Genomic DNA, 57671 nt, shown 5'->3' with positions numbered 1-57671 from the left:
TCCGTCGTGTTCACACCCTGGCCGCCGGGGCCGGAGGAGCGGTAGACGTCGACGCGCAGCTCGGACTCGTCGATGTCGATGTGGTCGGTCTGCTCGACGACGGGCAGGACCTCGACACCGGCGAAGGAGGTCTGCCGGCGCCCCTGGTTGTCGAAGGGCGAGATGCGCACCAGGCGGTGGGTGCCCTGCTCGACGGAGAGGGTGCCGTAGGCGTAGGGCGTCTGCACGGCGAAGGTGGTCGACTTGATGCCGGCCTCTTCGGCGTACGACGTCTCGTAGATCTCGGTCTTGTAGCCGTGCTGCTCGGCCCAGCGCAGGTACATGCGCTGAAGCCGCTCGGCGAAGTCGGCGGCGTCGACGCCGCCGGCCTCGGCCCGGATGTTCACGAGCGCCTCGCGGGAGTCGTACTCACCGGAGAGCAGCGTCCGGACCTCCATCTCGTCCAGCGCCTTCTTGACCTCGGCGAGCTCGGCCTCGGCCTCGTCCCGGGTGTCCGGGTCGTCCTCGGCCTCGGCGAGCTCGAAGAGCACACCGAGATCGTCGATCCTGCCGCGCAGGGCCTCCGCCTTCCTGACCTCCGCCTGGAGGTGGGAGAGCCGGCTGGTGATCTTCTGCGCCTCGTCGGGGTTGTCCCACAGGGAGGGCACGGCCGCCTGCTCCTCGAGCACGGCGATGTCTGCCCTCATCTTGTCGAGGTCCAAAACGGCCTCGATCGACTCCATGGTCGAGGAGAGGGACTTCAGCTCTTCGGATACATCGACGACTGCCACGCATCCAGCGTAACGGCTCCACCAACCGACAAACGCCGCACACCGTTCCTAGGGGCTGAGCGGGAGTGAGTCCCGGTGCCAGGACTCGTGCTCAGCCGTGTGCCCCGAACGGTTGTGGGCACACTGGTCGCCCGCTTTCGCTCCGCATCCGGGCGGCAGGGATCGTGTCCGCGGTCCGGGAACGCGGGGGCGGGGTCCCTCGCACCCCGGGCTGCCCGGTCGGGCCTGCACGGTCCGATGCCCCGCAGCATCACTCCGGTGCTGCGAGGGCGGTGCCGTCCATCGCCGGATCGGGTATCCCAGGGCGCGTCGTCCGATCGCCACGGCGGCAGCGTCGTGCCGCGTGGCCTTCCTGTTCTTGCTGGTGAGGGGTTTTTGCCAGTGCTGGGCGCCCCAGCGGCTGGTGTAGACCCGACGGCGACGACAGCGACGCCCAGCTCGGCGGCCATCGAAACCAGTCTGGCCCGCAGTCTGGCGGTGGGCAGGCCGGAGATGAGCGTGCGGAACCGCTTGCGGCGCCCGTGCTTCTCCCGGGTCGTCTCCGCTGAGAAGTCCAGGTCCTCGATCGCGAGGGCCAGGCCGTGACGGGCGGCCCAGTGCAGCAGACGGATCAGCCCGTGGCGCACCTGCGCGTCGCGGTGGCCCGCGCTGCCGGTCAGGGCGTAGTCGAAGCGGCGGGGCGCGCCGACGGGGTTGCCGTGCTCGTCCAGGCGCCAGGCGGCCAGGTGGTCGGCGTTCATGTCCACCCCCACCAGCCCGCCCGCGCGGACCGCCTCCAGCGGCACCGTCTGCATCTGCGGAGTCTGCCAGGAGGCGGTCACGTACCAGCGGTTGCGGTCTACGTCGTAGTGGATGCGGTAGGCCACGGCCCGGTTCGCGGCGACGCGGTCAGCCCACTGCTCGCCGCGGTGGCGGAAGACAGCCCGGCAGGCGAGCACGTACCTGCCGTGGGGGGCGTTGGCCAGGTCGGCCAGCGGCGCCGGGAGCTTGATGCTCACTTCACCGTCCGGTGAGACGCGGATCGTCTCGTTGCCGTACCGCTTGCCGGACTCGCCGTCGGCCTGCAGGAACCACCGCTGGGCCTGCCACCGCAGCCGCCAGTCGGCCTCGCTCATCTGGGCATCCTGAAGGTGGTGCCAGGCGTGAAGCAGCTTCCTGCCGCCGCGCACCACGCGCACTCGTCCGACCTCCCAGTCGGCCCCTACCTGCCGCAGCCGGTCCTCAAGCACGTGCAGGCGCCGGGCCTTGGCGAACCACTCCCGCCGGGAGCGGTAACCGCCCGGCGCGCCCCGGGAGCCCTTGGCCCAGAGGGGCTGCGCGAGCCGGTGCCTGATCGTGTCGATGCCCGCCCGGAGACTCTGAAGGTGGGCGAGCTGCCCGCGCCGGGCCAAAGCCCACTGATCGTGGCCCGGGTGATGCTGCCCGCCCAGCGGGAGGACGACTGGCCGGTCAAAGCCTGCTTGCGACGCGCCCACTGCTCGCCGTCGTGGCCCAGGCCCGCCGCGCAGCGCGCCCTCAGATCGCCCGAGGCCAGCGAGCCGAGCAGAGTGCCGACCCGACGTAGCACCGCCTCGTCCTGCCCGGACAAGCCCTTGAGACCGGAGCCGACCGCCACCCCGAACGGGCCGGGCACCACGAACGCCGCCGCCACCTCACGCAACCCGCTCACACCTCACCCCGCCCGACACCGAAGGACTCCTTACCGCACCCAACGACCACCCCGGTCAAAGGTCACGCATTCGAAACCAGAACGCCCGTCGCCTTTCCACGCCGCGCACCGTCGCCGCGACGCTCACTCATGCACGCCAGAACATGCTCAGCCACTATCGACCGACAGCAGCTCACAACCCCCGACCCCTCGGGGACCCACCACGGCACCGGCGTATGCGCCACCTACCCCGCCCTGGGGCTCCGTCCCAGACCTCGACAGGGCTGCGCCCCGGGTGCCTACCCACCCGACTCGGTGGAGGAGAGGGGGAGGGGTGGCCCCGGAGGGGCGGTGTGGGGCGAGTTGCGCCCGGTAACGGCGGACCATGGGGGCGGGCACCCGGCCGTGGCGCGCCATGGTGGACGGGTACGCCCCGGAAGCGGCGGGCCGCGGAGGAGAAACCGGGGTGCAGGGGGCAAAGCCCCCTCCCGGGGTCTGGGACAGAGCCCCAGGACCGAAGCCCCTCACCCACCGAGACGGGCGGGCGGTGGGCGGAGACGGGGCGAAGCCCCAAAAACCGAAACCGCTGTCACGGAGACGCCGACTGCCCAGGCGCCCCCGGCGCAACATCCGCCCCGTCCCCCGACGACGCCCACCACACCCCCGCCCCGAGCACCCCCGCGACCACCACCCCCGCGACTCCCAGCGTCACCCGCCGCCGCCGCGCCGCGGCCCGGTGACGCGCGGCGGAACCGGGCCTCGGCGCCCCCGCCGTCCGCGGCACCCGCGCAGTCCCCCGCGCACCCCCCGCCAGCTCGTCCGGCGCCGGCACCCGCATCGACGTATGCGTGTCCCGGTTGGAGTCCGGCTTCGCCCCGGGCACCAACGGGACCGCTCCCCGCCGCCGTACCCGCTCCCCGGCCCCGCTCCCAGCCCTGGTCCCGGCCTCGGCCGGATCCGCCGACCGGTCGGACGACGCCTCCTCGCCCGCCTCCTGCGAAGACTCCGCCTCCGGCTCGTCCACATCCAGCGGCGGCATCCCCACGAGCATCGGCTGGAGCTCCCTGAGCCGGGCACCCAGCTCCGAGGCCCGCAGCCGCGACGCCGGCGCCTTGGCCAGGCACTGCACGATCAGCCGCCACAGCTCGTCCGGGATGCCCGGCAGCGGTGCCACCGTCTCCGTGACGTGCCGGCGCAGCACCGCGCCCGGATGCCCGCCGCCGAACGGGGTGAAGCCCGCCAGCAGCTCGTACAGGACCGTGGCCAGCGCGTAGATGTCCACGGCGGCCCGCGGGGGCAGCCCCTCCACGATCTCCGGCGCGAGATAGTCCGGCGTACCGATGATCTTCGTCGCCCGGGTCCGCTTCGGCGAGTCGATGAGTTTGGCCACACCGAAGTCGGTCAGCAGCGCCGGGTGCGCGCCGCCGGGGCCGAGCGGCCCCTCCATGTCCAGCAGCACGTTCTCCGGCTTGACGTCCCGGTGCACCACCCCGGCCGCGTGCGCCGCGGCAAGCCCGTCCGCCACATCGGCCACGATCGCCACGGCCGCCTCGGGCGCCAGCCGCCGCTCCCGCTCCAGCCGGGTGCGCAGATCCGTACCGCGGACGAGGTCCATGACGAGGGCCAGGTCGTTGCCGTCGACCACCAGGTCCCGTACGGAGACCACGTTCGGATGCTCCAGGCCCAGCAGCGCGGTCCGCTCCTGTACGAAGCGGCCCACGAGTTCCTGGTCGGACGCGAGGTCCTCGCGCAGCAGCTTCACGGCGACGGGGCCGTCGGGTCCTTCGCCGAGCCACACCGTGCCGGCGCTGCCCCGCCCCAGGATCTGGTTGGCGGTGTACCGGCTGCCGATCTTCCGTGCCAAGACTGCTCCTACAGACGCGTGTTGCCGACAAAGCTACGCGTCCGGCGAGCCGACCCTCACCACAGAGCCGGAATTCACCCCCCGGCTGTCGACAAATCCCCAGACCCGCGCCCGGGCCTGTCCTAGTTGCCGTTCAGGTTCTTGACCCAGTCGCTCACCGTGCCGACCCAGGAGCCCAGTTGGTCCCAGTAGCCCTTGCCGGTCCCGATCCACTGCTGCAACGGGGTCAGTTCCCAGATGAGCCAGCCGGCCACCACCAGGATGATGATCGTGAACAGGCAGCCCTTGAGGCAGCCCAGACCGGGGATCTTCATCGGGTTCGCGCTGCGCTGCCGCGGCGGCCTCGGCTCGCGCACCGGCCGTCGGGGCTCCGGCTGGGCGGGCGGCGCGTACCGCTGGGGCTGGGGCGCGTACCGCTGCGGCTGTTGCTGCTGATAGCCACGACCGGGCTGAGGCTGCTGCTGCGGCCGGGCGACCTGCCGCTGGGGGCGGCGGCGCAGCGGGTCCTCGCTGGGGTCCAGGTACTGGACCTGTGTCTGCTCGTTGCGGTCGCGGGCGGCGCGCAACTGGTTCTGCCAGGGGTGCGGCTGATCGGGCTGCTGGTCCCCGTACGGCCCGCCGGGGCCGTTCATGTCGCCCGGCGCCCCCTGCGGCATCGGCGGCATCACGCGTGTGGAGTCGCCGCCGTGAGCGGGCAGCGCGGTGGTGGGATCGGCCGCGCCGGCCGGGCCACCCGTGTGCGGCAGGAAGCTGGTCGCCGCGTTCGGGTCGTACGAGGCCGCGCCCTGCGGCAGCACCTGCGTGGGGTCGGCGGCGCCGGACACGTCGGGAGCGGGCACGCTCGCGGGCGCCGGGTCGGGCGCCAGTAGCACCCCCACGGCCTCCGCGGCGGCGATCTGCGCGGCGCCCGCATGCACGCCCACGCCGTCGGCGACGACGCGCAGCCCCTGGGCGAGGTTCTCGGCGCTGGGCCGTTCGTCGGGGTTCTTGCGCAGGCAGCGTTCGATGACCGTCCACAGCGGGTCGGGAATGGTGGACGGGCGGCGCGGTTCGGCGCTCAGGTGCTGGTGCAGGACCTCCAGCGCCGATCCGCCGGAGAACGGCGGACGGCCGGTGACCAGCTCGTACAGCAGGATTCCGGCGCCGTACACGTCGACCGCGGAGTTCTGCGGCCGGCCCTCGGCGGACTCGGGCGCGACGTACGCGGGCGTGCCGACGAACTCGTGGGTACGGGTGAGTCCGGGCGAATCGGCCAAACGGGCGATGCCGAAGTCGGTCAGCATCGGGTGCATCTGCCCGCCGTCCTGCCTCAGCAGGACGTTCGCCGGCTTCAGGTCGCGGTGTACGACCCCGTCGGCGTGGCTCGCGGCGAGCGCGTCGGCGATCTGGGCGGTGAGCAGCGCGGCGGCCACGGGCGTGAAGGGGCCGTTCTCGCGCAGGTAGCGGTGCAGGTCGGGGCCGTCGACGAGGTCCATGACCAGCGCCAGCAGCTCACCCTCGACCACCAGGTCGCGCACCCGCACGATGTTCGGGTGGGTCAGCCGGAGCAGGACGGACCGCTCCCGCAGGAACCGCATCACGATGTCGGAGTCGTTCGCCAGCTCCTCCTTGAGGACCTTGATGGCGACGGTCTCACCGGGCTGCCCGGGCACGGCTGCCTCCGCGCCCGCCGCCTCCCTCTGGCGGGCTCGCCAGACGGTCCCGGTGGCACCGCGTCCGAGCGGCTCCTCCAGGAGGTACTTGCTGCCTACCGGCCGCACGTCATGCGCTCCCTGCTGCTTGCTTGCCTGAACCCGCGCTTCTGGGGCGTCCCGCGGGTGCTGCGACCCGCCGCGCGGGTGTTCCGACCCACTTTAGTGCCGCCCTCCGCGGTGCCGGGCGGTCGAGCTGCCGCGCCCGTGCCGCACCGGCTCCTTCCACGGCGACGTACGCACGGGGCCCCGTACATGTTCGATGGAAAGACGCTCGGCTCGGGTCGGTTGGTTGCCCGGGACCGACATGAACGATCCCAAGCAGGCATCGAGCGGACATTCGCCGGGCATCGGCCGGGAACTTTTGCGGGCAGAGCCGACCAATCAAGATCACTTGCCGGTGGGCGGCGGGCGCGGTGTCAGTGGTAGGTGCGAGGATGCCTCCAGAACTGGCCGACGTGCTCGTGCGGTGGTGGGGGAAAGTCCGCGGTGGGGGACCGCGGGGCGGTTTCGCCCCACGCCGGTCGCGGGCGCCCGCGCAGAAGGGACCGCTGACGGCGATGCAGATCCGGCTGACCGTCGTAGATCCGCTGGGCCCGCCCTCCCCCACGGTCTCGGCCTCGCAGGAGCGGGGCGGCCACCCACCGGCACGAAGCCGCGCCGCGAGCTGCGACGTGCTGGTCACGGCGCCCGCCGGCACCGCCCTGGCCGCCGTGGCGGCGGCGCTGGCCGCGGCGGTCTCCGGCGAGGGAGCGTCGGCGTCGGAGCGGGGCGGACGGGAGCGGGGCGCGTCCGGCGGCCGGGAGCCGGGCGCGGGCCCCGTGGTGTTGTACGCGGGCACGGAGCGGCTGGACGCCCAGCGCTGCACGCTCGGCGAGCCCCCGCTGCTCGACGGCGCGGTGCTGTCCCTGGGCGCCCCCGCCGACCCCGAGCCGCACCCCGAGCTCGACGACGCCCCGACCCAGCTGCACGTGGTCGCGGGGCCGGACGCGGGCGGGGTGCACCTGCTGCACGGCGGGCAGATCACGGTGGGCCGTTCCGCCGACGCCGACGTGCCGCTGGACGACCCCGACGTCTCGCGCGTGCACTGCGCGGTGACGGTGGCCCCCGACGGCGGCGTCTCGGTCGCCGACCTGGGCTCCACCAACGGCACGGAGCTGGGCGGCAGGCCCGTCGGGTCCCGCGCGGTCCGTTTCGCGCCGGGGGCGCTGCTGCGCATCGGCGAGTCGGCCCTGCGCCTGACACCGGCCGCGGGACCGGACGCCCGCGTACGGACGACACCCGACGGGGAGGGCCATGTGCGGCTCCCCTCCGAGGCCGCGCCCGCACCGGACGCCACCACCGCACACGAGCGCGTACGGGACGGCGTGGGCGACGGCGACGGCAGCGGTGCGCACGGGGCGGCCACGCGCGCGTACGGCGATGCCACCGGCCCGACCGTGACCCACCGGGGAACATTCGCACCACACCCGCCGGGAACCGTCGAGCCCCCCGCGGTCCCCCCGCAGGCAGGCGCGCCCCGGATCGAGGGCGGCGACGGCGCTCACAGCGCGCAGGCGCAGCCGCCCGTGCCGTTCGCCATCACGGCGGACGGCGGCACCGGCGTGCCGCAGGTCCTGCGCCGGCGCGGCGGGCTCGGGGCGTGGGCGCGGCGGCTGACCGGCGGGCGCGGCGAGCCGGCGGCCGACCGGCAGGGGACGTACGACGGCACGGCGGCGGGCGTGCGCGCGCAGGACGCGCCCGCGTGGTGCAGGGCGCCGCAGCGGCCGGAGACCTGGCCGGACCCGGCGGCACTGCTCCTCGCGGCCCTGGGCCCGGGGCCGCGGCTGTGGGAGCGCGGGCCGGGGCACCCGGAGGCGCTCACCGTACGGCTCGGCACGGCCGACCGGCAGGCCCCCGACGGCTCGGGGCTGCTGCCCGCGGTCCCGGTCACCGCCGACCTGCGCGAGGCGGGAGGGCTGGGCCTGGCCGGACCGCGCGCCCGCCTGTCGGGACTGGCCCGCGCGGTGCTCGCCCAGCTCGCCGCGGCGCACTCCCCGGACACGCTGGAGATCGTGCTGCTCAGCGCCGACTCCGCCCGCCCGGTGGAGGAGCGGACCGCCGAGTGGTCCTGGCTCGGCTGGCTGCCGCACGTCCGCCCGGCCCACGGCCAGGACTGCCGTCTCCTGCTCGCCTACGACCGGGAGCAGGCCGCGGCCCGCACGGACGAACTCCTCCGACGCGTCCAGGACCACATCGCGAGCCACCCGAGCGGCGACCCCGCTTCCGGGACGGGCCCCACGGCAGGCGACCACCGGGCGCAGGACGCGCGCGCCGGGGCCCGGCGGCCCTCCTGGGCGCGGGACGACGATCCGGCGGCCGAGCGGGGCTTCGCGGGGCCGTACACGGTGGTGGTCGTGGACGGCGACCCGGGCGGCGCGGGGGCGCGCGAGGCGGTGGCACGCCTGGCGCACGAGGGTCCCCGGGCCGGGATACACCTGATGTGCCTCGCCGAGACGACGCCCGCCTCGCCCGCGTCCCCGGTGACGGACACCTACGAGGCGGCGTGCGCGGTGTCGCCGGCGTTCGGGGAGTGCGGAGCCGTCGCCCTGCTCAGCGGCGACGTGGCGACGGCGCTGCGGCTGATGCGCGTCGCGGGACATCCGGCCGCGGCCGATCCGGACGGCGGACCCGAGCGGATCCGGCGGCACCCGGACGGCCCCCTCCGCGCACCGCACGCCGAGGCACCCGCCGGGACCCCGGCGGCACGGGCCCAGCACCGCACCCCCATACCCCCCGGCACCGTCGCCGTCGTCGACGCGGTGTCCCCTGCCTGGGCCGAGCGGTTCGCGCGGGCCCTGGCGCCCTTGCGGACGGACGGGCCGGGAGCGAACCGGCCGGCCCGGGTGTCGGCGCCGCTGCCCCTGTCGGCGCGGTTGCTGGACGAACTGGGGCTGGCCCGGGCCACCCCGGCCTCGCTCCAGGCCCGCTGGGCGGACGCGGCCGACGACACGGCGGCCCTGGGCGGTCGCGCCTGGGCGATACTGGGCGCCGGTCCGCGCGGACCGGTCTGCGCCGACCTCGTGGCCGAGGGACCGCATCTGCTGATCGAGGGACCGGCGGGCAGCGGCCGTACGGAACTGCTGCGATCCGTCGTCGCCTCGCTCGCCGCCGCCGAGCGGCCCGACCGCCTCGGCATCGTGCTGGTGGACGGCCGGGACGGCACCGGCGCGGCCGGCGGGCACGGCGACGGCCTGCGGGTCTGCACGGACGTGCCGCACGTGACCACCCACCTCACCGCCAACGACCCCGTCCGCATGCGGGAGTTCGCCCAGTCGCTGAGCGCCGAGCTGAAACGCCGGGCCGAACTGGTGGGGCTGACGGACTTCACCGAGTGGCACACCGGACGCGAGGTCTCCGGCCGCATCGTCTCCCAACGCACACCGCAGCCGCACGGCACGCCCGGCCCGAGCCCGACCTACGCGGCCTCGAACGGCGCGGGCACGGCCCACACGGCCCCGACCGGCGCAAGGACGGCCGGCGCGGGCACGCCCGGCCCGGACCCGGCCCGCACCGCCCAGCGCACGGCGACCACCCACGGCGCGTTCGCCCCGGGGCACATCGGAGCGGGCGCCGCCGGTGACGCGGGGGACCTCGACAGCCCGCCCAGTTCGACGATGCGGCTGCGGCCCGCCGCCGCCCGCAGGCAGGCGGAGGCCGCGCCGCCGCTGCCCCGCCTGGTGGTGGTCGTCGACGACCTCGACGCCCTGGTCTCGCCCTCGCTCGGTTCGCCCGGCCGGCCCTCGGCCGGGTCGGTGATCCGCGCGCTGGAGGCCGTGGCCCGGGAGGGCGAGCGGCTCGGCGTCCACCTGGTGGCGGCCACCACGCCCGGCGGCCGTACGGCGCAGACCGAACCGGCGCGCCGGGCCGCGCTGCGGGTCACGCTGGACGCACCGGCCCCGGGACCGGACGAGCCGGTGCCCGGACGCGGCCGGCTGGCCTGCGCGGACGGCCGGGTGACAGCGTTCCAGGGCGGTCGCGTCACGGGCCGTATCCCGCGCACCGCGACCCAGCGCCCCACGGTCGTCCCCCTGGAGTGGCACCGCATGGGCGACCCGCCCACCCGGCGCTCGGTACGGGAGTTGGGCAACGGCCCGACGGATCTCGCCCTGTTGGCAAGCGCGTTGGAGCGCGCGGCACGGGAGGTGTCGGCGACCCACGTGCCCTCGTTGCTGTGATCAGCCTCCGCTGCCGTTGCTGCAATCGGCCCCCGCCCCCGTGATCAGGATCTGACCCGGAGTCACGACGTGGTCACGATCGCCCGGTTGACACCGTGGGCGCTCTTGCCGACTCCCGGACCCCGGCGTACACCAGAGCCCACGGGACAGCGCTCGGACGTTCGACGAGGAACGGAGAACGGGGCAGTCATGCGCAGCACGAGCAACACCATCCTCAGCCACAGGGCAGCCAGGACCGCGGCGGCCGTCGCCGCGGGAGCACTGGCCCTCTCCCTCACCGCGTGCGGCGGAAGCGACGACAAGAAGAGCGGCGACGACCAGAGCAGGGGCACGAAGCCCGGTGCCGTCGTCCCCCTCCCCAAGCTGGACGGCGCGACGCTGGAGGTCGCCGCCGTCTGGACCGGCGGCGAGCAGAAGAACTTCAAGCAGGTCCTCGCCGAGTTCGAGAAACGCACCGGCGCCAAGGTCACCTTCGTCCCCGCCCAGGACCCGATCATCAACTTCCTCGGCTCCAAGATCGCGGGCGGCCAGCCGCCGGACGTGGCGCTGCTCCCGCAGCCCGGCGCCATCAAGCAGGCCGTGGACAAGAAGTGGGCCAAGCCGCTGGGCCCGGAGGCCCAGGCGCAACTCGCCAAGAACTACTCGCAGGGCTGGCAGGACATCGGCAAGGTCGACGGCACGCAGTACGGCGCCTACTACAAGGCCGCCAACAAGTCGCTGATCTGGTACAACGCCAAGGTCTTCGAGAACGCGGGCGCGAGCGAGCCCAAGACCTGGAAGGACCTGCTGAGCACCGCGCAGCAGGTCTACGACTCCGGGGTCACCCCGTTCTCCGTGGGCGGCGCCGACGGCTGGACCCTCACCGACTGGTTCGAGAACGTCTACCTCTCCCAGGCGGGCCCGGAGAAGTACGACCAGCTCGCCCAGCACAAGATCAAGTGGACGGACCCGTCCGTCAAGGACGCGCTCACCACGCTCGCCCAGATCTGGTCCAAGAAGGACTACATCGCGGGCGGCCCGAAGGGCGCGCTCCAGACCGAGTTCCCGGCCTCGGTGACCCAGACGTTCACCGGCGGCGACCAGCCGAAGGCCGGCATGGTCTACGAGGGCGACTTCGCCCAGGTCAACATCGGCGAGACCAAGGCCGTGGTGGGCACGGACGCGAAGGTGTTCCCGTTCCCGGCCGTGGGCTCCACCCCGCCGGTGGTCTCCGGCGGCGACGCGGCCGTGATCCTGAAGGACTCCAAGGCGGCCCAGGCCCTGGTCACCTTCCTGGCCTCGGCGGACGCGGCGACCATTCAGGCGAAGCTCGGCGGCTACCTGTCACCCAACAAGAACGTGCCGGACTCCGCGTATCCGAACGAGGTCCAGCGGAAGATCGCGAAGGCGCTGATCGACTCGGGCGACGACTTCCGCTTCGACATGTCCGACCAGGCCCCGCAGGCCTTCGGCGGCACGCCCGGCAAGGGCGAGTGGAAGGAACTCCAGGACTTCCTGAAGAACCCCTCGGACGTCGCGGGCACCCAGGCGAGGCTGGAGAAGGACGCGGCGGCGGCGTACGGCGGCGGGAGCTGATCCGGCGATGACGCCGGCCACGGCGGCGGGAGCCTCAGCGGGCCCCGCCGCGCCCCGTCGTCGCAAGAGCGTGACCGGCACCCGCAGGACCGTGGCGGCCCTGTTCCTGCTGCCCGCCCTGGTGCTGCTCGGCGCGCTCGTGGTCTACCCCATCGGGTACTCGGTCGTCCGCAGCTTCTACAACGCCTCCGGCGACGGCTTCGCCGGGTTCGACAACTACAAGGCCCTGTTCACCGACGACGGCATCCGCACCGCGCTGAAGAACAACATCATCTGGGTGGTGTTCGCGCCGACCGTCGCCACCGCGCTCGGCCTCGTCTTCGCGGTGCTGACCGAACGGGTGCGCTGGGGAACGGCGTTCAAGCTGGTCGTCTTCATGCCGATGGCGATCTCCATGCTGGCGGCCGGGATCATCTTCCGACTGGTGTACGACCAGGACCCGGACCGGGGCGTCGCCAACGCGGTGTGGGTCGGGGTGCACGACACCTTCGCGCAGTCCTCGGCGTTCCCGAAGGCCCACCCGGGCCGCGACTCGCCGCTGAAGCCGGACCAGGGCGGCTTCATCACCTCGGCCACGGTCCGCACCGGCGAGTCGGTGGCCCTCCCCCTCGTCGGCGTCGCCCCCGACCAGATGCCGAAGAGCGCGAAACGGGCCGTACGGGCCGAGCCGCAGCCGGGAAGGATCACCGGCACCGCCTGGCAGGACTTCACACGCGGCAAGGGCGTCGGGAAGCTCGGCGCGGTCGACCCGTCGGAGTTCGGCTATGCCGGGATGCGGATCGAGGCGGTCAAGGACGGCAAGGTGGTCGCGTCGGCGACGGCAGCCGACGACGGCACGTTCACGCTGCCCGCGCAGGCGGACGGCGCTCGGCTCCGGCTCCCGGCGAGCAACTTCAAGGCGCCGTACAACGGCGTGGACTGGCTGGGCCCGTCGCTGGTGACTCCGGCCATCATCGGGGCGTACGTGTGGATGTGGGCCGGGTTCGCGATGGTGCTGATCGCCGCCGGGCTCGCGGGTGTGCCCAGGGAACTGCTGGAGGCGGCCCGGGTCGACGGCGCCAACGAGTGGCAGGTGTTCCGCCGGGTCACCGTGCCGCTGCTGGCGCCCGTGCTCGCGGTCGTCGCGGTCACCCTGATGATCAACGTGCTGAAGATCTTCGACCTGGTCTTCATCATCGCCCCGGGATCCTCCCAGGACGACGCCAACGTCCTGGCCCTGGAGCTGTACCGCAAGGGCTTCTCGGAGGGACAACCCGGCATCGCCAGCGCCATCGCGGTGTTCCTCCTGCTGCTGGTCATCCCGGTGATGCTGTTCAACATGCGGAGGCTGCGGCGGGAGGTGCGGCGATGACGGCGCGTCCGGCTGTCTGCCGGGGGTCCGGGGGTCGCCCCCCGGATGAACACAGCAACATGCGCAGGCTGCGGCGGGAGGTGCGGCGATGACGGCGCAGACCGGGAGTCCGACGAAGGCGGCGCCCGTTCCCGAGGCCGTGCAGGCGAAGCCGTCCCTGGGGTCGCGGCTGGCGGAGGCCGTGAGCGGTGGCGCGCTGAGGGTCTTCCTGATCGTGGTGGGCTTGTTCTGGCTGGTCCCGACGATCGGCCTGCTGCTGTCGTCGCTGCGCGCGCCGGAGGACATGAGCGCGAGCGGCTGGTGGACCGTCTTCAGCAAGCCCGCGCAGCTCACCTTCGGCAGTTATCAAAAACTGCTGGAGAACGGCGACATCACCGACTCCCTGGTGAACACGGTCCTGATCACCGTGCCGGCGACGGTCCTGGTGGTCCTGGTCGGCTCGCTGGCGGGCTACGCCTTCGCCTGGATGGAGTTCCCCGGCCGGGACTGGTGGTTCCTGGCCGTGGTCGGCCTGCTGGTCGTGCCGGTGCAGGTCGCGCTCATCCCGATCGCCGAACTGTTCGGCAACGTCGGCCTGTTCGGCACGATCTTCGGGGTGATCCTGTTCCACACGGGCTTCGGCCTGCCCTTCGCGGTGTTCCTGCTGCGGAACTTCTTCGCGGAGATCCCCCGCGAACTGCTGGAGGCGGCCCGCCTCGACGGCGCCGGCGAACTGCGGCTGTTCGCCCGCGTGGTGATGCCGCTGGGCGGGCCCGCGATCGCGAGCCTGGGCATCTTCCAGTTCCTGTGGGTGTGGAACGACATGCTGGTCGCGCTGGTGTTCACCAAGTCCGGTACGCAGCCCATCACGGTCGCCCTCCAGACGCAGGTACGCCAGTTCGGCAACAACATCGACGTCTTGGCACCCGGGGCGTTCATCTCCATGGTGATCCCGCTGGCCGTGTTCTTCGCCTTCCAGCGGCAGTTCGTCTCGGGCGTGATGGCGGGAGCGGTCAAGTAAGCGCACGGGACGTGCGGTTCGGGGCGGTCCGGCACCGGCCGGCCCCGAGCCGCCGGCCCGCCGTCCCCCGGATGTCCCAGCGGGCCGTGACCGACTCGCTCCACCGGCCGTTCCCGGGCAGAACGCCCACGTCGGCCCTTGGATGCCCGCCTTGCCCAGGTTCAGTGTCACCGTCCCCGCGCACCGGGTCCCGGCGTACCCGCGCGCGTTCCTGGAGGCGTGCCGGCGGCGTTGCCGCGCCCTCGGCCTCCGGCCGGCGCTGCGCACCGGACTGCGGCACGCCCTGGTCCGGCTGGCCCCGCACCGCGCGATCCGGGTGCTGCTGCTGGTGACGGCCCTGTGCCGCCGGGCGGTCGAGCGGGCCGTCAAGCCGCTGCGCGTACTGCGGACCGCCGTGCTGCGCGCCCGGTCGCGCACGGCATGGCCGAGCCGGTCGACGTCTCCCCGTGCCGTCCGGTGTCGTCGCAGGTCACGACCCCGGGCCGAAGCCCGCCCGCAACCCTGCCGCAACCCACAGGCCCACAGACCGTCACCCAGAGGCTTTAAACACCGTTTGCTCTTTTGGGAGTCCGTATGCACGCATCGGACCGGATCAACAGAAGAAAGAGCAGAATGCCCCGATTCAGCATCGTCGTCCCGTCGCATGGCGTCGCGGGCCGGCTGTCCCTGGCGCTGGACTCGGTCCTCGCCCAGTCCTTCGGAGACTTCGAGCTGATCGCGGTGTGCGACGGCCCGGCCGCCCCGGCCGCCGGCGTCGCCGCCGACTACGCGGGGCGGGACTCCCGGGTGGTCCTGGTGCACTCGCCCCCGTCCGCGGGCCTCGGCGCGGCGCGCAACGCCGGGACGCGGGCGGCGAGCGGCGCGTATCTGCTGTTCCTCGACGGCGACGACACCCTGGTGCCGGGCGCGCTGTCCGCGCTGGCCGCCCGCCTGGAGGAGACGGGCGACGTCGACGTGCTCTACTTCGAGCACGAGCGGACCCCCTGGTGGGACCGCGAGCCGGCCACCACGGCCGGGCCGCCGCCGGTCACCGTCCGCGGGCCCGCCTTCTCCCCCGCCGAGGCCCCGCACCTGACCGGCGTTCCGCTGCCCGCGTGGAGCGCGGTCTACCGCCGCTCCTTCATGACCGGGCGCGGCCTGGCCTTCCCCGACGGGCACCGCGTCGACGTCGCCTGGGGCGGCCTGGTCACCGTCGCGGCCGAGCGCGTGGCGGTGCTGCGGCAGGTCGTCGTACGGCATCTGCTGCGCCGGCAGGGCAGCCGGCTCGACCTCCCGGGCGAGCACCAGTTCGACCTCCTCGACCAGACCGAGCGGGTGCTCGTCCGGGCCGTCGCCGAGGGACTGCCCACGGAGCGGTTCACGCCGCTGTTCGAACAGCTCTTCGACGCGGTGCTGACGGTGGCCGCGCATCCGGAACAGGTGCCCGCTCACCGGCGCCGCGCGTTCTTCCGCCGTGCCCACCGCCTGTACCGCCGCCACCGCCCGGCCGGCCACCGCGCCCCACAGGGCCGGTCCGGCGTGCCGCACCGGCTGCTGGCGTCCGGGGCGTACACGGCGTTCCGCGCGCGGTGCGCCACCGGCCGGGCGGCGGAGGCCGGCCGTCGCCTGCCGCGCGCGGCCAGGCTGCGCACCCGCCTCGCCTACCGCCGGCACCTGCACCGCCCGCTCGACGAGAACCTCGTCGTGTACTGCGCCTACTGGGGCAGGGGTTACGCGTGCAGCCCGGCCGCCCTGCACGCCAAGGCCCGCGAACTCGCCCCGCACCTGCGCGGTGTGTTCCTGGTGGAGCCCGGCCAGGAACACACCGTTCCGGAGGGCGTCGACCACGCGGTGATCGGCAGCCGCCGGTACTGGAAGGTGCTGGCCCGCGCCAAGTACCTGGTGAACAACGCCAACTTCGCCGACGCCGTCGTCAAACGCCCCGGCAGCGTGCACCTCCAGACCCAGCACGGCACCCCGCTGAAGACGATGGGCTGCGACCAGTCGACGTACCCGGTGGTCGCGGCGCAGTCCGGCAGCTTCGCCAAACTGCTGCGCCGCGTGGACCGGTGGGACTACAACCTCTCCTCCAACCGCCACTCCACCGAGGTGTGGGAACGGGCCTTCCCCGGCTCCTACGAGCCCCTGGAGTACGGCTACCCGCGCAACGACGTCTACTGCGCCGCCCGCGCCGAGGACGTGGCCCGCGTCCGCCGCGAGCTGGGCGTCCCGGAGGGGAAGACGGCCGTCCTGTACGCGCCCACCCACCGCGACCACCGCACCGGCTTCGAGCCCGGCCTGGACCTGGAGGCCTTCTGCGCGGCGGCCGGCGAGGACGTCGTCGTCCTGCGGCGCGCCCACTACTTCTACGACCGGAGCGGGCCGCGGAGCGGCGGCCGGATCATCGACGTCACCGCGCACCGCTCCTCGGAGGACGTGTGCCTGGCCGCCGACGCGCTGATCACCGACTACTCGTCGATCATGTTCGACTACGCCAACCTGGACCGCCCGATCGTCGTGTACGCCGACGACTGGGAGGTCTACCGGGAGACCCGCGGCGTCTGCTTCGACCTCATGGACACGCCGCCCGGCCCGGTCGTCCGCACACCGCGCGAACTGGCGGCGGTCTTCCGCGACGGCTCGTACGCGCGCCCGGAGTCGGCGGCGCTGCGGGCCCGGTTCCGGGAGCGGTTCTGCCAGTTCGACGACGGGCGGGCCGCCGAGCGAGTCGTCCGCCGGGTGTTCCTCGGCCAGCCGCCCGAAGCGCTACCGCCCGTGATCCCGCTCGCCGAGCGCGTCCCGGCCCCCGCCGCCCCCCACTAAGGAGCTGACGCAGCAGTGCCCCGCTTCAGCATCATCGTCCCCTGCTTCAAGGTGCAGGGGTTCCTGCGCGAATGCCTGGACTCGGTCCTGACGCAGTCCTTCGGCGACGTCGAGGTGATCGCCGTCGACGACTGCTCCCCGGACGGCAGCGGCGCCATCCTCGACGAGTACGCCGCCCGCGATCCGCGTGTACGGGTGCTGCACCTGCCGGAGAACGTCGGGCTCGGCCGCGCCCGCAACGCCGGAATGCCGCTCGCCACCGGCGACTTCCTGTTCTTCCTCGACAGCGACGACACCCTCACCCCGGGCGCGCTGCGGGCCATCGCCGACCGGCTGGAGGAGACCGGAGACCCGGACGTGCTGGTCTTCGACTACGCCCGCACCTACTGGTGGGGCGGGACCCGGCGCAACGTGCTGGCCGCGGTGCTGGCCGAGGCCGGTCCCGGCACCTTCACGGCCGCCGAACAGCCGCGGATCCTGGACCTGTTGATGGTGGTGTGGAACAAGGTCTACCGGCGCGACTTCGTCGAGGAGCACGGCTTCGCCTTCCCGCCCGGCTACTACGAGGACACTCCCTGGACGTTCCCGGTCCTGCTCACCGCCCGGCGGATCGCCACGCTCGACCGGATCTGCCTGTACTACCGCCAGCGCCGGCAGGGCAACATCCTGTCCACCACCAGCCGCAAGCACTTCGACATCCACGACCAGTACGAGCGGGTCTTCGCCTATCTCGACTCCCGTCCCGAGCTGGCGAGTTGGCGCCCCTATCTGCACCGGAAGATGGGCGAGCACTGCCTGGACATCCTCGCCAAGCCGAACCGGCTGCCGCCGTCGGACAAGGCCGAGTTCTTCCGCCGTACGGCGCGGATGTTCCGCGCCCACCGGCCTCCGGACGCGGACACGACCGGTGTGGTCCGGGTATTGGAGGGCGGTTACGCCGCCTACCGGGCCGGGCGGCAGGCCGGGCGGGCCCGCCGGGAACTCGGGCGCCGGACGCTGCGGGTCCGCAGGGCGGCGGCCGTACGAGTGAAGGGCGGCTGGGCCGCGCTGCACGCCCGCCGGACGCTGGACCAGGACCTCGTCCTGTACTCGGCGTTCTCGCACCGGGGCATGCTCGGCGACCCGGCGGCCGTCCACCGCAAGGCACGGGAGATCGCGCCGCATCTGCGCGGGGTGTGGGTGGTCCGCGACCGGGAGCGGGCCGCGCTGCTGCCGCCGGACGTCGAGTACGTGCTGTCCGGCACCCTGCGCCACCGGCAGCTCGCCGCCCGGGCCGCGTTCTTCGTCAACAACGCCAACTGGCCGGCGGCCGTGGCCAAACGGCCCGGCAGCACGCACATCCACACCCATCAGGGCACCCCGCTGAAGTTCATGGCGGCCGATCTGCTGGGCAAGCCCGGCGCCTGGCACGGCGTCGACGTGCCGGGCCTGCTGTCCCGCGCCGACCGCTGGGACTACAGCCTGGTCGCCAACCGCCACTCCGAGCTGGTGTGGGAGCGGGCCTACCCCTGCCGGTTCACCTCCGCGCGCACCGGCAGCCCGCGCAACGACGTGCTCGTCACGGCGCGTGCGGACGACGGCGCCGCTCTCCGCGACCGGCTCGGCATCCCGCCGGAGCACACGATGGTGCTGTACGCGCCGACCCGCCGGGAGTACCGGCGCGGCGGCCACGTCGAACGCTTCGACCCGGCCCGGCTCGCCGCGGACCTCGGCGAGGGCCACACCCTCGTCGTACGCCTGCATCCCTCGCTGGCCACCGGACCGGCGCGCGGCATGGGACTGGCCGAACTGCACCGACGGGGAGTGCTCGTCGACGCGACCGACGAACCGCACGTGGAGGAGCTCATGCTCGCCTCCGACGTGCTGGTCACCGACTACTCGGCCCTCATGTTCGACTACGCCAACCTGGACCGGCCGATCGTGGTGCACGCCGACGACTGGGGCGCGTACACCGCGAGCCGGGGCGCCTACTTCGACATCACGGCCGAGCCGCCGGGCCATGTCTCGCGTTCCTACGAGGAGTTGGCACGGCTGTTCACCTCCGGCGGCTGGCGGGACGCCGAGTCGGCGCGGCTGCGGACCGGCTTCCGGGAGCGCTTCTGCGAGTTCGACGACGGCTGGGCGGCCGAGCGGGTGGTACGGACCCTGATCCTCGGCGACGAGGAGTGGACACCGGATCCGACGGCGGCGCCCGCGTCCTCCGAAGCGGTCGCCCACCTGCCCGCCCAGGCCTCCGGCCACGACCAGCTGGCGCCCTCGTGAGGCGGCCCCGCTGGAAACCGCACGCACGGCGGCCGAGCACCTGGGTGCTGGTCCTGGCCGCCCTCTTCGCACTGCTCCAGCTCGGCACCGTCACCGGCCGGGACACCCCCGACACCAAGAACTACCTGTCGTACGCGCTGAGTCTGCGCGGTGCCGACAAGCGGGAGGCGGCGGCCGTCACGATCGACTACGTGTGCGCCGGGAAGGCGGCCCGGGCGAGCCGCGCCCACAGCGTGGACGTGCTGCGCTTCCGCGAGCCGAGCCCGGCGGCCCGGGTGGCGGGCGCGTGCCGGACCGAGCTGCGGCGCGAGGTGGAGGCACGGCTGCGGGCCGGGCAGACCGGCGGACACACCCTGCCGTTCATGCCGGAGCGCTTCATGCGGATCTTCGAGGCGCGGCCGGGCTACCCGGTGTTCCTGATCCCCTTCATCACGCTGTTCGGCGTGACGTGGGGGGTGTGGGCGGCGGGCGTCGCCGTCACGGCGGTGGGCGGCGTCCTCGTCTTCCTGGTGCTGCGCGGCCGCCGCGTGCCCGTGCCCCTGGCGCTGACCGGCCAGGTCCTCTACTACGTGCTGCCGTGCGGCACGACGGCGATGCGGCCGATGGCCGAGGGCCTGATGCTGGCGCTGACCCTGACGGGGTTGTGGGGCTGCTCGCTGGCGCTGGACGGGCGCGTGCGGGCCGGCACCGCCCTGGTCGCGGGTGCGCTGCTCGCGCTGTTCACGGTCAAGCACTCCCAGGCGCTGTTCCTCGGGCTGAGCCTGGCCGCCGCGGGCGCGGCCGTCGCCGTACGGCGGTGGACGCGGCGGCGCCCGGCGGGGCGGGGTGTCCTGGCGGTCACCGCGGTGGCCTGCGGCGCCGCCGTCGGCACGGTGCTCCTGGCGCGGGCGCTGCGCTATCCGAGCGGGAGCGACAGCCTTCAGGACCTGCTCACCGGCCACTACGCCCTGCCCGATCGCGACCGTCCATGGCCGGAGCTGCTGCGGCTGGAGGGAGGGTTCTGGCTGGAGTGGCTGCGCCGGCAACTGTGGCAGCCGCTGTTCGCCGCCCTGCTCGCCGCCGGCGCGTGGGGTGCGCTGCGGCGGCGGGGGGCGTTCGGCCTCTTCGTGGTGGCGACGGCGTTCACCGGGTTCCTCACGCAGGCGGCGCATCCCGACATCACCGTGTGGGGCGAACGTCTGATCGTGCTGGCCTGGCTGCTGCCGGTGGTGGGGGTGCCGCTGCTGCTGGAGCGTGTGGTGCCCCGGTCGGCGGCGGACGTCCCGGGTCCGCGTACCCGCAGTCGGCCGGACAAGTGGAGTCCGGTCACTCGATGAAGGATGACGACGTGATGCGACTGACCGGGCTGACCCGTAGGAGCGCGGCGCCGCGCGGGCGCGCGGCCCAGGTGCCGCGACTGCCTTGGTCCACTTGCCAGGCTCTTACCAACGACTGGACGCGTATCAGCACATATACGGCTTTCACGCGGATTACGATCCGCCGTGATGAGCGCCTTCCAGAGCGTGACGCGTCTTCTCACGCGCCCGTCGACGAGACACCGCCTCCTCGCCCTGACGGCCGCCTGGCTCCTCACGCGCGCCCTGATGCTGTGGCTGCTCGCCCACAACGGACTGCCCCGGCTGGGCCGGGGCTCGGTGGCGCGCGAGGTGTGGAAGCTGTACCAGCACTGGTACGTCCTGCTGTCCCACGGCGCGTTCCCGGCGCACGACACGCTGTGGCAGTACCCGCCGGGCGCCGGACCGGTGCTGCTGTCGCCCGCACTGCTGCCGGGCCTGACGTACTTCCAGGCCTTCGTGGTGCTCACCGTCGCCGTCGACGCGCTGGTCACGCTGGCGCTGGCGCACGCGGGCACCCGTCCCGGCCGCAGCCTGCGCGGGGCCGCGTACTGGACGCTGGGCCTGCCCCTGCTGCTGCACATCCCACTGGCCCGCTACGACGTCCAGGCCACCGCCCTGGCCGTGCTCTCCCTGCTGACGCTGTCGCGCTCCACGCGCGCGTGCGGCGCGCTCGCAGCGCTGGGCGCCCTGGTGAAGGTGTGGCCGGCGCTGGCGCTGCTCGGACTGCCCCGGGGCCGTGCGACCCGGTCGGCGTGGACATGGGCGGCCGCCACCGGCGCCGTGGCGCTGACCGTCCTCGCCGGCCTGTTCAGGAACCCGCTCGCCTTCGCCCGCCAGCAGGGCGGCCGGGGCGTGCAGATCGAGTCGTTCGGCGGCACCGCGCTCGCGCTGGCCACGCACGCCGGCTGGCCGGGCCGGGTGCGCTACCGGTACGGGGCCCTGGAGTTCACCGGACCGTATGTCTCCACCGTCGCGCACCTCTCGCTGGTCCTGTCGGCGAGCGCGTTCGGACTGCTGCTGCTGTGGCGGATCCGGGCCCGGCACTGGACGGAGGCGACACCGTACGACGCCGCGCTGAGTGCCGTCCTGCTGTTCACCGTCACCAGCCGGGTGATCAGCCCGCAGTACATGGTCTGGCTGCTCGGCCTCGCGGCGGTGTGTCTGACGTCACCGCTGACCACGCAGCGTCCGGTCGCCGCGCTGATCGCGCTGGCGAGCCTGGTCAGCGTGATCGCGTACCCCACCCTTTACCAACAGGTGGTTGCCTGTTCGTGGACAGGTTGTGCACTCATGCTCATGCGCAACGGACTGCTGGCCGCCGCCGCGCTATTCTCATTTGCCCGGTTGTGGCGATCGACGAAATTGATGACGTCCGAAGGGGAACCCGAACCGGACGTTCACCGTCTTCCGCACGGGACGCTAAGCCCCTCTTAACGGGAGATTACCGACCACCCCTACTATTCCGGCCCGTGGATTCCATGCATCTGCACCCCGACCAGGCCTCCGACGTCAGCGTCGTCGTGATCGGTTACAACGACGTCGCCCACATGGCCGACGCCGTGCGCTCGGCTCTCGCGCAGGGTCCCTCCGTCAGCGAGGTCGTCGCCGTCGACGACTGCTCGACCGACGGCACCTTCGAGCTGCTCGGCCGCCTGGCCGCGGCCGAACCGAGGGTGCGGGTGATCCGGCGCGAGGACAACAGCGGCGGCTGCGGCAGCCCGCGCAACACCGGCTTCGACGCGGTCACGACGCCGTACGTGATGTTCCTCGACAGCGACGACGTGCTGCCGCCGGGCGCGGTGGACGCGCTGCTCGCCGCCGCCCGGGAGGAGCGGGCCGAGGTCGTGAGCGGTCTGTGCGTGCGCCGTGAGCTGCCCTCCGGGCGGGAAGTGCCGTGGCAGCAAAGGCTCTACAGCGAGGGCGCCGTCCTCACCCACCCCGCCAAGCTCCCGCGTCTCGTGCACGACACGCTGTGCGTCAACAAGCTGTACCGCGCCGATTTCCTCCGCGAGCACGCGATCCGCTTCCCGGAAGGTCACTTCCCGTACGAGGACTTCGTGTTCACCGCGCGCGTGCTGGCCGCCGACCCACGCATGGCCCTCATCCCGGACCAGGTGTACGTGTGGAACGTGCGCCGGTCCGCCGGGCAGCTGTCGATCTCTCTGGACCGCGCGAACATCGAGAACTGGCGGGCACGCACCGAGGCGAGCCGGTCGGCGTACGACATCCTGCTGGGCGCCGGGCAGAAGGAGCTCGCGCGGGCGGCGCGCGCCAAGTTCCTCGAACACGAGCTGCGCATGTACGCGCGTGAGCTGGGCCTGCGCGACGCCGGGTACCGGTGCGCCTGGTGGGAGCACACGCGGCAGTACCTCGGCGAGTACGACGCGGCCGACTGGGCGGTCAACCCGACGACCGCCGGGCACCTCCTCGGACGGGTGATCCTCGCGTCGCCCGAGCCGCGCGACCTGCCGCGCCTGAAGGAGCTCGCCGCCCGCCCGGCCCGTCTGTGCCCGCCGTACGCCCGGGACAAGGACGGCACCCCCGTCTGGGCGGACGACCTTCCGCAGATCGGCCTGGAGCCCTACCTGGTCCGGCCGGTCCCCGTCCTGCCCCTGGCCGTGGACGCGGAACTGCACCCCCACGCGGGTACGAGCCGGCTGCGGCTGCGCCTGCACGACCTGTACGGCAGGGTGGCGTCCGCCGGGCCCGAGGCCCTGGAGGTGGAGTGGCTGCACCGCGAGGCGGGGCGCACGGTCCGGGGCGCCACCGTCCCGCTCGTGCCGGCCGCGGACGGCACCTGGTCGGCCGAGACGGGCGTGGACCTCGCGGGGCTGGGGGCCGGCACCTGGGACCTGCGGCTGCGGGTGTGCTTCGCCGACGGCACGCACCGTAAGGTGACAGCGCACGCACGCGCGGGCGCCGGTCTGCTGCGCCGCCGCGTCGTACCGAGCGTGCGCTACGGCGTCCTGCTGGTCCAGCCATACGCCACGCACTCCGGCGCGCTGGCCCTGCGGCTGGCGGCGGGACTGCGCGGGGTGACGTCCGTCCTGCACGGCAGACTGCGCCGCCTGCTCCACCGGGCCGCGCCCCAGTGAGCGCACCACGACCCGCATCCGATCGACGACCTGGGCCAACTGACGAGGAGACGCCCGCATGACCTGGCTGATCACCGGCGGCGCCGGCTACATCGGAGCGCACGTCGTCCACGCGATGACCGAGGCGGGCGAGCGTGCGGTGGTCTACGACGACCTGTCCACCGGCATCGCCGAGCGCGTCCCGCGGGACGTCCCGCTGGTGGAGGGCTCCACGCTGGACGGCGACCGGCTGGCGCGTGCCCTCGCCGAGCACGAGGTGACCGGTGTCGTCCACCTGGCGGCGAAGAAGCAGGTGGGCGAGTCGGTGGACCGGCCCCTGCACTACTACCGGGAGAACGTCGAGGGTCTGCGGGTCCTGCTGGAGGCGGTGACGGCGGCCGGGGTCGGCTCGTTCGTGTTCTCCTCCTCGGCGGCCGTGTACGGCATGCCGGATGTGGACCTGGTCACGGAGGAGACGCCGTGCGCGCCGATGTCGCCGTACGGCGAGACGAAGCTGGCCGGCGAGTGGCTGGTGCGCGCGACCGGACGGGCGACGGGGCTGTCCACGGCGTCCCTGCGGTACTTCAACGTGGCGGGCGCGGCGAGCCCGCGCCTTGCGGACCTCGGCGTCTTCAACCTGGTCCCGATGGTCTTCGAACGGCTGACCGAGAACGCGCCCCCGCGCATCTTCGGGGACGACTACCCCACGCCGGACGGCACCTGCATCCGTGACTACATCCACGTGGCCGACCTCGCGGAGGCCCATGTGGCCGCGGCTCGCGCCCTGCGCTCCTCCCCCGGCCTCGATCTCACGCTGAACATCGGCCGCGGGGAGGGGGTCTCGGTGCGCGAGATGATCGACACGATCAACGCCGTCACCGGCTACCACAGCCCCCCGACGGTCACCCCGCGCCGCCCCGGCGACCCCGCCCGCGTCGTCGCCTCCGCCGACCGCATCGCCACGGAACTCGGCTGGAAGGCCAAGCGCGACCTCCACGACATGATCACCTCGGCCTGGCAGGGCTGGCTCCACCACCACCCGGGAGCCGCCCGCACCTGACGTCACACGCGGACGCGGACCGCCACACGCCCACGCACAGGGCGACCACCGGGCGGGCCGCCGTCCGCGGTGTGCGCCGCTGGCGGTGGGCGGCTGCAGCCGGGCGGCCGACTCGGTCCCGGGTCTCCACGGCGGCGTGAACGATCAACCTGGTAGCGCCGGTGCGCCGGACTGCGGAGACCCCGCGGTCAGAGCGCCTTGATCGCCTCGGCCGTGCCCCGGGCGAGGGCGTCCAGGTAGCCCTTGGGGAGTTTCGGCGTGCGGATGACGACCGCGCGCCAGTACAGCGGGCCCGAGATCAGGTCGAGGGCCAGGTCCCGGTCCGGACCGGGGCGGATCTCGCCGCGGCGCTCGGCCGCCGCCAGGATGCTGCTGGCCACACTCTCCTGACCGTCGCGCAGGGCCTTCTGCATGGCCTCGGCGATGTCCGGGTTACGGGCCGCCTCCGCCTGGAGGTCGGGGATGATCTGCGAGGCGATGGGGTGGCGCAGGGCCCGCGAGGTCACCTCGTACAGCAGCCGCAGGTCGCTCTCCAGGGAACCGGTGTCCGGCGCGGGCAGGCCCTGCACGGCGAGCGCCGAGACGATGTCCAGCACCAGGTGCAGCTTGGAACGCCACCGGCGGTAGACGGCCGTCTTGCCGACGCCCGCGCGCCGCGCGATCCCCTCGATGGACATCCGCGCGTAGCCGACGGACGCCAGTTCCTCGAAGACCGCCGCCCGGATCGCCTCCGTCACGTCCTCGCGGAGCACGGCCGCCCCGGCGGGGGCCCGGCGGCGGGGGCGCGTCTGGGGCTGCTCGGCGTTCGTCGTCATGGGGCCAAGCATAGGGCGTTACGACGAAACGGTTGCGTTGCGGCGTCGCTTCGCCGTACGCTCACGTTGCGACGATACGGTGCCGTTCCGACGTAAGAAAACGTGAAGAGAACCGTAAGGAAATGAACGACGACACGGAGCCGGACGCCAGCACCACCTCCCCCCGAGCGAAAGCAGCGGATGTGAGCCACGTCCTCCACACACCGCCCCACACCACGGCCCCGGCCGAGGACGGCCTCGCGGCGGTCGCCGCCCGCCACGGCCTGTCGGTCAGCGGCGCCCGCCCGTCCCTGCCCGAGTACGTCCGCCAGCTGTGGGCGCGGCGCCACTTCATCAGCGCCTTCGCCACCGCCAAGCTCACCTCCCAGTACAGCCAGGCGAAGCTCGGCCAGATCTGGCAGGTCGCCACCCCGCTGCTGAACGCGGCCGTGTACTACTTCATCTTCGGCATCCTCATGGGCACCAGCCGCGGCGTGGCGGACTACATCCCGTTCCTGGTGACGGGCGTGTTCATCTGGACGTTCACCCAGAACTCGATCATGGCGGGCACCCGGGCGATCTCCGGCAACCTCGGCCTGGTGCGGGCCCTGCACTTCCCGCGGGCCGCCCTGCCGGTCTCCTTCGCTCTTCAGCAGCTCCAGCAGCTGCTGTTCTCGATGGTCGCCCTCCTGGCGATCCTGCTCTGCTTCGGCATGACGCCCACCATGTCGTGGGCGCTGGCCGTCCCGGTGCTGCTGCTCCAGTTCGTGTTCAACGCCGGCGTCTCGATGATCATGGCCCGGATGGGCGCCAAGACACCGGACATCGCCCAGCTGATGCCGTTCCTCCTGCGTACCTGGATGTACGTCTCCGGTGTGATGTGGAGCATCGACAAGACGCTGAACCGCAGCCACATGCCGCACGTGCTGAAGGTGCTGCTGCAGTCCAATCCGGCCGCCGTCTACATCGACCTGATGCGCTTCGCGCTGATCGACAGCTTCAAGGCGCACCAGCTCCCCCACCATGTATGGGCGTTCGCGCTGGGCTGGGCCCTGCTCGCCGGGGTCGGCGGCTTCATCTACTTCTGGAAGGCTGAGGAGACGTACGGCCGTGGCTGAACTGAAAACCGACAAGATCCCCACCGTCGTGGTCGACGGGGTCGACATCGTCTACCGGGTCAACGGCACCGGTTCCGGCCGCGGCTCGGCGACCGCCGCCCTCAACCGGATCCTGCGCCGCGAGAAGGCCGAGAAGGCGGCCGGCGTACGCCGGGTGCACGCGGTCAAGAAGGTCTCGTTCGTCGCCTACAAGGGCGAGGCCATCGGCCTCATCGGCACCAACGGCTCCGGCAAGTCCACGCTGCTCAAGGCCGTCGCCGGACTCCTGCCCGTGGAGAACGGCAGGATCTACACCGACGGCCAGCCCTCGCTGCTCGGCGTGAACGCGGCGCTGATGAACGACCTGACCGGCGAGCGCAACGTCCTCCTCGGCGGACTGGCCATGGGCATGTCCCGCGAGGAGGTCAAGGAGCGCTACCAGGACATCGTCGACTTCTCCGGCATCAACGAGAAGGGCGACTTCATCACGCTCCCGATGCGCACCTACTCCTCCGGCATGGCCGCCCGGCTGCGCTTCTCCATCGCCGCCGCCAAGGACCACGACGTCCTGCTGATCGACGAGGCGCTGGCCACGGGCGACCGCTCCTTCCAGCGACGCTCGGAGAAGCGGATCCGCGAACTGCGCGCGCAGGCCGGCACGGTGTTCCTGGTCAGCCACAGCAACGCCTCCATCCGCGACACCTGCGAGCGCGTCCTGTGGCTGGAACGCGGCGAACTGCGCATGGACGGCCCCACCGAGGAGGTCCTCGAGGCCTACGAGGCCTTCACCGGCGGCCCCGACAAGAAGAAGGCCATGCGATAGCCCCACACCCGCTGGCGCCCGGCGGGCCGGTCAGGGAGTGACCGCGTAGAGCACCTGGCCGCCCGGACCGTGGGTCACCACGCGCAGTTCGGGGTCGTGGCGCGGTCTGCTTCCGTCCACGACCCAGCGCACGTCATAGGTGCGCAGGATGTCCCTGCGTTCGCCCTCCGGTGTGCGGAGCGTGTAGTAGCGCCGCACCGCCCACTCGCGCTGGGCCTCGTCCGGCAGGAAGAAGTCCGGATAGCCGGGGGCGACCGTGTAGGGGCCGTAGGCCGGGATCAGCCGGGAGGGCAGGTCCCGGGCCATGACCACGTCCCCGTACTTCACGTACGGCATGATCCAGTAGTACCCGGTCCAGGTCGGGGTGTAGCCGGCCGCGAGCACGTCCGGCAGCGCCTCGCGCCCGACGGCGTACCCGAGCACGCCGGCCTGGGTCCACGCACCCAGGGCCAGCGCGCCGCCCAGCGCCCACGCCCAGCGGGTCCGCACGGCCCGCCGACCGCCCTGCACCACCTCCAGCGCGGCGGCGATCTGGGCCGGGACGAGGGCGGCGGGCAGCGTCCGGCCCCAGGCGTAGTGGCCCGTGGCGAACCCCAACGCGCACACCAGCGCGCCCAGCAGGAAGAAGACCATCAGCGGGTCCCGCCGGTCGCGCCGCCACCGCACGACCAGCGCGGCCACTCCGAGCAGGGACAGCCAGTAGCGGCCGAGGAATTGGGTGTAGAGCGCCCGGTGCACCTCCTCCAGATCACTTCCGGCCGAGAACAGGGCGAAGAAGTCGTAGTACGGCCACAGCCACAGCACCAGCAGCCCCAGGGCCGTCCCGGCGCCGAGCCGCGGCCACAGGGCACGCGGGGGCCGGGCCGCGAGCACCACGGCGAGACCGCCGAGCGTGGCGACGAACCCGGTGAACTGATGGCACAGCAGGATCAGCGCCCACAGCGCCCCGAGCCCCAGCCACACCTCCCACCCGGCCGCCGCGCGCAGCGCCCGGGTGAGCCAGGCCCAGTAGTGGAAGGCGAGGCCGAGGGCCAGCACGCTGGGATACGACACCGTCAGCGCGAGGGAGTTGAGGGAGAGGAAGCCGCTCCAGTTGATGAGCTCCGTACCCCACAGCAGAACCAGGCTCAGGGCGGCCAGGGCGGGCGCGGCACGATGCGCGCTCAGCGTTCTGACGTACCGCCAGACGCCCGTCACCAGCAGCGTGAGCCCGGCGAGCGCGGCGAGCCGCAGCACGTCGAACACCGACAGGCCACTGGCCCGGGCGACTGAGCCGAGGAGCAGCATCCACGGCGAGTAGTACGGGCTCGGGGTGTCGGCGTCGACGAGCGGATTGCCGGGGTGGAACAGACTGTGGCGCAGCCGCTGGATGGTCGCCGCGTGCATGCCGAGGTCACCGGCCCAGGGCAGCCGGTCGATCACCAGGAGCAGCAGGGCGACGAGGAGCGCGGCGGCCGCGCGGGGCGCGTAGGACCCTCCCGGGGAGGTCGGCGGCCGGGGGACGGCCGTGCCCGCTGAGGGTGCCTCAGGCGACGCGGTGCGCATCGTGCCGCCTGAGGAGCCAGGTGCGACTACCGAGGGTGTTCACGCGGCGACTTTATACGAATGATCCCGTTTAGCAGGAAACGGTAAATTCGGCGTACGGCGTTTCCTGGACGACGGCAAGAAGAAGGCGTGGACGGCATGAGGGCGCCCCGGACCGGAAAGGTCCGGGGCGCCCTCGAGTACGGGTCGGCCTCCCGCGCGTTACGAGTGCGTCCGCAGCAGCGTGCGCATCGTCCGCATCGCCACCGACAGGTTGGCCAGGTCGAACGCGTCCGAACTGCGGATCTCCTCGAGCGTGGCACGCGCCCGGGACAGGATCGCCCCGTTCTTCTGCTCCCACACCTTGAAGCGCTGCTCCGGCGTGGCGGTGCCGTTGCCCGCGGCCAGCACGTCCGCGGTCAGCGCCGAGTGCGCCGCGTACAGGTCCTCGCGGATCGCCGCACGGGCCATGGACTGCCACCGGTCGGCGCGCGGCAGTTCGATGATGCGGTCCATCAACTGGGTGATGTGGAGGCGGTCGGCGAGGTCGTAGTACACCTCGGCGACGTCCATCGGGTCCTTGCCCATGCGGTCGGCCACCGAGACGATGTCGAGCGCCGGGAAGGCGGAGGAGAACCCGGCCACGCGCGTGGCCAGCTCGTCCGGGACGCCGGCGCCGGACAGCTCGTCGTACACCTGCTGGTACCACTCCAGGTCCGCGCCCTTGAGCAGCTTGGGCAGCTCCGCCCACACCTGCCCGACCCGCTCGGAGAAGAACTCGATGGTCTCGGCGAGCTCCAGCGGCTGCGGCCGGTTGTTCAGCAGCCAGCGCGTACCGCGCTCGACCAGTCGGCGCGAGTGCAGGCGGATCCGGGTCTGGACGTCGGCCTCGACCTTGTTGTCCAGCGCCTCGACCGCGTCCCACACCGGACCCGAGCGGAAGATCGTGCGGGCCACCGTCTGCGCCCTGACGATCTCCTCCAGCGACGCCCCGGTCTCCTCCCGCAGGCGGTGCAGATAGGTCGTACCGCCCGTGTTGACCGTGTCGTTGACCAGGACGGTCGTCGTGATCTCGCGGCGCAGCGGGTGGTTGTCGATCCGCTCGGCGAACTGCTCGCGCAGCGCGGTCGGGAAGTAGGCGTGCAGCAGGCCCCGCAGGTACGGGTCGTCCGGCAGCGAGGTGTGCAGCAGCTCCTCGGCGACCGTGATCTTCGTGTACGCCAGCAGGACGGCCGTCTCCGGACCGGTCAGGCCGTGCCCGGCGGACAGCCGCTCACGGATCTGACGGTCGGTGGGCAGGAACTCCAGCGCCCGGTCCAGGTGGCCCTCGCGCACCAGGTGCTTCATGAAGCGCTGCTGGGCGTGGAGCATGTCCTTGGACTGGGCGAGCGCGTTGGCGATCGCCGTGTTCTGCGCGTAGTTGGTGCGCAGCACCAGGGCGCCGACCTCGTCGGTCATCTCGGCGAGCAGCTTGTTGCGCTGCTTGACCGTCATGTCGCCTTCCGCGACCAGCCCGTTGAGCAGGACCTTGATGTTCACCTCGTGGTCGGAGGTGTCCACGCCGGCGCTGTTGTCGATGGCGTCGGTGTTGATCCGGGCGCCCTGCATCGCGCACTCGATCCGGCCGAGCTGGGTGAAGCCCAGGTTGCCGCCCTCGCCGACGACCTGGACCCGCAGGTCGCGGCCGTCGACGCGGATGGCGTCGTTGGCCTTGTCGCCGACGTCCGCGTGGGACTCGGTCGACGCCTTGACGTACGTGCCGATGCCGCCGTTCCACAGCAGGTCGACCGGGGCCTTGAGGATCACCCGCATCAGGTCGGCCGGGGTCAGCTTGGTGATGCCGGCCTCGATGCCGAGGGCCTCGCGGATGCGCGCGTTGACCGGGATCGACTTGGCCGTACGGGGGAAGATCCCGCCGCCGGCCGAGATCAGCTCGGCGTTGTAGTCCGCCCACGAGGAGCGCGGCAGCTCGAACAGGCGGCGGCGCTCGGCGTAGGAGACGGCCGCGTCCGGCTCGGGGTCGATGAAGATGTGCCGGTGGTCGAAGGCGGCGACCAGCCGGATGTGCTCGCTCAGCAGCATGCCGTTGCCGAACACGTCACCGGACATGTCGCCGATGCCGACGACCGTGAAGTCCTGGGTCTGGGTGTCCACGCCCAGCTCCCGGAAGTGCCGCTTGACGGACTCCCAGGCGCCGCGGGCGGTGATGCCCATGCCCTTGTGGTCGTAGCCCGCCGAGCCGCCGGAGGCGAAGGCGTCGCCGAGCCAGAAGTCGTACGACTGGGCGACCTCGTTGGCGATGTCCGAGAACCGCGCCGTGCCCTTGTCGGCGGCGACCACCAGGTAGGTGTCCTCGCCGTCGTGCCGCACGACGTCCTGCGGGGGCACGACCTCGCCGGCGACCATGTTGTCGGTGATGTCGAGCAGCGCCGAGATGAAGGTCTTGTAGCTGGCGACGCCCTCCGCCATCCACGCGTCCCGGTCCACGCTCGGGTCGGGCAGCTGCTTGGCGACGAACCCGCCCTTGGCGCCGACCGGCACGATGACGGTGTTCTTCACCATCTGCGCCTTGACCAGGCCCAGGATCTCGGTGCGGAAGTCCTCGCGCCGGTCGGACCAGCGCAGACCGCCTCGGGCGACCTTGCCGAAGCGCAGGTGCACGCCCTCCACGCGCGGCGAGTACACCCAGATCTCGTACGCCGGGCGCGGCGCCGGCAGGTCCGGGATGGCCTGCGGGTCGAACTTCATGGAGACGTACGCGTGCGGTCGGCCGCCCTCCCGCGCCTCCTGGAAGAAGTTGGTGCGCAGGGTCGCCTTGATCACGGTGAGGAAGGACCGCAGGATCCGGTCCTCGTCGAGGGAGGCCACCTGGTCCAGGGCCGCGTCGAGCTCTTCCAGCAGCGCGTCCACGAGTTCGTGCCCGGCGCGCTGGCGCTCCGGCGACATCCGCGCCTCGAACAGGGAGACCAGCAGCCGGGTGGTGTGGACGTTGTTGCGGAGGGTGTCCTCCATGTAGTCCTGGCTGAAGGTCGAGCCGGCCTGGCGCAGGTACTTGGCGTAGGCACGCAGCACCATCGCCTGGCGCCAGGTCAGCCCGGCGCCCAGCACCAGGGCGTTGAACCCGTCGTTCTCCGCCTTGCCCGTCCAGGTGGCGGCGAAGGCGTCCTGGAAGCGCTCACGGGCGTCGTCGCCGAGGTGGTCGCCGGTGCCGCCGGACTCCTTCGGCATCCGCAGACCGAAGTCGTAGACCCACGCCGTCGTACGGTCCGCGCAGCGCAGTTCGTACGGCCGCTCGTCGGTGACCTCGACGCCGAGCCGGCTGAGCACCGGCAGCACGGCGGACAGGGAGACCGAGCCCCCCTTCTGGTAGATCTTGAACCGGCGCTCCTCGGGGGCGGCGCCCACCGGCTCGTACAGGCTCAGCGCGAAGGTCTTGTCCTCGTTCAGCTGCTCGAGGTTGCACAGGTCGGCGACTGCCGCGCGCGGGGTGTGGTCGGCCTTGTAGCCCTCGGGGAAGGCGCCCGAGTAACGGCGCAGCAGCTCCGCGGCGCGCTCCTCGCCGAGTTCGGCGGTCAGCGCCTCGGAGAAGGCGTCCGTCCAGGAGCGGGCGGCCTCGACCAGGCGGGCCTCGATGCGCTCCTTGTCGCTGTCGGACAGCTGCGGCAGCTCGGTGCCCTGCGGCACACGGACGACGAAGTGCAGCCGGGAGAGCACCGACTCGGTGTTCCAGGCGGTGAAGTCGACGCTGGTGCCGCCCAGCTCCTCCTTCAGGATGTCGATGATCCGCAGGCGTACGCCGGTGGTGTAGCGGTCGCGCGGGAGGTACACGAGGGCCGAGTAGTAGCGGCCGTACTCGTCCTGGCGCAGGTACAGGCGCAGCCGGCGGCGCTCCTGGAGGTACAGCACGGAGGTGGCGATGGCCTGGAGCTCACCGACCGGGGTCTGGAAGAGCTCGTCGCGCGGGTAGGTCTCCAGGATCTGGAGCAGATCGCGCCCGTCGTGGCTGTTGGGCGAGAAGCCGGCGCGCTCGAGGACCTCCTCGACCTTGCGGCGGATGACCGGGACCCGGCGCACGGACTCGGTGTAGGCGGCGGACGAGAACAGGCCGAGGAAGCGGCGCTCCCCGACGACCTCGCCCTTGTCGTTGAACTTCTTGACGCCCACGTAGTCCAGGTAGGAGGGCCGGTGGACGGTGGCCCGGCTGTTGGCCTTGGTCAGCACCAGCAGCTTGTGCTCGCGCGCCTTGGCACGGGCGTCGGCGGGCAGCCGCTCGAAGGACGGGCTGACCGGGTGGCTGTCGTCGCCGGCGTGCGGCGGGTCCGCGCGCAGTATGCCCAGCCCGGTGCCGGGCACGGCGGCCAGGCAGTCGTCGTTGCGCAGCTGATACTCGCGGTAACCGAGGAAGGTGAAGTGGTCGTCGGACAGCCAGCGCAGCAGCTCGCGGGCCTCCTCGACCTCCTGCGCGCGCAGGTCGCCGGGCGCCGGCTCACCGGGCAGTTCCTCGGCGAGGCTGGTCGCCGCCTGGCGCATCTTCTCCCAGTCCTCGACGGCCTCGCGGACGTCGGACAGCACACGCAGCAGGTCGGCGGTGATCTGCTTCAGGTCGGCGCGGTCGGTCTCGCGGTCGGTCTCGACGTGGATCCAGGACTCGGTGTGCGCGTCGTGCGGCAGCTCCTCGCCGGGCGCCGCGGCGGGCAGCACCTCAATGAGCTTGCCGGTGACGTCACGGCGCACCACGAACTGCGGGTGGATCACCACGTGGATGCCGCGGCCCTGTCGGGTCAGCTCGTTCGTCACGGAGTCCACGAGGAAGGGCATGTCGTCGGTGACGACCTCGACGACGGAGTGGCTGCACGTCCAGCCGTTCTCCTCGACGGTCGGGGTGTGGACCCGGACGTTGGCCGTGCCCTGGGGGCGGTTCTCGGCCAGGCGGTAGTGGGAGTAGGCGGTGCCGAAGACGTCGACCGGGTCACGGCCTGCGAGGTCCTCGGGGGCGGTGTGCAGGTAGAAACGCTGGAGGAACGCGAGCACGGACTCCTGGTCCGGCGTGCCCTCGCCCGTCGACCCGGTCGGGATATGTCCCCCGAGCGGACTGTTCTCAGCTACCCGGGCGGCCCTCTCGAGCAGCTCGGCCTTGGCTTCGTCCAGCTTGGTCTGCATTGTCCTCTGGCTCCTGTCGCGCGCCGTTGCGTGACGTAGAAGGAAGTACGGTCTCTTCCTCTCCGGCGTGACGCCGCGGCCCGGGATGTCCGGTGTCCTTCGACGCTATGCCGGAAAGTGAGATGAGCGGGGGGATATCAGCCTTGTTCGACGCGTCCGACGGGTGTGACGCTGCTCTCGGCCGCGCCTCTGCCTGTGGATGACGCGGCGTCCTGGGGGCCGTCGAGGCCCCTTCCCGCCCGTGAGGACCAGCGACCGCCGCCCGGACACGGATGTGGTCCGTGCTCACCGGGCGCACAGCGGAGGCGACGGCGCCCCCGCGAACTATCGCGCTGATCACGCCACAAGGCTATCGCTCCTCATGGGGGGCCCGTCATGAGCCGTATGTGTACAAAACCGGGGGTGGAAGTTTGACGTTCTGCACAGGGGTGGGGACGGCGAAGGCGACGTATGGCTCCACCGGACCCCGACATTCCGCGTTTCCCACTCCACGCTTCCCACTCCACGTTCGTCACCCCCGTTCCCCTCTCCCCCGTGTCTCCCCGCGTTTTCCCGCGTCTCGCCGCGCTTCTCCCGCGCTTCTCCCGCGCTTCTCGCCGCGTGCCGCTCACTCGGCCAGCCGCTGCGCCTCCACGACCGCCTCCCGCAGGGTGTCCACCACCGGCACGCCCGCCTCCTCCAGGCTGGCCCGGCTGTGCGAACCGCCGGTGTAGAGCACCGCCCGCGCGCCGACGTGCCGTGCGGCCACCGCGTCGTCCGCCGCGTCGCCGATCACCACCGTGCGCGCGGGGTTCACCACCTCGGACAACGCGCCCAGGTGCCGCACCATGTGCTCGGCCTTGCTGCCGCCGGAGCGGCCCGTCCGCCCGTCCACCCGGAGGAAGTGCGTCTCGATCCCGAAGCCCCGGACCAGCGGGACGAGGTCCTCGTGCCCGTACATGCTGAGGATCGACTGGCTGTGCCCGGCCGACGTCCACCCGGTGAGCAGTTCCACGGCTCCCTCGGTCAGGGTGCATCTGGTGCGGTGCTCGGAGTAGTACCGGTGGAAGACGCCGTCCATCGTGTCCCACTCGGCCCCGGTGGGCAGCCGGCCGAGCAGCCGCTCGTAGAACTTCGGGACCGGCACGCAGTACAGCGCGCGGTACTGCTCCAGTGTGATCGGCTCCAGGCCCAGCTCGGCGAACGCCGCGTTCGTCGCACCGATGACCGCGTCGTTGTCGTGGAACAGCGTGCCGTTCCAGTCCCAGACGATGTGCGCCCCTGACTGATTCCCCATACCGGAAAACGTACCCGCCGCCACTGACAATCAGGACAACGGCAGGTCGCGACCCGTGGTGCGGCCGCGGTCCGGGGCTTCAGCCGCCGAGCCCGACGAGGTTCGGGATCTCCTGTGTGGCGTACCAGAGCAGCTCGTGGTCCTCGGCTCCGTCCACCACGAACTGAGCGTCGTCGTCCCCCGCGTCCGCGGCTCCCAGGGCCTCGGCCGCGGCGGTCACGTCCGCCTCCGCGTCACCGGAGTCGACGTGCACGGCGGCCGCCTTGGCCAGGCGCACCGGACCGGCCACCCGCACCTCGCCGAGCGCGGCCGGGTCGAGCCCGCGGTCGGGGTCGGCCGTCGCCGCGCCGTCGGGTACGTCCACGGCGACCACCACACGGCGCCGCGGTGCGCCCGGGTCCAGCGCCAGCAGCCGCAGCGAGGCGAGCGCGGCCCGGTTCAGCGCGGCGTACTCCAGCTCCTCGATGTCGTCGGAGAGGTACCACTCGCGCAGGGCGGGCGTCACTGCGTACGCGGTGAGCGCCCCCGTCCCCAGCTCTCCCGTCTTGTGCGCCTCGGCGAGGCCCGAGAGGGTCAGGGGGACGTAGACACGCATGGCAGGCCGCTTTCGTGGTCGGAGGGCTCGCCGCCCGGACGGCCTTCAGGATACGTGCGGGAGCCTCCTTTCGAGTCCCCGGCCACACCACCCGACCCGTCCACCGCGCGCCCCTCGCCTCACCCGGTCCACCCCAGTCCCCACATGGTTTGTGGCCCTCCCAATCACTCGTATCGGTGAACTCGTCCACGGTCCGACGCGCGCCGCGCCTTCCTTGCCGCGGCGCCCTCGGCCCCGTACAAGAGCCCCAGCAGGAAGTTACTGCCCGGTATAAACCGGTGCCCTGGGCGCCGGCGCCGGACAACGACACCGAACGGGGACTCATGAACAAGGTCATGACCAGGACCCAGCGCCGCCCGGGCGCCCACCCGCCGAGCCGCCGCGACCTCCGCCGTCCCGGCGGCTACCCACCCCGCACCCCAGGCGGCACCCTCCCGCGCACAGCCGACGACAACCCCCCACCCCGTAACCACTCCACGCCCCCAACGGCCCCCCGCGACACCCGCCCTCCCGCTACCCCCCTCCGCCCCCGTCCGGCGCGGGCCGGCACGCGGGACACGAGAGTGCAGGCTCCGGAGCCGGGAGGGGCACGAGAGCCGGTAGGACACGTTCCGGAACCGACCGGCAACGCCGACACGGCGAGCCCGGCCCCCGCGTCGGGCTGCTCCCGCAAGACGGGCACGAGCGCGGCACCCCGCACCACGGGCGCACAGCGAACGACGGCAGCAACCGCCAGAACGGCCGCAGACCGCCCGCTGAGCAAAGCCGCCAGGCCGGCACCGGCCCGCTCGACGGGCGCAGCCCGCAGATCGGGCACGGCCCTCCCGGACGCCAACCCGGCACCCACGGCCAACGCGGCAGCGGGCACGACAGGCACAGCCCGCAGGACGGGCACGGGCCGCCCAGGCGCCAACCCGGCACGCACGGCCAACACGGCATCCGGCACGGCAAGCGCTACCGCCAGGACAGCCCCAGGCCGCTCGGCGGACGCAGCCCGCAGGCCGGACACGGCACACCGGGGCGCCGACCCGGCGCACACGTCCAACGCAGCGGCCGGCACGACGAGCACGGCCACCAGAACAACCTCAGGCCACCCGGCGGGCTCAGCCCGCACGGGCACGGCCCACCCAGGCGCCGGCCCGGCGCCCACAGCCGACGTCGCGACCCTCACGGCGGCCGCAGCCACACCCCGTCGGGCGGATACCCACAGGTCCGCGCCGGGCGGCTGCGCGGGCACAGCCCCCGCCGCGGGCGCGGTGGGCGCGGCGGGGATCGGGGCCGGTGCTCAGGACGCCGTGCGGGCGGTTTCGCTGCCCGTGGCCACCGATCTGTTCGCCGATCGCCTGCTCGCCGTTCTCAGCGGGCAGCGCCCCGTGCACTGGATGCTCCGGCACACCGCGGGCCGGGCCTACGACGAGCTCGCCTGGCTCGCGGAGCGCGGCACGCTGCGCACCCGCGGCGCCCGCCCCGTCGTGCGCGACATCGGCTACTACGAGCCCCGCCCGGGCGCCGTGGAGGCCTTCGCCCGCATCGGCGCGGGCGACCAGCTGCGCGCGATGGCGTTCCGCCTGGAGCAGGGCCGGGACCGGCGCTGGCGCTGCACGGCGGTGGAACTGGGCGGCCCCCGTATGCCCCGCACGTAGGACGACCTGCCCTGACGGCGGACCGCAGCCCAAGCCGAAGGGCCGGGCACCCGAGGGTGCCCGGCCCTTCCCTGTCCGCTGCCGGCTCTCTCAGAGAGCGCCGGTCACTTCTTGCGGCGGCGCCCGGTCTTGGCCTGCTTGCGCCGCTCCGCGCGCGTGAGGCCGTCGGCCTCCGAACGCACGGGCTCGCCGTCCGTGGCGAACTCGCCCTCGATGATGCCGCCCTCGCCGTCCACGGTCGGCGCCGAGAAGTGCAGGTCACGCCGCTGCGGCGCGTCCAGCCCCTTGGCCCGGATCTCCGGACGCGCACCGGCCTGCGCCGGAACCGCGTCGTGCTTCTCCAGGTCGGCCACTGGCTTCGTGTCCTCGACCGGCACCTCCTCGACCTGCTGCTCGACCTGGACCTCCAGGTTGAACAGGTAGCCGACGGACTCCTCCTTGATGCCCTCCATCATCGCGGTGAACATGTCGAAGCCCTCGCGCTGGTACTCGACCAGCGGGTCCTTCTGCGCCATCGCGCGCAGGCCGATGCCCTCCTGGAGGTAGTCCATCTCGTAGAGGTGCTCGCGCCACTTGCGGTCCAGCACCGACAGCACCACCCGGCGCTCCAGCTCACGCATGATCTCGGAGCCGAGCTGCGTCTCGCGGGCCTCGTACTGCTCGCGGATGTCGTCCTTGATGGACTCGCTGATGAACTCCGCCGTCAGACCCGCGCGGTCCCCGGCCGCCTCCTCCAGCTCCTCGATGGTGATCTTCACCGGGTAGAGCTGCTTGAAGGCGCCCCACAGCCGGTCGAGGTCCCAGTCCTCCGGGAAGCCCTCGGCGGTCTCCGCCCCCACGTACGCGTCGATGGTGTCGTCCATGAAGTGCCGCACCTGCTCCTGCAGGTCCTCGCCCTCCAGGACGCGGCGCCGCTCGCCGTAGATGACCTCGCGCTGCCGGTTGAGCACCTCGTCATACTTCAGAACGTTCTTGCGCGTTTCGAAGTTCTGCTGCTCGACCTGCGACTGGGCGGACGCGATCGCGCGCGTGACCATCTTGTTCTCGATCGGCACGTCGTCCGGGACGTTCGCCATCGACATCACGCGCTCGACCATCTGCGCCTTGAACAGACGCATCAGGTCGTCGCCCAGGGAGAGGTAGAAGCGGGACTCGCCCGGGTCGCCCTGACGGCCGCTACGACCGCGCAGCTGGTTGTCGATACGACGCGACTCGTGCCGCTCGGTGCCGAGCACGTACAGGCCGCCGAGCCTCTCGACCTCGTCCTTCTCGGCCTTGACAGCCTCCTCGGCGCGCTGCAGCGCGTCCGGCAGGGCCGCGGCCCACTCCTCGATGTGCTCCTCGGGGTCGAGGCCGCGCTGGCGCAGCTCCGCCTCGGCGAGGTCCTCGGGGTTGCCGCCGAGCTTGATGTCCGTACCGCGGCCGGCCATGTTCGTCGCCACGGTCACCGCACCCTTGCGGCCGGCCTGGGCGACGATCGACGCCTCGCGCTCGTGGTGCTTGGCGTTGAGCACCTCGTGCTGGACGCCGCGCTTGCTGAGCTGCTGCGAGAGGTACTCCGACTTCTCCACCGAGGTGGTGCCGACCAGGATCGGCTGGCCCTTCTCGTGCTTCTCGGAGATGTCGTCGACGACCGCCTCGAACTTGGCGACCTCGGTGCGGTAGATCAGGTCCGCCTGGTCCAAGCGGATCATCGGCCTGTTGGTCGGGATCGGGACCACGCCGAGCTTGTAGATCTGGTGGAACTCCGCGGCCTCGGTCATCGCCGTACCGGTCATGCCGGAGAGCTTGGAGTAGAGGCGGAAGAAGTTCTGCAGGGTGATCGTGGCGAGCGTCTGGTTCTCGTCCTTGATGTCCACCCCTTCCTTCGCCTCGATCGCCTGGTGCATGCCCTCGTTGTAGCGGCGGCCGGCGAGGATACGGCCGGTGTGCTCGTCGACGATCATGACTTCGCCGTCGATGACGACGTAGTCCTTGTCGCGCTTGAAGAGCTCCTTGGCCTTGATGGCGTTGTTCAGGTAGCCCACGAGCGGGGTGTTCACCGACTCGTAGAGGTTGTCGATGCCCAGCCAGTCCTCGACCTTGGAGACACCGGCCTCGTGGATGGCGACCGTGCGCTTCTTCTCGTCGACGTCGTAGTCGCCGGTCTCCTCGATGCCCTTGAGCGGGTTGCCCGCCTCGCCCTTCTTCAGGCGGGTGACCAGCTTGGAGAAGTCGCCGTACCACTTGGTGGCCTGGTCGGCCGGGCCGGAGATGATCAGCGGCGTACGGGCCTCGTCGACGAGGATGGAGTCGACCTCGTCGACGATGGCGAAGTTGTGGCCGCGCTGGACGAGTTCGTCCTGGGCCCACGCCATGTTGTCGCGCAGGTAGTCGAAGCCGAACTCGTTGTTCGTGCCGTAGGTGATGTCGCAGCCGTACTGCTCGCGGCGCTGGGCCGGCGTCATGTTGGCGAGGATGCAGCCGACGGACAGGCCCAGGAACTTGTGGATGCGGCCCATCATCTCCGAGTCACGCTCGGCCAGGTAGTCGTTGACCGTGATGATGTGGACGCCGTCGCCCGAGATCGCGTTCAGATAGGCGGGCAGGGTACCGACCAGGGTCTTGCCCTCGCCGGTCTTCATCTCGGCGACATAGCCCAGGTGCAGGGCGGCGCCGCCCATCAGCTGGACGTCGTAGTGGCGCTGGCCGAGGACGCGCCGTGCCGCCTCGCGCACCGTGGCGAACGCCTCGGGCAGCAGGTCGTCCAGGCTCTCGCCGTCGGCGTACCGCTGCTTGTACTCATCGGTAAGGGCACGCAGATCGGCGTCGGAGAGGCCGACGAAGTCTTCTTCGATGGAGTTGACCTGGCCCGCGATGCGGTGCAGCTTGCGCAGGATCTTGCCTTCGCCTGCACGCATGATCTTCGAGAGGACGGACACGGGGGTTGGTCTCCTTGCCGGTCGGGCCTGGGACGGTCGGTTTCCATTGACGTACTGAGCAACGGCCATCGTATGCGAGGACACGGCCGAGCCGGGAGGGCCTGCCGCAAGGCCACCCGTCCGCAGCTTCACGGAGGCCTCAATGTGAACAACGTCCGGGGGTCGCGGATGGTGCCGTGTTCCGGCGACGTTTTGCACGAATTGTGATCACTTCCCCACATACCGAGAAATGCGATCAACCCCGCACACACCGGGAAAAGGGATGGCGCCCCCCGCGGCCCCCGAGCAGAATCGGGCGATGGACCCCGTCACGCTCACCACCGACCGTCTGCTCCTGCGCCCGCTCGGCCCCCAGGACTCCGACGCGATGTACGCGGCCGTGCAGGACCCCGACATCCAGCGCTGGCTCTCCCAGCTTCCTTCGCCCTACCTGCCCGAGCACGCGCAGAGCTTCACCGCGGACATGGTCCCCCTGGGCTGGGCCAACGGCTCGATGTTCACCTTCGGCCTCTTCCTCCCCGGCTCCGGCGGAGACCTCGTGGGCACGCTCGGCATAACGATGCGTTCGCTGGGCGAGGCCGAGATCGGCTACTGGGCCACGAAGGAGCACCGCGGCAACGGCTATGTGACCGAGGCCTCCCTCTCCGTCGCCCGCTGGGCCTTCACCCACCTCGCCGTCGACCGCCTGGAGTGGCGGGCCGAGGTCGGGAACCACGCCTCCCGCGCGGTCGCCGAACGGGTCGGCTTCACCGTGGAGGGCACCCTGCGCTCGGGGCTCAACAACAAGGGGGTGCGACGGGACTGCTGGGTGGGTTCCCTGCTGCCGTCGGACCTGAGCCTGCCCTCGGCGGCGCCCTACCTGCCCGCTCCCGCATAGGGGCCGTCGGCGAAAGCGCAGCTCGGCACGCGTTGTCGGTGCCGCCCCTTATCGTGCGATGCCATGACCTCGCTCCCGCGCCCCACCACCGACCTCTCGGCGGACGAAGCCCGCCGCATCGTCCTGCGTGCCCAGGGTTTCCTCGGCGCACCCGACCGGCGGTCCGGTGTGCGCGGTGTCCTCCGGCACCTCGGCGCGGTCCAGCTCGACACCATCTCGGTGCTCGCCCGCTCCCACGAGCTCGTGCCCTACGCCCGCCTCGGCGCGGTCGGCCGCACCACCGTCGAGCGGTCCTACTGGACGGCCGCGTCCACCGGCACGCCGTCGACGCGCCCGCACGCCTTCGAGTACTGGTCGCACGCCGCCTGCATCCTGCCCATCGAGGAGTGGCCCCACTTCGCCTTCCGCCGCCGCGCCTACCGCAACCGCCCGCACTGGAACCACGAGCTGCCCGACGGGACGTACGACCAGGTCGTCAAGCAGCTGCACGCCGAGGGCCCGCTGACGGCGACGGAGCTGGGCGGGGCCAAGAAGACCAGCGAGTGGTGGGACTGGTCGGGCACCAAGGTCGCCGTCGAGCGCGCCCTGATGTACGGCGAGGTGGTCTGCGTGGAGCGCCGGGGCTGGAAGCGGGTGTACGACCTCGCCGAGCGTGCCGTCCCCGAGGAACTGCTGCACGACGAGCTGGACGACACCGAGTGCCTGCGCCGGCTGGTCCGCCTGGCCGGCCAGTCCCTGGGCGTGGGCACGCGCGCGGACATCGCGGACTACCACCGCCTCAAGAGCGAGCAGGTCGACGCGGTGATCGGGGACTCGGGGCTGGTGCCGGTCACGGTCGAGGGCTGGGGCAAGCCGGCCTGGGCGGACCCGGAGGCGCTGGCCACACCCCCGCGCGGCCGCCACCGCACCACGCTGTTGTCCCCGTTCGACTCGCTGATCTGGGAGCGGGCGCGCACCGAGCGGATCTTCGGCTTCACCCACCGACTGGAGGCCTACGTCCCCAAGCCCAAGCGGGTCCACGGCTACTTCGCGATGCCCGTGCTCGCCGGCGGCCGCCTCGTCGGCCGCGTGGACCCCGCCCGGGAGGGCCGCACCCTCGTGGCCAAGCAGGTCACCCTGGACGGCATCCGGTCCGTGCCCGCCGTCGCCCAGGCGCTCGTCGAGGCGGCGAGCTGGGTGGACTGCACGGACGTACGCGTGGAACGGGTGGAGGCGCCCGAACTGCGCGAGCCCCTCGTACTGGAACTCTCCCGCGCCGTGGGCTGACCTTCCGGGCAGCCCACGGCAGGCCCTACCGGGGCCTACCGGATCTCGAGGATCTTCTCCCGCATCGCGTAGACCACCGCTTCCATCCTGGAGTGCAGCTGGAGCTTCTCCAGGATGTTGCGGACGTGGTTCTTCACGGTGTTCTCGGAGATGAACAGCTCCTTGGCGATGTCCCTGTTGTTCATCCCCGTGGCCACGAGCTTGAGGACCTCCAGCTCACGGTCGGTCAGCCGGGGGGCGGGGACGAGGCGGCGCTCGTCGGTCCGCTGGATCATCGACTTGAACTCGGTGAGCAGCTTCGACGCCATGGAGGGGCTGATCTGCGACTGCCCGTCGGCCACGGCGCGGATGGCCGTGGACACCTCGTCCGTGGAGATCTCCTTGAGGAGGTAGCCGGTGGCGCCGGCCTTGATCGCCTCGTAGAGGTCGGCCTCCTCGTCGCTGATCGTCAGCATGATGATCTTGGCGCTGGGCGCGACCTCCTTGATGGACGTGCACGCCTCGATCCCGCCGCGCTTGGGCATGCGTACGTCCATCAGCACGATGTCGGGCAGCAGGTCGGCGGCCTTGTCGACGGCCTCCGCCCCGTCACCCGCCTCGCCGACCACCTGGATGTCCTCCTCGGCGGCGAGCACGATCTCCAGGCCGCGGCGGAAGAGGGCGTGGTCGTCCACGACAAGGACTCTGATCGGCTCCTTGCGCGCAGTGCCCGCCTCCGGTGCCACGCCGACGACGCCACCGTCGGCGTCCTCGTCCCTCATCGGTCCGAAGCTGTCCGCCATCGTTGTTCCTCCCCCTGAGGCTGTGGCCCGGTCTGTGGTGCGGTGGCCAACCCAAGGCAACGGCCCATCGGTTGAGCCGTTGCCGCCATGATTCCATGCCCGGCCGACACTGCGGTGACCAAGCGGCGTGTGAAGGGGGCGCACACCGGTGCCCCTGGGGGCGCACACCGCGCTCCAGGGGCACCGTCGCAGCTGCTGTTGTCGCCGGGGTGGCTCAACCGCCCAGTGTGCCGCCCGCCTCCGGCGCCTGCGTGACCATCGTGTCCGTCCGGAGGTGGATCACTCCGTAGTCATAGGCATGCCGCCGGTAGACGACGCTGGGTTCCTTGGTCTCGGAGTCGACGAAGAGATAGAAGTCGTGCCCGACCAGCTCCATCTCGTAGAGGGCCTGGTCGAGGGTCATTGGGGAGGCGAGGTGGGTCTTCTCGCGGACGACGAGGGGTCCGTCCCCCTGCACCTCCAGCGAGCCGACCTTCTTGGTGGGAACCTGGCCCGCGTCCGCTTCCGTGGCGGTCTGACCGCTGCCGTTCAGGGTCGCCGCGCCGGGGACGTGGTCGGGGACCTCGGCGGCCGAGATCCGTCGTGCGCCACGCCGCGAGAAACGCTTGTCGTGCTGCTTGCGCAGTCGGGCACCGAGCTTCTCCGCCGCCAGGTCGAGCGCGGCGTACGGATCGCTGGCCGCTGCCTCCGCCCGGATCACCGGACCGCGGGAGCGGAGCGTGATCTCCACCCGGTCGCAGCGGTCGGCTTGTCGGGGGTTGGGCTCCTTGGACACCTCGACGTCGAGGCTGATCACCTTGCCATCGAGCTTCTGGATCTTCTCCAGGTTCAGCTTCTCGGCCACGTGCTTGCGGAACCGCTCGGGCACCTCGGTCTTGCGGCCCTTGACGACGATGTCCACGCAGAACTCCGTTCCCGGATCGCTCCGCTCCGACGGCGGAGCATCTCCCTTGTGCACCCGGTTCCGGTGAGCTCCGGAACCTCGGACTCGGTGACGTCCACCTCCTCCTGCCCCGCGGGCGAGATCTCCACCCGGCCGGTACGGGTGATAGCGAAAACCCGCAGCACGGCATTCGGATATGACGGGGATGGCCTGCGCCTTTCCCTCACAACCCGAACATATCTCGCCCGGACGGATGACGTCACCCTCTACTGCGGCGTACCTCCGTTCAGGTGAATTGACCCGCTCATTACCTGCAACGATGCAAGTTCTCAGTCAGTTCCGGTCTATTCCAAAGGAATCCGGAGAGGCCGCGACGACCGCCGCGCAGACCACACCAACGGCGCCGTACACCCCCGCCATTTCCAGTGCGCCATACATCGAGTTCCCCTCCTTGCGCTCCTTCTGCCTTGATCCCGACTTCCGTTTCCTCATCCCTTCCCGGCCCCGCGCCGTGTACACGGCCGTCGTGACCGCGCGCGCCGCCTCCGCCAACGAGGCCCCCGTCGTCATGACGTCGTCGACCAGCACCACCGGACCGCTCAGCAGCAGCCGCGCGCCGCCCGCGGTCACCTCCAGCGCGCCGGCGAGGTTCTCGAGCCGCTGCCGGGAGGTCAGCCCCGACTGGTCCGCCACGACGCGCCGCTGGCGCAGCACCGCCAGGGCCCGGGCCGGCGTCCCTGACCGCCGCAGCCCACCCGCCGCCGCGAGCGCGATCCGCCGCGCGGGATCGTGCCCCCGGGCCCGCACCGCCCGCCGCGCGGACGGCACGGGGACGAGCAGCACGGCCTCACCGGCCGCCCCAGCGGCGGCCCCGGCTCCTGCTCCTGTTCCCCCCGCTCCCGTCGCCGCCGCCCGCAGACCGGCCCGTACCGCACCCGCCAGCGCCGTGCCCAGCGGGCGTGCCAGAGCCAGTGCGCCCCGCTCCTTGTGGGCGAGCAGGGCCGCCCGCGCCGCGTCCGCGTACGGCGCCGCCGCGTACACCGCCGGCAGTCCGGACGGCTCCGGAACCGGTCGCACCCGGCGTGGTGCGCCGTGGCTCAGGACGGCACGGCACCGAGGACAGAGCACCGTGCGAGGCCTGCCGCAGCCGCCGCACTCGGTCGGCAGCACCAGGTCGGTGAGGTCCTGCCACCACCCGTGCATGTCTTCCACTGTGCCGACGGCGCACCGTCCCGGCCAGCCCTGTGGACAACCCTCTGTGGACAACTTCCCCCCACCGCCACCGGGACTTCCCCCACACGGGCGACCGAGGGATGCCCCGGCCCGCTCGGGAGAGAGGGAAAGCGCTCAGCCCAGTCAGGAGGAAGGGGTACTCGGCCCGGTCGGGACGGAAGGGCGCTCAGCCCGGGTAGACCGGCGCCAACCCGTTCTTGATCACCTTCTGCCACTGCGCCCCGGACGACAGCCGGACGATCCCGTCCTCCGAGGAGTACGCCACCAGCGGCGACCGGTCGTCCTCGGCCGCGGCGATCGACTGCACCCCCGTGAGCGCCGCCGGCGGCGGGCCCTCCGGCGTGGAGCCGTCGACCTGGACGTACCGCATCGTCTGCACGCCCCCATGCTCCCGCCCGGCCACCACGAGGCGGCTGTCGCCGGCCCACGACATGGCGGTGACGTTCTCCAACTCCGGAGCCGCCGAACGCAGTTCGCGCACCGACACCACCGGCCGGTCCCCGGCCTTGTCGTCGCGTTCGATCCGCCCGATGAGCAGGGATCTGCTGTCGTTCTCCGCTCGCACGACCAGGGCGATCCGCACCCCGTCGGCGGCCACCCGCACCGCGTCGACGCGCCCCTTCAGCCCGGGGACCCGCACGTCGAGCGGCTGGCCGCCGCCCTGCTCCAGTACCACCAGCCGCGGCCGGGCGGGATCGCGGTCGGCCACCCACAGGTCACCACGCGCGTCCCAGCTCGGTACCGTCAGCCGGTCGCCCTCGACCTTGCCCTGGCTCTGCAGCACCGGCGCGTCGAGGGCGCCGCCCGCCACGAGCGAGCCCACGAACAGCGACTTGCCGTCGTCGCCGACCCCGGCCGCAGTGCGCTCGTCCCACGACACCGCCGCCGCCTTGAGCTTCTGGGCGCCATCGCCCAGCGCCCCCGGCACGGGTTCGGCGCTCGTGGCGGTGCCGCCCTCGCCGATCCGCACCAGCCGCTGCTTGTCGTCGACGAAGTACAGGTTGTCGGGTCCCTTCACCGACCCGCGCATGGCGACGGCCTCGGTCTGGTCCTCCTCCAGCGAGCACAGTGTGCCGCCGTCGGCGCGCTGGAGCGTGACGGTGTCCACGGTGGGTGTCAGGTTCTGCAACGTGAACAGCAGTTGGGTCGCCATCTCCCGGCACTTCTCGCGCCCGACCCCGGAGGCCTTCTCGTTCAGCGGCACCGTCAGCCGGTTCTGGTCGTCGGGCGCCAGCGAGGTGACCCCGCGGCGCAGCTCCGTCCCGGCCGGGAAGCTCGAACTGACCACCGGCTCGAGCCAGCCCGTGGGCCCGCTCAGCAGGGAGCGCACCACCTGCGTCGTCGCGTCCACGCGCCGACGCACGAAGACGGGATCGGCGACGGCGGTCGCCGATGTGGCCGAATCCGCCGAGGTGTTGGAGGCGAAGTAGTACTTGTTGACGGACATGTAGTTGCGCTGGAAGTCCGACTGGCCCATGACGACGCCCGACGGCAGCACGTCGATGCGCCACTGCCCGCTCTTCTTGTCCCGCGTCAGATGAACCGGCTGGCTGTACGTGCCGCGCATCGGCGTGTACGACTGCTGCACGTCCACCAGGGCCACCTTGTCGCCGGTCAGCGTGAACGCGTAGTCGTCGCTGCTGTCACGGCTGGTGTCGTGTCCCGGGGTGCGATCGACATTGATGTCGCCCGCGAGCACGGTCGTGGACTGCCCCGGCCGCCAGTGCTCCGACGCCGTCCCCGTCAGATACTGACGCGCCGTCGCATACTGCGGATCGTCACTGGTCAGGGCCTCCAGAAAGCCCTGCACGATCTCCCTGGGCTGGGCGTCCTCCGGGGGCGGCATGGCGAACACTCGCAGCTGGCTGTCCTGGCGCGGGGTGGACTCCACGTCCCGCAGATCCCCGCTGTCCGGCATCGAGGCACACCCCGTCAGCAGTACGACCCCGCAAGCGGCGTACACCACCGCGCGCACCGGCCGCCGCACGCCACCCACGCGGTCAGCGCCCACGAAATGCCTCCCCTTGCTGTGTCACGTCGTCCTGCGGCCCGGCTTCCTCGGCGTCCGCGGAGTCCGCGGGCCTCTCCCCTGCCGCGTCCACGGCGGACACCGACTCCTGCCGTCGCCCTCCCGCGGCCGGCCGGGGCACCACACGCGCGCCGCTGCCGGGCAGCGCCGTCGGATCGGCCGTCGGGGCCGCCGACCGGGACGCGATCGGGTCCCGCGACGACGCCATCCGCTCACCCGTCGCCTGGACCGGCACGGTGGCACGCTTCCCGCTCGGCAGACCGGCGTCGTCGAGCCCGCGGTTGCGGCGCGAGTCCTTCGGCTCCAGCGGGACGGGCGAGCCCCGCAGCGGCTCGTCCGCGGTCCTCGGCAGCGTCAGGCGGAACTGCGAGCCGCCGCCCGGCTCGCCCCACGCCTGAAGCCAGCCGCCGTGCAGCCGGGCGTCCTCCAGAGCGATCGACAGCCCCAGACCGGTACCGCCCGTGGTGCGGGCGCGCGCCGGATCCGCCCGCCAGAAGCGGCTGAACACCCGGGTCGCCTCACCCGGCTTGAGCCCGACGCCGTAGTCGCGCACCGCGACCGCGACCGCGCCGCCCGCCGCGGCGAGCTTGACGACGACGTCCCTGCCGTCGCCGTGCTCGACGGCGTTGACGACCAGATTGCGCAGGATGCGCTCCACACGCCGGGCGTCGGCCTCCGCGACGACCGGCTGCTGGTCGCCGACGACCCGTATCCGCGTCCCTTTGCGCTCGGCGAGCGGCTCGGCGCCGCCGACGACCCGGTTCACGACCTCCCTGAGGTCGATCGGCTCGGCCTCCAGCGCCGCCGCGCCCGCGTCGAAACGGCTGATCTCCAGCAGGTCCGCGAGCAGCGACTCGAACCGGTCGAGCTGGTCGGCGAGCAGTTCCGCCGAGCGGGCGGTGATCGGGTCGAAGTCCACACGCGCCTCATGGATGACGTCGGCGGCCATCCGCACGGTCGTCAACGGCGTGCGCAGTTCGTGCGAGACGTCGGAGACGAACCGGCGCTGCATCCGCGACAGCTCCTCCAGCTGCTGGATCTTCAGCTGGAGGTTCTGCGCCATCTTGTTGAATGCCTCGCCGAGCCGCGCGATGTCGTCCTCACCGGTGACCTTCATCCGCTCCTGGAGCCGCCCGGCCGACAGCCGCTCGGCGATCCCGGCCGCCATCCGCACCGGCGTGACGACCTGCCGCACCACCAGCCAGGCGATGGCTCCGAGGAGTACGACGACGAAGAGACCGGCCGTCGCCAGCGTGCCCTTGACCAGGCTCAGCGACTTCTCCTCCTGCGTGAGCGGGAAGAGGTAGTACAGCTGGTACGGATCGCCGTTGGGGTCGTTGACCTGCTTGCCGATGACCAGCGCGGGCTGGGAGCCCTTGTCGCCGTCCTTGTAGACGATGCGGGCATAACTCTGGGCGGCCACCATGCCGTTGTTGATGCGGGCGCGCAGCTCCTCCGGAACGCTCGCCGCCCAATTCACGCCGCCGGAGGCGCGCGGACCGCGCCCGCCACCGCTGTCGTCGCCGGCGGGCAGCGTGACCACGTCGAAGGCGCCCTGACCGCCACTGGACAGCGACGACACCAGGTCGCTCATCCACTGGATGACGTTCTGCGAGGAGTGGCCGTCCGCGGCGGAGCCGTCGTCGCCGGGGCCGGTCGCCACCTCGTCGGCCCGCTGCTTGGCCACCGCGAAACCACCGGTGGCCTGGCTCTGCGAGGCCTTCACCTTGGCGTCGAGCAGTCCGTTGCGCACCTGGCCGATGACGACCACACCCAGCAGCAGTACGACGCCCAGCGACATCAGCAGGGTGGTGGCGACGACCCTGAGCTGGATGTTGCGCCGCCACAGCCGCATCACGGGCAGCAGCGGCCGGCGCACCCAGCGCAGGAAGAGACGCAGGACCGGGCTGCCCTGCACGCCGCCGTGCAGCAGCCCGCCCTCCAGAAGACGTCCCCAGCGGGAGCCGGCGTTCGTCCGGCCGACAGGCCGCCCCGCGCCGGCCCCGGAACCCCCGGGCGCCGAAGCGGCGCTGTCCCCCGACACGTCAGCTCGGTCCGGCCTTGTAACCGACACCGCGGACGGTCACCACGATCTCCGGCTTCTCCGGGTCCTTCTCGACCTTGGAGCGCAGCCGCTGGACGTGCACGTTCACCAGACGGGTGTCGGCCGCGTGCCGGTAGCCCCAGACCTGCTCCAGGAGCACCTCGCGGGTGAACACCTGCCACGGCTTGCGGGCCAGCGCGACCAGCAGGTCGAACTCCAGCGGCGTCAGCGCGATCGACTGCCCGTCCCGCTTCACGGAGTGCCCCGCGACATCGATGACGAGGTCGCCTATGGCGAGCTGCTCCGGCGCGGGCTCCTCCGACCTGCGCAGCCGCGCCCGGATACGGGCCACGAGCTCCTTCGGCTTGAACGGCTTCACGATGTAGTCGTCGGCGCCGGACTCCAGGCCCACGACGACGTCCACGGTGTCGCTCTTGGCCGTCAGCATCACGATCGGCACCCCGGACTCCGCCCTGATCAGGCGGCACACCTCGATGCCGTCGCGGCCGGGCAGCATCAGGTCGAGCAGGACCAGATCGGGTTTGGCCTCACGGAAGGCGGCCAGCGCCTTGTCGCCGTCGGCCACGAAAGACGGCTCGAAACCTTCACCACGGAGCACGATCCCGAGCATCTCGGCCAGTGCGGTGTCGTCGTCGACGACAAGGACTCGTCCCTTCATAAACGACATCATCCCATTCTCGTAACGGTGGCGAAGATCCAGGTGAGACAGCTCACTGGCCTGTGACGATAGTCGTACGGAGCCGTCACTGTCTGCCTCGGGCCCGAGAACGGGGATGCCGATGCTCAGTCTGTCGTGGTCCCCCTCGACCTGGCGCACAATTCGGCCAGTCCCTTGGCGGTCACCGGCGAGACGGCGCCTTCCTCGGTGACGATCGCCGTCACCAGCTCCGGCGGGGTCACGTCGAACGCCGGGTTGTAGGCCTGCGTGCCCAGCGGCGCGACCGGGAGACCGCCGCCGGCTCCCGTGACCGGGACCTGGGGCGCGATGAACTCGGTCACCTCGTAGCCCGGTCGCTGCTCGACCTCGATCGCCGCACCGTCCGGGGTCGCCGGGTCCACCGTCGTCACCGGCGCCACCACGATGAACGGCACGTGGTGATAGCGCGCGAGGACCGCGAGCGGATAGCTGCCCACCTTGTTCGCCACCGAGCCGTCGGCGGCGATACGGTCCGCGCCGACCAGCACGGCGTCCACCTCACCAGCCGCGAACAACGAGCCCGCCGCGCTGTCGGTGAGCAGGGTGTACGACATGTCGTTGCGGGCCGCCTCGTACGCCGTCAGACGGGCGCCCTGGAGCAATGGCCGGGTCTCGTCCACCCACAGCCGCCGCAGCCGTCCCGCGCGATGCGCAGCGAGCGCCACCGCGAACGCCGTGCCCTCGCCGCCCGACACCAGCGACCCGCTGTTGCAGTGGGTGAGGACGCGGTGCCCGCCACCGGGCAGCAGCTCGTCCAGCAGCGCCAGCCCGTGCTCTGCCATCCGCGCGCTGGCCCGGGCGTCCTCCTGGTGCAGCTGCCGCGCCGCGGCCAGCGCCGCCGAGGCGGCCTGCCCGGGGTCCCCGGTCCTGACGAGCGCCGTCTGATGGGCGGACTGTGCCCGGCGCACACCGACGGAGAGGTTCACGGCCGTGGGCCGGGCGGCCGCCAGCGCGGTCGCGGCCTCGTCCACGTCGAAGCCGCGCGCGGCGGCGAGCGCGACGCCGTACGCCCCGGCGATGCCGAGCAGCGGCGCCCCGCGCACGGCCAGCGACCGGATCGCCTCCACCAGCGCGGGCGCGTCCGTACACACCAGCTCGACCTCCTCGGCGGGAAGCCTGGTCTGGTCGAGGAGGACCAGTACCGGGCCTTCGGGCGGCTCTTCCCAGCGGATCGCCGAGGTCCCGGCCGCCCGGTCGTCCTCGCGGGTCTGCGCGTACTGATCAGCCATGCCGTCAGTCTGCCCCCTATCCGGCGGACAAATGAAGGTACGCAGCCGCCACCACCGCCGGTCGCCCGAAGACCACCCCATGGCACGATGGCTGCCAACCTGCCGCCGCGACGGCGGACGGGCACCGTGAAGGAGCGACGATGACTGACACTCCGGGCTGGGCCTCGCCCGGATCCGCCCCGTCCGACGGACAGGAGACCGGCGCGTCCGGACCTGCCGACGCCGCCGGCCGCCCCGACGCCGCACCTCCCGCGGACCAGTCGGGCGAGCAGCCGCAGGGCCCCGGCGTGAAGTGGTCCAAGGAGCAACCGCCGCCGGGCCAGTGGTCCGCGCCCACGGGAGCCCCGGCTCCCGGCCAGGCGCCACCGCCGCCCGCCGGCCCCGGCTGGGGCGGACAGCCCCCGGCCGGCTACAGCCCCGGTGGTTATGGCGCTCCCGGTTACGGCGGTCCCGCCGGCTACGGCGCCTGGGGCACCGGCTGGGGCGGCCCGCCCCCCGCGGCCAAGCCCGGCGTGATCCCGCTGCGCCCGCTGGGCGTGGGCGAGATCCTCGACGGCACGGTGTCCACCATGCGCGCCCACTGGCGCACCGTCCTGGGCATCACCCTGGTCGTCGCGGTCTTCTCCCAAGTCATCGTCATCCTGCTGCAACGCCTGGTCCTCGACAGCACGAGCAACCAGGTCCTCAGCGACCCGAACGCCACCCCCGGCGAAGTCGGCCGCGCCATGGGCGACGCCATGCTCGGCTCCGGCGCCGTCTTCATCCTCTCCTTGGTCGCCACCGTCATCGCCACCGCACTGCTCACGACGGTCACCAGCCGCGCGGTCCTCGGCAAGCCGGTCACCACTGCGGAGGCCTGGCGCGACGCCCGCCCCCAAGTGCTCAAGCTGTTCGGGCTGGTCATCCTGCTGCTGCTCATCTGCCTCGGCGTCATCGCCGTCGGCGCGCTGCCCGGCATCCTCGTCGCCACCACGACCTCGCCCCTGGGGGGCATAGCACTGGCCTTCCTGGGTGGCCTGGTCGCCTGCGTACCCGCCCTGTGGCTGGCGGTCCGCTTCTCGCTCGCCTCCCCTGCCCTGATGCTCGAGAAGCAGGGCATCGCCAAGTCGATGAGCCGCTCCGCCAAGCTGATCCGCGGCTCCTGGTGGCGCGTCTTCGGCATCCAGCTGCTGGCGGGAATCATCGCGGGCCTCGTCTCCGCGGTCATCGCCATCCCCTTCTTCGCCCTCGCCATGGTCTTCGGCGGGGGTGGCATGTCCGCCTTCCTCAGCGGCACCCCGAACGTCGGCTGGGCCTACCTGATCATCACGGGGATCGGGGCCGTGCTCGGCTCCACGATCACCTTCCCGATCACGGCCGGCGTCACCGTGCTGCTCTACATCGACCAGCGCATCCGCCGCGAGGCCCTCGACCTCGACCTGGCCCGCGCCGCGGGCGTCCAGGGCTACGGATCCGACGCACCAGCCTCCGGGAGCTGATGCCGTGAGTCTGGCGGGGGGAGTTCTCACAGCACTGCCGGCGTTCCCACGCGCCGTGGACAAAGCCCTGCGGACCGCGCTGCACACCCGCGGCGCGGTCCTGGCGCAGTCGCGTTCCGCAGCCGAGCCACCGGCGACCGTCCCGCGTGACCCGGCACGGGAGGCGGCCCAGCGCGAACTGTCCAAGCCGATGTACCACGAGCACGACCCGGGCCTGCTGCAACGCGCCCTGAACGCCTTCTGGAACTGGATCGGCAAACTGTTCGACTCCGCCTCGCTCGCCACCCCGGGCGGGAGCGTCGGACTGATCGTCGTCATCGTGGCCGTCCTCGCCGTGCTCGGGGCCCTGTGGTGGCGCCTCGGCACACCGCGCCGCGAACCCGCTTCCTCCGCCGCCCTGTTCGACGACCGCCCCCACAGCGCCGCCGAACACCGCGCCGCCGCCGAGGCGCACGCCGCCCAGGGCCACTGGAACCAGGCCCTCCAGGAACGCATGCGCGCCATCGTCCGCTCCCTGGAGGAACGGGCCCTACTCGACATACGCCCCGGCCGCACCGCCGACGAGGCCGCCGCCGAGGCGGGCCACGCCCTCCCCGCGCACACCGACCGGCTGCGCGCCGCCGCCCGGGACTTCGACGACGTCACATACGGCGGCCGCAGGGCGACCGAAGCGGCGTACCACCGCATCGCCGAACTCGACCGCGACCTCGAACGCACCAGGCCCCAACTCACCGGCACCGGCCACGGCACGGCCCCCACCGGCCACCAGGGAGCCGCCGGATGACCACCGAGGCCACGCTCCCCTCCACCTCGGTCTCGCGCACCGGCCGCCAGGTGTGGACCCGCACGCGCGGGATCCTGCTCGCCCTCGTCCTCCTCCTCGCAGCCGCCGTCGCGATCGCCGCGGTCCAGTCGGGCGCCCAGCACGGCCGCCTGGACCCGCGCTCCGCCGACCCCTACGGCAGCCGCGCCGTCGCCGCGCTCCTCGCCGACCACGGCGTGTCCACACGCGTGGTCACCACCCTCGAGCAGGCACGCGCCGCCGCCGGCCCCGACACCACCCTGCTGGTCACCGTCCCCGACCTGCTGACGGACGGACAGCAGTCCCGGCTGCGCCACGCGACCGTCGCCTCCGGCGGACGCACCGTCCTCGTCGCCCCCGACTTTCCCTCCGTCAGCGGCCTGGCCCCGGGCGTCACCGCGGCGCACACACCCAGTTTCGACACCACCCTCTCCCCCGGCTGCTCCCTGCCCGCCGCCCGCCGCGCGGGCACCGCGGACACGGGCGGCGGCATCCGCTACTCCACCACCGTCAAAACCGCGGACGCCTGCTACCCCAGCGACGGACTGCCCACTCTGCTGCGCATCCCGCAGTCCGCCAAGGGCGGCGACACCGTCGTCCTCGGCACCCCCGACATCCTCTACAACAACCGCCTCGCCAAGCAGGGCAACGCCTCGCTCGCCCTGCAACTCCTCGGCTCCCGCCCCCATCTGGTCTGGTACCTCCCCTCGCTCTCCGACGCGTCGGCCCCCGACACCGGCGACCGCGGCTTCTTCGATCTGCTCCCCTCGGGCTGGCTCTGGGGCACCCTGCAACTCTTCATCGCAGTGGCCCTGGCCGCCCTGTGGCGGGCACGCCGACTCGGTCCCCTCGTGCCCGAAAAACTCCCCGTGGCGATCCGCGCCTCCGAAACCGTCGAAGGCCGCGCCCGCCTCTACCGCAAGGCGAACGCCCGCGACCGCGCCGCCATCGCTCTTCGCTCCACCACACGCACCCGCCTGGCCCCCCTCGTCGGCATCCCCGTCACCCAGGCGCACACGCCCGAGGCCCTGCTCCCCGCCCTGTCCGCCCGCCTCCACGGCGAGGGACAGTCCCTGCACGACCTGCTCTTCGGCCCGCCGCCCGGCGACGACGCGGCCCTCGTCACCCTCGCCGACCGACTCGACGCCCTCGAAAGAGAGGTACGCCGTCCATGATGGACCCGACCACTGACAACGCCGGGCGCACCGGGGACACGGGCCAGGCCCGGTCCTCCCTGGAAGCCCTGCGCGCCGAGATCGCCAAGGCCGTGGTCGGCCAGGATCCCGCCGTGACCGGTCTCGTCGTCGCTCTCCTCTGCCGTGGACACGTCCTCCTCGAAGGAGTCCCCGGAGTGGCGAAGACCCTGCTCGTCCGCACACTCGCCGCCGCGCTCGACATCGACACCAAGCGCGTCCAGTTCACCCCCGACCTGATGCCGAGCGACGTGACCGGCTCGCTGGTCTACGACGCCCGCACCGCCGAGTTCTCCTTCCAGCCCGGCCCGGTCTTCACCAACCTCCTCCTCGCCGACGAGATCAACCGCACCCCGCCCAAGACCCAGTCGTCGCTGCTGGAGGCCATGGAGGAGCGCCAGGTCACCGTCGACGGCACCCCGCGCCCGCTCCCCGACCCCTTCCTGGTCGTCGCGACCCAGAACCCGGTCGAGTACGAGGGCACCTACCCTCTCCCCGAGGCCCAGCTGGACCGCTTCCTCCTCAAGCTGACCATCCCGCTGCCCTCCCGCCAGGACGAGATCGACGTCCTCACCCGCCACGCCGACGGCTTCAACCCGCGCGACCTGCGCGCCGCCGGCGTACGCCCGGTGGCCGACCGCGCCGACCTGGACGCTGCCCGCGCCGCGATCGCCAAGACAACGGTCTCCCCGGAGATCACGGCCTACGTCGTCGACATCTGCCGGGCCACGCGGGAATCCCCGTCCCTGGCCCTCGGCGTCTCCCCGCGCGGAGCGACGGCGCTGCTGTCGACGTCCCGTGCGTGGGCCTGGCTGACCGGCCGCGACTACGTCATCCCCGACGACGTCAAGGCACTGGCCCTGTCCACCCTGCGCCACCGTGTACAGCTGCGCCCGGAGGCCGAGATGGAAGGTGTGACCGCCGATTCGGTGATCAACGCGATCCTCGCTCACGTGCCGGTCCCCCGCTGATGGCCCTCACCGGACGCGCCGCGCTCCTCGCGGCCCTCGGCTCCCTCCCCGTCGGCATCTGGGATCCGGGCTGGTCGGGCATCCTCGCCGTGAACGCGCCCCTGGCCGTGGCCTGCGCCTGCGACTACGCCCTGGCGGCGCCGGTGCGGCGCCTCGGCCTGACCCGCTCCGGGGACACCTCCGTGCGTCTGGGCGAGAGCGCCGGCGTCACCCTCACAGTCACCAACCCCTCGCGCCGCCTGCTGCGCGCCCGGCTCCGTGACGCCTGGCCCCCCAGCAGCTGGCAGCCGGGCACCGAAATGTCGGCCTCCCGGCATCGCCTGACCGTGCCGCCCGGCGAACGCCGCCGTGTCAGCACGCGCCTGCGCCCCACCCGTCGCGGCGACCGCCGGGCCGACCGCGTGACCGTCCGCTCCTACGGCCCCCTCGGGCTCTTCGCCCGTCAGGGCACCCACAAGGTCCCCTGGACGGTCCGCGTGCTGCCGCCGTTCACCAGCCGCAAGCACCTGTCCTCGAAGCTCGCCCGGCTGCGGGAACTCGACGGCCGCACCAGTGTGCTCATCCGCGGAGAGGGAACGGAGTTCGACAGCCTGCGCGAGTACGTCCCCGGCGACGACACCCGCTCCATCGACTGGCGCGCCACTGCCCGCCAGTCCACGGTCGCCGTCCGTACCTGGCGCCCGGAACGCGACCGGCACATCCTGCTCGTCCTGGACACCGGCCGCACCTCCGCGGGCCGCGTGGGCGACGCCCCGCGCCTGGACGCTTCCATGGACGCCGCCCTGCTCCTCGCGGCCCTCGCCTCCCGCGCCGGCGACCGCGTCGACCTGCTGGCCTATGACCGCCGGGTCCGCGCCCTCGTCCAGGGCCGCTCCGCGGGAGATGTCCTGCCGTCCCTGGTCGACGCGATGGCGACACTGGAATCCGAACTCGTCGAGACGGACGCCCGGGGGCTTACGGCCACAGTCCTGCGTACGGCACCGCGCCGCTCGCTGATCGTCTTGCTGACGAGCCTGGACGCAGCGCCCGTCGAGGAGGGCCTGCTGCCCGTGCTCCCTCAACTCACGCAGCGCCACACGGTCCTGGTGGCCTCTGTGGCGGATCCGCTGGTGACACAGATGGCCGCGTCCCGGGGAAACGTGGACGCGGTCTACGAGGCCGCCGCCGCGGCCCAGGCGCAGACCGAACGCCACCGCACCGCGGAGCAACTCCGCCGCCACGGTGTCACCGTCGTCGACGCCACACCGGACGATCTGGCGCCGGCGCTGGCGGACGCGTATCTGGCGCTGAAGACGGCGGGGAGACTCTGAAAGAGAGAGCAGGGAACGGGGGGCGTAAGCCCCTGGTTCGGTGCGTAAACGCAGAAAACCCCCGTGCCGAATGGCACGGGGGTTTTCTTCAAAATTTGTTCGGCGGCGTCCTACTCTCCCACAGGGTCCCCCCTGCAGTACCATCGGCGCTGTAAGGCTTAGCTTCCGGGTTCGGAATGTAACCGGGCGTTTCCCTCACGCTATGACCACCGAAACACTATGAAACAATCAACCGCACCACACACGAATGTGTGGGGTTGTTCGTGGTTTCAGAACCAACACAGTGGACGCGAGCAACTGAGGACAAGCCCTCGGCCTATTAGTACCGGTCACCTCCACACCTCACGGTGCTTCCAGATCCGGCCTATCAAC

Annotated in this window: 36 protein-coding genes, 1 rRNA gene and 1 pseudogene (1 of these 38 running past the window's edge); 20 read left to right on the top strand and 18 right to left on the bottom strand. The window is 72.3% G+C overall.

What is annotated here, in order from left to right; genetic code table 11:
• The 4 genes and pseudogenes from prfB to ACWEK3_RS01895 form a co-directional block, all read right to left on the bottom strand.
• Positions 1-770, bottom strand: partial view of a peptide chain release factor 2 gene (gene prfB / locus ACWEK3_RS01910; protein ID WP_450540346.1) — the 5' portion only. 343 nt of this gene lie to the left of the window's left edge; the window shows 770 of its 1113 coding nt (coding positions 1-770); the start codon lies at positions 768-770; its stop codon lies off the left edge, out of view.
• 48 nt (positions 771-818) lie between these two features.
• Positions 819-2439: pseudogene (locus ACWEK3_RS01905) on the bottom strand (IS200/IS605 family accessory protein TnpB-related protein).
• A 568-nt stretch (positions 2440-3007) separates the two neighbouring features.
• Positions 3008-4282, bottom strand: a complete 1275-nt coding sequence (locus ACWEK3_RS01900; RefSeq protein ID WP_450540344.1) for a serine/threonine-protein kinase — start codon at positions 4280-4282, stop codon at positions 3008-3010.
• Between the two features lie 122 nt (positions 4283-4404).
• Positions 4405-6042 (bottom strand): protein kinase domain-containing protein, encoded by a 1638-nt coding sequence (locus ACWEK3_RS01895; RefSeq protein ID WP_450540342.1) that lies wholly within the window; start codon positions 6040-6042, stop codon positions 4405-4407.
• Positions 6043-6533: 491 nt separating this feature from the next.
• Here ACWEK3_RS01895 and ACWEK3_RS01890 point away from each other — a divergent pair, with 491 nt between their 5' ends.
• The 10 genes from ACWEK3_RS01890 (at position 6534) to galE (ending at position 24651) form a co-directional block, all read left to right on the top strand.
• Complete coding sequence (locus tag ACWEK3_RS01890) at positions 6534-10190, top strand: FHA domain-containing protein (RefSeq protein WP_453248773.1); 3657 nt, start codon at positions 6534-6536, stop codon at positions 10188-10190.
• Positions 10191-10379: 189 nt separating this feature from the next.
• On the top strand, positions 10380-11765 hold the full coding sequence (locus ACWEK3_RS01885; RefSeq protein ID WP_450540340.1) for an ABC transporter substrate-binding protein: 1386 nt from the start codon (positions 10380-10382) through the stop codon (positions 11763-11765).
• Between the two features lie 7 nt (positions 11766-11772).
• The gene (locus ACWEK3_RS01880) at positions 11773-13116 is read left to right on the top strand and encodes a carbohydrate ABC transporter permease (RefSeq protein ID WP_384436313.1); all 1344 of its coding nucleotides are present in this window, start codon (positions 11773-11775) and stop codon (positions 13114-13116) included.
• Positions 13117-13204: 88 nt separating this feature from the next.
• Complete coding sequence (locus ACWEK3_RS01875) at positions 13205-14116, top strand: carbohydrate ABC transporter permease (protein ID WP_450540338.1); 912 nt, start codon at positions 13205-13207, stop codon at positions 14114-14116.
• Positions 14117-14728: 612 nt separating this feature from the next.
• Positions 14729-16918 (top strand): bifunctional glycosyltransferase/CDP-glycerol:glycerophosphate glycerophosphotransferase, encoded by a 2190-nt coding sequence (locus tag ACWEK3_RS01870; RefSeq protein WP_453248670.1) that lies wholly within the window; start codon positions 14729-14731, stop codon positions 16916-16918.
• A 15-nt stretch (positions 16919-16933) separates the two neighbouring features.
• Positions 16934-19180 carry a bifunctional glycosyltransferase/CDP-glycerol:glycerophosphate glycerophosphotransferase gene (locus ACWEK3_RS01865; RefSeq protein WP_453248669.1) on the top strand — a complete coding sequence of 749 codons (2247 nt, stop codon included), beginning with the start codon at positions 16934-16936 and terminating at the stop codon, positions 19178-19180.
• Positions 19177-20496 (top strand): hypothetical protein, encoded by a 1320-nt coding sequence (locus tag ACWEK3_RS01860; protein ID WP_453248668.1) that lies wholly within the window; start codon positions 19177-19179, stop codon positions 20494-20496. The genes ACWEK3_RS01865 and ACWEK3_RS01860 overlap by 4 nt, the downstream gene beginning before the upstream one ends.
• A 168-nt stretch (positions 20497-20664) precedes the next feature.
• Positions 20665-21951, top strand: coding sequence for a glycosyltransferase 87 family protein (locus ACWEK3_RS01855; RefSeq protein WP_450540330.1), 1287 nt, complete (start codon positions 20665-20667; stop codon positions 21949-21951).
• Between the two features lie 44 nt (positions 21952-21995).
• Positions 21996-23612, top strand: a complete 1617-nt coding sequence (locus tag ACWEK3_RS01850) for a glycosyltransferase (RefSeq protein WP_450540388.1) — start codon at positions 21996-21998, stop codon at positions 23610-23612.
• Between the two features lie 58 nt (positions 23613-23670).
• The gene (galE, locus tag ACWEK3_RS01845; protein ID WP_453248667.1) at positions 23671-24651 is read left to right on the top strand and encodes a UDP-glucose 4-epimerase GalE; all 981 of its coding nucleotides are present in this window, start codon (positions 23671-23673) and stop codon (positions 24649-24651) included.
• Positions 24652-24839: 188 nt separating this feature from the next.
• Here galE and ACWEK3_RS01840 read toward each other — a convergent pair whose 3' ends face one another.
• Positions 24840-25478, bottom strand: a complete 639-nt coding sequence (locus ACWEK3_RS01840; protein ID WP_450540326.1) for a TetR/AcrR family transcriptional regulator — start codon at positions 25476-25478, stop codon at positions 24840-24842.
• A 170-nt stretch (positions 25479-25648) separates the two neighbouring features.
• Here ACWEK3_RS01840 and ACWEK3_RS01835 point away from each other — a divergent pair, with 170 nt between their 5' ends.
• Both ACWEK3_RS01835 and ACWEK3_RS01830 read left to right on the top strand, forming a co-directional pair.
• On the top strand, positions 25649-26563 hold the full coding sequence (locus tag ACWEK3_RS01835) for an ABC transporter permease (RefSeq protein ID WP_450540386.1): 915 nt from the start codon (positions 25649-25651) through the stop codon (positions 26561-26563).
• Positions 26538-27365, top strand: coding sequence for an ABC transporter ATP-binding protein (locus ACWEK3_RS01830; protein WP_453248772.1), 828 nt, complete (start codon positions 26538-26540; stop codon positions 27363-27365). The genes ACWEK3_RS01835 and ACWEK3_RS01830 overlap by 26 nt, the downstream gene beginning before the upstream one ends.
• Before the next feature lie 30 nt (positions 27366-27395).
• Here the strand turns inward: ACWEK3_RS01830 and ACWEK3_RS01825 are convergent, their stop codons facing one another.
• The 4 genes from ACWEK3_RS01825 to ACWEK3_RS01810 form a co-directional block, all read right to left on the bottom strand.
• Positions 27396-28910 carry a hypothetical protein gene (locus tag ACWEK3_RS01825; protein ID WP_450540324.1) on the bottom strand — a complete coding sequence of 505 codons (1515 nt, stop codon included), beginning with the start codon at positions 28908-28910 and terminating at the stop codon, positions 27396-27398.
• A gap of 201 nt (positions 28911-29111) precedes the next feature.
• Positions 29112-34049, bottom strand: coding sequence for an NAD-glutamate dehydrogenase (locus tag ACWEK3_RS01820; protein WP_450540323.1), 4938 nt, complete (start codon positions 34047-34049; stop codon positions 29112-29114).
• Between the two features lie 607 nt (positions 34050-34656).
• Complete coding sequence (locus ACWEK3_RS01815; protein ID WP_453248666.1) at positions 34657-35325, bottom strand: HAD family hydrolase; 669 nt, start codon at positions 35323-35325, stop codon at positions 34657-34659.
• Positions 35326-35404: 79 nt separating this feature from the next.
• On the bottom strand, positions 35405-35920 hold the full coding sequence (locus tag ACWEK3_RS01810; protein WP_376541056.1) for a DUF6912 family protein: 516 nt from the start codon (positions 35918-35920) through the stop codon (positions 35405-35407).
• Positions 35921-37236: 1316 nt separating this feature from the next.
• Between ACWEK3_RS01810 and ACWEK3_RS01805 the strand changes: the two genes are divergently transcribed.
• Positions 37237-37563 carry an Rv3235 family protein gene (locus ACWEK3_RS01805; RefSeq protein ID WP_453248665.1) on the top strand — a complete coding sequence of 109 codons (327 nt, stop codon included), beginning with the start codon at positions 37237-37239 and terminating at the stop codon, positions 37561-37563.
• A gap of 104 nt (positions 37564-37667) precedes the next feature.
• Here ACWEK3_RS01805 and secA read toward each other — a convergent pair whose 3' ends face one another.
• Positions 37668-40484, bottom strand: coding sequence for a preprotein translocase subunit SecA (secA, locus tag ACWEK3_RS01800; RefSeq protein WP_450540318.1), 2817 nt, complete (start codon positions 40482-40484; stop codon positions 37668-37670).
• Between the two features lie 298 nt (positions 40485-40782).
• Here secA and ACWEK3_RS01795 point away from each other — a divergent pair, with 298 nt between their 5' ends.
• Both ACWEK3_RS01795 and ACWEK3_RS01790 read left to right on the top strand, forming a co-directional pair.
• A complete protein-coding gene (locus tag ACWEK3_RS01795; protein WP_453248664.1) occupies positions 40783-41361 on the top strand; it encodes a GNAT family N-acetyltransferase in 579 nt (192 codons plus the stop codon).
• Positions 41362-41424: 63 nt separating this feature from the next.
• On the top strand, positions 41425-42627 hold the full coding sequence (locus ACWEK3_RS01790; protein WP_450540314.1) for a winged helix-turn-helix domain-containing protein: 1203 nt from the start codon (positions 41425-41427) through the stop codon (positions 42625-42627).
• Positions 42628-42662: 35 nt separating this feature from the next.
• Here the strand turns inward: ACWEK3_RS01790 and ACWEK3_RS01785 are convergent, their stop codons facing one another.
• The 7 genes from ACWEK3_RS01785 to mtnA form a co-directional block, all read right to left on the bottom strand.
• Entirely contained in the window at positions 42663-43409 is a 747-nt protein-coding gene (locus ACWEK3_RS01785; RefSeq protein WP_141360480.1) for a response regulator, read from the bottom strand.
• Between the two features lie 214 nt (positions 43410-43623).
• Complete coding sequence (gene hpf / locus ACWEK3_RS01780) at positions 43624-44310, bottom strand: ribosome hibernation-promoting factor, HPF/YfiA family (RefSeq protein WP_450540312.1); 687 nt, start codon at positions 44308-44310, stop codon at positions 43624-43626.
• 315 nt (positions 44311-44625) lie between these two features.
• Positions 44626-45495 carry a ComF family protein gene (locus tag ACWEK3_RS01775; RefSeq protein ID WP_453248663.1) on the bottom strand — a complete coding sequence of 290 codons (870 nt, stop codon included), beginning with the start codon at positions 45493-45495 and terminating at the stop codon, positions 44626-44628.
• A gap of 196 nt (positions 45496-45691) precedes the next feature.
• The gene (locus ACWEK3_RS01770; RefSeq protein ID WP_450540309.1) at positions 45692-47536 is read right to left on the bottom strand and encodes an LpqB family beta-propeller domain-containing protein; all 1845 of its coding nucleotides are present in this window, start codon (positions 47534-47536) and stop codon (positions 45692-45694) included.
• Positions 47526-49598 carry an MtrAB system histidine kinase MtrB gene (gene mtrB, locus ACWEK3_RS01765; protein WP_453248662.1) on the bottom strand — a complete coding sequence of 691 codons (2073 nt, stop codon included), beginning with the start codon at positions 49596-49598 and terminating at the stop codon, positions 47526-47528. The genes ACWEK3_RS01770 and mtrB overlap by 11 nt, the downstream gene beginning before the upstream one ends.
• A 1-nt stretch (position 49599) precedes the next feature.
• Positions 49600-50289, bottom strand: a complete 690-nt coding sequence (gene mtrA / locus ACWEK3_RS01760; protein ID WP_009188938.1) for a two-component system response regulator MtrA — start codon at positions 50287-50289, stop codon at positions 49600-49602.
• Positions 50290-50402: 113 nt separating this feature from the next.
• The gene (gene mtnA / locus ACWEK3_RS01755; RefSeq protein ID WP_450540306.1) at positions 50403-51545 is read right to left on the bottom strand and encodes an S-methyl-5-thioribose-1-phosphate isomerase; all 1143 of its coding nucleotides are present in this window, start codon (positions 51543-51545) and stop codon (positions 50403-50405) included.
• A 140-nt stretch (positions 51546-51685) separates the two neighbouring features.
• Here mtnA and ACWEK3_RS01750 point away from each other — a divergent pair, with 140 nt between their 5' ends.
• The 5 genes from ACWEK3_RS01750 to ACWEK3_RS01730 are packed head-to-tail and all read left to right on the top strand — an operon-like array spanning position 51686 to position 57299.
• Complete coding sequence (locus ACWEK3_RS01750; protein WP_453248661.1) at positions 51686-53023, top strand: glycerophosphoryl diester phosphodiesterase membrane domain-containing protein; 1338 nt, start codon at positions 51686-51688, stop codon at positions 53021-53023.
• A gap of 4 nt (positions 53024-53027) precedes the next feature.
• Positions 53028-53807 carry a DUF4129 domain-containing protein gene (locus ACWEK3_RS01745; RefSeq protein ID WP_450540302.1) on the top strand — a complete coding sequence of 260 codons (780 nt, stop codon included), beginning with the start codon at positions 53028-53030 and terminating at the stop codon, positions 53805-53807.
• Complete coding sequence (locus ACWEK3_RS01740; protein ID WP_453248660.1) at positions 53804-55000, top strand: DUF4350 domain-containing protein; 1197 nt, start codon at positions 53804-53806, stop codon at positions 54998-55000. The genes ACWEK3_RS01745 and ACWEK3_RS01740 overlap by 4 nt, the downstream gene beginning before the upstream one ends.
• Positions 55000-55989 carry an AAA family ATPase gene (locus ACWEK3_RS01735; protein WP_450540299.1) on the top strand — a complete coding sequence of 330 codons (990 nt, stop codon included), beginning with the start codon at positions 55000-55002 and terminating at the stop codon, positions 55987-55989. Before ACWEK3_RS01740 ends, ACWEK3_RS01735 begins: the two co-directional genes overlap by 1 nt.
• Positions 55989-57299 (top strand): DUF58 domain-containing protein, encoded by a 1311-nt coding sequence (locus ACWEK3_RS01730; RefSeq protein ID WP_450540297.1) that lies wholly within the window; start codon positions 55989-55991, stop codon positions 57297-57299. Before ACWEK3_RS01735 ends, ACWEK3_RS01730 begins: the two co-directional genes overlap by 1 nt.
• A gap of 97 nt (positions 57300-57396) precedes the next feature.
• On the opposite strand, the gene rrf is transcribed toward ACWEK3_RS01730, so the two are convergent.
• A 5S ribosomal RNA gene (gene rrf, locus ACWEK3_RS01725) occupies positions 57397-57513 on the bottom strand.
• Positions 57514-57671: the final 158 nt, after the last annotated feature.

Source organism: Streptomyces sp. NPDC004721 (genome assembly GCF_053601495.1).
The sequence above is the reverse complement of the archived record's forward strand: the minus strand, read 5'-3'. Positions and strand labels throughout refer to the sequence as shown.

Coding starts and splice junctions, on each gene's coding strand:
- ACWEK3_RS01730 (WP_450540297.1), top strand. CDS start 55,989: ATGGCCCTCACCGGACGCGCCGCGCTCCTCGCGGCCCTCGGCTCCCTC.
- ACWEK3_RS01825 (WP_450540324.1), bottom strand. CDS start 28,910: ATGCGCACCGCGTCGCCTGAGGCACCCTCAGCGGGCACGGCCGTCCCC.
- ACWEK3_RS01880 (WP_384436313.1), top strand. CDS start 11,773: ATGACGCCGGCCACGGCGGCGGGAGCCTCAGCGGGCCCCGCCGCGCCC.
- ACWEK3_RS01855 (WP_450540330.1), top strand. CDS start 20,665: ATGAGCGCCTTCCAGAGCGTGACGCGTCTTCTCACGCGCCCGTCGACG.
- ACWEK3_RS01875 (WP_450540338.1), top strand. CDS start 13,205: ATGACGGCGCAGACCGGGAGTCCGACGAAGGCGGCGCCCGTTCCCGAG.
- ACWEK3_RS01810 (WP_376541056.1), bottom strand. CDS start 35,920: ATGCGTGTCTACGTCCCCCTGACCCTCTCGGGCCTCGCCGAGGCGCAC.
- ACWEK3_RS01820 (WP_450540323.1), bottom strand. CDS start 34,049: ATGCAGACCAAGCTGGACGAAGCCAAGGCCGAGCTGCTCGAGAGGGCC.
- galE (WP_453248667.1), top strand. CDS start 23,671: ATGACCTGGCTGATCACCGGCGGCGCCGGCTACATCGGAGCGCACGTC.
- ACWEK3_RS01890 (WP_453248773.1), top strand. CDS start 6,534: ATGCAGATCCGGCTGACCGTCGTAGATCCGCTGGGCCCGCCCTCCCCC.
- ACWEK3_RS01840 (WP_450540326.1), bottom strand. CDS start 25,478: ATGCTTGGCCCCATGACGACGAACGCCGAGCAGCCCCAGACGCGCCCC.
- ACWEK3_RS01815 (WP_453248666.1), bottom strand. CDS start 35,325: ATGGGGAATCAGTCAGGGGCGCACATCGTCTGGGACTGGAACGGCACG.
- ACWEK3_RS01795 (WP_453248664.1), top strand. CDS start 40,783: ATGGACCCCGTCACGCTCACCACCGACCGTCTGCTCCTGCGCCCGCTC.
- ACWEK3_RS01850 (WP_450540388.1), top strand. CDS start 21,996: ATGCATCTGCACCCCGACCAGGCCTCCGACGTCAGCGTCGTCGTGATC.
- ACWEK3_RS01750 (WP_453248661.1), top strand. CDS start 51,686: ATGACTGACACTCCGGGCTGGGCCTCGCCCGGATCCGCCCCGTCCGAC.
- ACWEK3_RS01735 (WP_450540299.1), top strand. CDS start 55,000: ATGGACCCGACCACTGACAACGCCGGGCGCACCGGGGACACGGGCCAG.
- ACWEK3_RS01775 (WP_453248663.1), bottom strand. CDS start 45,495: ATGCACGGGTGGTGGCAGGACCTCACCGACCTGGTGCTGCCGACCGAG.
- ACWEK3_RS01740 (WP_453248660.1), top strand. CDS start 53,804: ATGACCACCGAGGCCACGCTCCCCTCCACCTCGGTCTCGCGCACCGGC.
- ACWEK3_RS01790 (WP_450540314.1), top strand. CDS start 41,425: ATGACCTCGCTCCCGCGCCCCACCACCGACCTCTCGGCGGACGAAGCC.
- mtnA (WP_450540306.1), bottom strand. CDS start 51,545: ATGGCTGATCAGTACGCGCAGACCCGCGAGGACGACCGGGCGGCCGGG.
- mtrA (WP_009188938.1), bottom strand. CDS start 50,289: ATGATGTCGTTTATGAAGGGACGAGTCCTTGTCGTCGACGACGACACC.
- ACWEK3_RS01870 (WP_453248670.1), top strand. CDS start 14,729: ATGCCCCGATTCAGCATCGTCGTCCCGTCGCATGGCGTCGCGGGCCGG.
- ACWEK3_RS01785 (WP_141360480.1), bottom strand. CDS start 43,409: ATGGCGGACAGCTTCGGACCGATGAGGGACGAGGACGCCGACGGTGGC.
- ACWEK3_RS01885 (WP_450540340.1), top strand. CDS start 10,380: ATGCGCAGCACGAGCAACACCATCCTCAGCCACAGGGCAGCCAGGACC.